This window comes from Devosia sp. Root413D1, from assembly GCF_001425235.1.
GTDB lineage: Bacteria > Pseudomonadota > Alphaproteobacteria > Rhizobiales > Devosiaceae > Devosia_A.
In genome coordinates, this window is record NZ_LMEA01000001.1 from 668348 (window position 1) to 726018 (window position 57671).

Annotated in this window: 35 protein-coding genes and 2 tRNA genes (1 of these 37 cut by a window edge); 16 read left to right on the plus strand and 21 right to left on the minus strand. The window is 66.3% G+C overall.

Annotation, left to right across the window (positions count from 1 at the left end; translation table 11 throughout):
* The 7 genes from ASC89_RS03295 to ASC89_RS03325 form a co-directional block, all read left to right on the plus strand.
* On the plus strand, positions 1 to 14860 hold the 3' portion of the coding sequence (locus tag ASC89_RS03295) for an LEPR-XLL domain-containing protein (RefSeq protein ID WP_055994519.1). The gene continues 14681 nt to the left of window position 1, outside the view; 14860 of the gene's 29541 nt are visible here — the last part of the coding sequence; the start codon falls outside the window, past its left edge; it ends in the stop codon at positions 14858 to 14860.
* 152 nt (positions 14861 to 15012) lie between these two features.
* The gene (locus ASC89_RS03300; protein WP_162247895.1) at positions 15013 to 16305 is read left to right on the plus strand and encodes an outer membrane protein; all 1293 of its coding nucleotides are present in this window, start codon (positions 15013 to 15015) and stop codon (positions 16303 to 16305) included.
* Between the two features lie 98 nt (positions 16306 to 16403).
* Positions 16404 to 16706 (plus strand): DUF3467 domain-containing protein, encoded by a 303-nt coding sequence (locus tag ASC89_RS03305; RefSeq protein ID WP_055873839.1) that lies wholly within the window; start codon positions 16404 to 16406, stop codon positions 16704 to 16706.
* 12 nt (positions 16707 to 16718) lie between these two features.
* Positions 16719 to 18590 (plus strand): efflux RND transporter periplasmic adaptor subunit, encoded by a 1872-nt coding sequence (locus ASC89_RS03310; protein ID WP_055994522.1) that lies wholly within the window; start codon positions 16719 to 16721, stop codon positions 18588 to 18590.
* 7 nt (positions 18591 to 18597) lie between these two features.
* Positions 18598 to 20742, plus strand: coding sequence for a peptidase M50 (locus ASC89_RS03315; RefSeq protein WP_055994525.1), 2145 nt, complete (start codon positions 18598 to 18600; stop codon positions 20740 to 20742).
* Entirely contained in the window at positions 20735 to 22729 is a 1995-nt protein-coding gene (locus ASC89_RS03320; protein ID WP_055873829.1) for a hypothetical protein, read from the plus strand. Before ASC89_RS03315 ends, ASC89_RS03320 begins: the two co-directional genes overlap by 8 nt.
* Before the next feature lie 2 nt (positions 22730 to 22731).
* Positions 22732 to 23547, plus strand: coding sequence for an efflux RND transporter periplasmic adaptor subunit (locus ASC89_RS03325; RefSeq protein ID WP_082527821.1), 816 nt, complete (start codon positions 22732 to 22734; stop codon positions 23545 to 23547).
* A gap of 28 nt (positions 23548 to 23575) precedes the next feature.
* On the opposite strand, the gene ASC89_RS03330 is transcribed toward ASC89_RS03325, so the two are convergent.
* The 10 genes from ASC89_RS03330 to ASC89_RS03375 all read right to left on the minus strand — a co-directional run bounded on the left by ASC89_RS03330 (position 23576) and on the right by ASC89_RS03375 (position 35833).
* Positions 23576 to 25180 (minus strand): GMC family oxidoreductase, encoded by a 1605-nt coding sequence (locus ASC89_RS03330; RefSeq protein WP_055994528.1) that lies wholly within the window; start codon positions 25178 to 25180, stop codon positions 23576 to 23578.
* Positions 25180 to 26670, minus strand: coding sequence for an FGGY-family carbohydrate kinase (locus tag ASC89_RS03335; RefSeq protein WP_055994532.1), 1491 nt, complete (start codon positions 26668 to 26670; stop codon positions 25180 to 25182). The genes ASC89_RS03330 and ASC89_RS03335 overlap by 1 nt, the downstream gene beginning before the upstream one ends.
* A 2-nt stretch (positions 26671 to 26672) precedes the next feature.
* Positions 26673 to 27491, minus strand: a complete 819-nt coding sequence (locus tag ASC89_RS03340) for a class I fructose-bisphosphate aldolase (protein ID WP_055994535.1) — start codon at positions 27489 to 27491, stop codon at positions 26673 to 26675.
* A complete protein-coding gene (locus ASC89_RS03345) occupies positions 27488 to 29203 on the minus strand; it encodes a glycerol-3-phosphate dehydrogenase/oxidase (protein WP_055994538.1) in 1716 nt (571 codons plus the stop codon). Before ASC89_RS03345 ends, ASC89_RS03340 begins: the two co-directional genes overlap by 4 nt.
* Positions 29200 to 30186, minus strand: coding sequence for an aldo/keto reductase (locus ASC89_RS03350; protein ID WP_055994541.1), 987 nt, complete (start codon positions 30184 to 30186; stop codon positions 29200 to 29202). Before ASC89_RS03350 ends, ASC89_RS03345 begins: the two co-directional genes overlap by 4 nt.
* The gene (locus ASC89_RS03355) at positions 30183 to 31160 is read right to left on the minus strand and encodes a sugar-binding transcriptional regulator (RefSeq protein WP_055994547.1); all 978 of its coding nucleotides are present in this window, start codon (positions 31158 to 31160) and stop codon (positions 30183 to 30185) included. The genes ASC89_RS03350 and ASC89_RS03355 overlap by 4 nt, the downstream gene beginning before the upstream one ends.
* Before the next feature lie 25 nt (positions 31161 to 31185).
* On the minus strand, positions 31186 to 32109 hold the full coding sequence (locus ASC89_RS03360; protein ID WP_200940413.1) for an ABC transporter permease: 924 nt from the start codon (positions 32107 to 32109) through the stop codon (positions 31186 to 31188).
* 64 nt (positions 32110 to 32173) lie between these two features.
* Positions 32174 to 33685, minus strand: coding sequence for a sugar ABC transporter ATP-binding protein (locus tag ASC89_RS03365; RefSeq protein WP_055994550.1), 1512 nt, complete (start codon positions 33683 to 33685; stop codon positions 32174 to 32176).
* Positions 33686 to 33742: 57 nt separating this feature from the next.
* Positions 33743 to 34771 carry a substrate-binding domain-containing protein gene (locus tag ASC89_RS03370; RefSeq protein WP_055994553.1) on the minus strand — a complete coding sequence of 343 codons (1029 nt, stop codon included), beginning with the start codon at positions 34769 to 34771 and terminating at the stop codon, positions 33743 to 33745.
* Between the two features lie 180 nt (positions 34772 to 34951).
* Positions 34952 to 35833, minus strand: coding sequence for a LysR family transcriptional regulator (locus ASC89_RS03375; RefSeq protein ID WP_055994556.1), 882 nt, complete (start codon positions 35831 to 35833; stop codon positions 34952 to 34954).
* Positions 35834 to 35925: 92 nt separating this feature from the next.
* Between ASC89_RS03375 and ASC89_RS03380 the strand changes: the two genes are divergently transcribed.
* The gene (locus ASC89_RS03380) at positions 35926 to 37422 is read left to right on the plus strand and encodes a CoA-acylating methylmalonate-semialdehyde dehydrogenase (protein ID WP_055994559.1); all 1497 of its coding nucleotides are present in this window, start codon (positions 35926 to 35928) and stop codon (positions 37420 to 37422) included.
* 21 nt (positions 37423 to 37443) lie between these two features.
* Here ASC89_RS03380 and ASC89_RS03385 read toward each other — a convergent pair whose 3' ends face one another.
* Positions 37444 to 37848 carry a helix-turn-helix domain-containing protein gene (locus tag ASC89_RS03385; protein WP_055994562.1) on the minus strand — a complete coding sequence of 135 codons (405 nt, stop codon included), beginning with the start codon at positions 37846 to 37848 and terminating at the stop codon, positions 37444 to 37446.
* 127 nt (positions 37849 to 37975) lie between these two features.
* Here ASC89_RS03385 and ASC89_RS03390 point away from each other — a divergent pair, with 127 nt between their 5' ends.
* Positions 37976 to 38836 carry an SDR family oxidoreductase gene (locus ASC89_RS03390; protein ID WP_055994565.1) on the plus strand — a complete coding sequence of 287 codons (861 nt, stop codon included), beginning with the start codon at positions 37976 to 37978 and terminating at the stop codon, positions 38834 to 38836.
* 50 nt (positions 38837 to 38886) lie between these two features.
* Here the strand turns inward: ASC89_RS03390 and ASC89_RS03395 are convergent.
* Positions 38887 to 38961, minus strand: a tRNA-Gln gene (locus tag ASC89_RS03395).
* A gap of 167 nt (positions 38962 to 39128) precedes the next feature.
* On the opposite strand from ASC89_RS03395, the gene ASC89_RS03400 reads away from it, so the two are divergent.
* A tRNA-Pro gene (locus ASC89_RS03400) sits at positions 39129 to 39205 on the plus strand.
* Between the two features lie 111 nt (positions 39206 to 39316).
* Here the strand turns inward: ASC89_RS03400 and ASC89_RS03405 are convergent.
* Positions 39317 to 42241, minus strand: coding sequence for a BTAD domain-containing putative transcriptional regulator (locus tag ASC89_RS03405; protein WP_055873787.1), 2925 nt, complete (start codon positions 42239 to 42241; stop codon positions 39317 to 39319).
* Positions 42242 to 42716: 475 nt separating this feature from the next.
* On the opposite strand from ASC89_RS03405, the gene ASC89_RS03410 reads away from it, so the two are divergent.
* The 3 genes from ASC89_RS03410 (at position 42717) to ASC89_RS03420 (ending at position 44506) form a co-directional block, all read left to right on the plus strand.
* Complete coding sequence (locus ASC89_RS03410; protein ID WP_055873784.1) at positions 42717 to 42986, plus strand: hypothetical protein; 270 nt, start codon at positions 42717 to 42719, stop codon at positions 42984 to 42986.
* Between the two features lie 276 nt (positions 42987 to 43262).
* A complete protein-coding gene (locus ASC89_RS03415; RefSeq protein WP_055994568.1) occupies positions 43263 to 44318 on the plus strand; it encodes an MFS transporter in 1056 nt (351 codons plus the stop codon).
* Entirely contained in the window at positions 44315 to 44506 is a 192-nt protein-coding gene (locus ASC89_RS03420) for a hypothetical protein (RefSeq protein ID WP_055994571.1), read from the plus strand. The genes ASC89_RS03415 and ASC89_RS03420 overlap by 4 nt, the downstream gene beginning before the upstream one ends.
* 45 nt (positions 44507 to 44551) lie before the next feature.
* On the opposite strand, the gene ASC89_RS03425 is transcribed toward ASC89_RS03420, so the two are convergent.
* A complete protein-coding gene (locus ASC89_RS03425) occupies positions 44552 to 45460 on the minus strand; it encodes a glycosyltransferase family A protein (RefSeq protein WP_082533150.1) in 909 nt (302 codons plus the stop codon).
* Between the two features lie 150 nt (positions 45461 to 45610).
* On the minus strand, positions 45611 to 46630 hold the full coding sequence (locus ASC89_RS03430; protein ID WP_055873776.1) for a GntR family transcriptional regulator: 1020 nt from the start codon (positions 46628 to 46630) through the stop codon (positions 45611 to 45613).
* Between the two features lie 281 nt (positions 46631 to 46911).
* Between ASC89_RS03430 and ASC89_RS03435 the strand changes: the two genes are divergently transcribed.
* The 3 genes from ASC89_RS03435 to ASC89_RS03445 all read left to right on the plus strand — a co-directional run bounded on the left by ASC89_RS03435 (position 46912) and on the right by ASC89_RS03445 (position 50507).
* Entirely contained in the window at positions 46912 to 47862 is a 951-nt protein-coding gene (locus ASC89_RS03435) for a substrate-binding domain-containing protein (RefSeq protein ID WP_055994576.1), read from the plus strand.
* A gap of 159 nt (positions 47863 to 48021) precedes the next feature.
* Positions 48022 to 49512: a sugar ABC transporter ATP-binding protein gene (locus tag ASC89_RS03440; RefSeq protein WP_055873770.1), complete on the plus strand. Its 1491-nt coding sequence runs from the start codon at positions 48022 to 48024 to the stop codon at positions 49510 to 49512.
* Positions 49512 to 50507, plus strand: a complete 996-nt coding sequence (locus ASC89_RS03445) for an ABC transporter permease (protein WP_055873768.1) — start codon at positions 49512 to 49514, stop codon at positions 50505 to 50507. Before ASC89_RS03440 ends, ASC89_RS03445 begins: the two co-directional genes overlap by 1 nt.
* Positions 50508 to 50772: 265 nt before the next feature.
* Here ASC89_RS03445 and ASC89_RS03450 read toward each other — a convergent pair whose 3' ends face one another.
* From ASC89_RS03450 to ASC89_RS03475, 6 genes are all read right to left on the minus strand, one after another.
* The gene (locus ASC89_RS03450; RefSeq protein ID WP_082527819.1) at positions 50773 to 52023 is read right to left on the minus strand and encodes a glycoside hydrolase family 27 protein; all 1251 of its coding nucleotides are present in this window, start codon (positions 52021 to 52023) and stop codon (positions 50773 to 50775) included.
* A 107-nt stretch (positions 52024 to 52130) separates the two neighbouring features.
* Positions 52131 to 53063 carry a ribokinase gene (rbsK, locus tag ASC89_RS03455; protein WP_055994579.1) on the minus strand — a complete coding sequence of 311 codons (933 nt, stop codon included), beginning with the start codon at positions 53061 to 53063 and terminating at the stop codon, positions 52131 to 52133.
* Positions 53064 to 53178: 115 nt separating this feature from the next.
* Positions 53179 to 53772 (minus strand): AAA family ATPase, encoded by a 594-nt coding sequence (locus ASC89_RS03460; protein WP_055994582.1) that lies wholly within the window; start codon positions 53770 to 53772, stop codon positions 53179 to 53181.
* Positions 53769 to 54518: a glutamine amidotransferase gene (locus tag ASC89_RS03465; RefSeq protein WP_055994585.1), complete on the minus strand. Its 750-nt coding sequence runs from the start codon at positions 54516 to 54518 to the stop codon at positions 53769 to 53771. The genes ASC89_RS03460 and ASC89_RS03465 overlap by 4 nt, the downstream gene beginning before the upstream one ends.
* Positions 54515 to 55531 carry a LacI family DNA-binding transcriptional regulator gene (locus ASC89_RS03470; protein WP_082527818.1) on the minus strand — a complete coding sequence of 339 codons (1017 nt, stop codon included), beginning with the start codon at positions 55529 to 55531 and terminating at the stop codon, positions 54515 to 54517. The genes ASC89_RS03465 and ASC89_RS03470 overlap by 4 nt, the downstream gene beginning before the upstream one ends.
* A gap of 270 nt (positions 55532 to 55801) precedes the next feature.
* Positions 55802 to 57667 carry an adenine deaminase gene (locus tag ASC89_RS03475; protein ID WP_055994588.1) on the minus strand — a complete coding sequence of 622 codons (1866 nt, stop codon included), beginning with the start codon at positions 57665 to 57667 and terminating at the stop codon, positions 55802 to 55804.
* Between the last annotated feature and the right edge of the window lie 4 nt (positions 57668 to 57671).

The window sequence follows — 57671 nt, forward strand, 5'->3', positions numbered from 1 at the left end:
GCTCGACACCAAGGATGACGCGGGCGACGACGACGACAATGGCAACGGTGTCGTCGGCACGGTGCAGATCGGCACCAACCCGGCAACGACCAGCAACTCAAACATCAAGATCAGCTCGACCGGCGACGTTCGCCTCGCCTCGAACAGTGAAGTCGACGCCACCATCAAGGTCAGCGTCGACAACTACGGCTTCCTCACCGCCTCGGCGGCGCAGAGCGTGCTCGAGATCAATCCGGTCCACAACATCACCATCGGCGGGGGCGCCGAGATCAAGGCGCTGCGCCACGTCCGCATGCTGACCGGCATGGACGAGAGCTTCACCCGCGACAGCTACAAGCTCGCGACCTATGCCGACACGCTGGCCGGCAGCGTCATTCCGCTCGACAAGGTGCGCAACGACAGCCTGCTGTTCATCACCAACCGCATCGACGTAATGGACGGTGCGACGGTGCTGTCGGGTGGCAATGTCGACGTCCTGGCCGACACCTTCGCGCTCGCCAATATCATCTCGCAGGGCAAGAGCCGGAACTGGGCCACCGCCGTCAGCGACGGCATCAACAGCGCGCTGGGCGGCGCCGAGACCTTCACCAGCAATGGCGGCTCGGAGGTGGATTCCGTCGTCAACGTGGACGGCACCATCCGCACCGGCCTTAACCGCGTCGTCAACGTGGTGATCGAGTCGGTCGGCGGAACGCAGGCCAACCCCACGGCGGTGATCACCGCAAAGGGTGCGGACGGCTCGGCGATCGACACCGTCACGGTGAAGCTGGTCAAGAAGCAGCTCACCTCCAACTACGTCGACGAGCTGGTCAAGGCGCGTGTTGAATACGACAAGTATCGCGACGACGCCGTGGTGCGCGCCTTCTGGCAGGGCGAGATCAAGCGCCTGACCCGCGAACTCATCTTCCTCGGTCTCGCGGAACCGCCGCGGGACGATAACGGCAATGTCATCGTCGCGATCGACCCGGTCACCAACCAGCAGGTCGTCATCCCGGTGCTTCGCGAAGTGCTGACGATTGTCGTCGACCCGATCTTCGCTTCGGCCGGCCGGATTCACGTCATGGCCGATGTCCTGCAGGGCGATGGTACGCTCGATGCGCCCGGCGACGTGTCGGTCAGCATCGAGAACAAGACCCAGGCCTTCCTCGACATCAAGGGGATCACCATCCCCGAGAACAATGGCGGCGTGTTCCTCAACGGCCTGCAGAACGAGATCTCGGCCTCGACCAGCGAAGCCGTGGCCAACGGCAAGATCGACACGGCCAACGCCAGCAACGTCGCGACCAAGAACAACAAGGACGACACCGGCTTCGACCACACTTGGGTCGCCGGCGACGCCAATTTCGACATCACGCTCACGCCCGGCATCCGCACCGATGCCAGCATTCTGATCAAGAACAGCTGGCAGCGCAGCAGCACCGACCAGCCCTGGCCGGGGATTACCGTGTCGGGCGCCATCGACGCGATCACCAGCGATGTGATCATCGACAACTCGATCGGCTCGGGCGACATCACCATCAATGCCGAGATCGACGCCAATTCCGTCGACCTCAGGACCCAGGGCTATGTGCTGATCGACCTGCCGCCGGGCAGCGTCTACCACTCGGGCGGCAACCCCTACGAGGACTGGAAGGCCATCTCCACCGATGGTGGCGTCGGTGACATTACCTCGCCGGCCGCCGGCACCAACCTCGTGGCGCAGCCGCCCAAGCCGGGCATCACCGCCAACCGGGTGTCGATCACCGCCGAGTTCATCGACCTCAACGGGGTGATCACCAGCGGCAAGGAGGATTATGTCCTCAACCTCAACCAGGCGACGATCAACGAGATCGCCCTGATCGAGAAAGGCAAGCCGACCACCAAGCAGGTGCTGCTGAAGAGCGCCAGCACCGGCGCGTTCAACGCCTACTGGGACGTCGAGACCAAGAAGATCGTCATCGAGGAATTCCGCGTTCCTGGCGGCTCGATCACCATCACCGGCAACCTGCTCAATACCGGCAACGGCATCATCGAGGCGCTGGGCGGCTACGTCCACGTCAAGGTGGTCAACGACACCAATTATGACGTGGTGATCAGGCAGCTCGACGTGCGCGATCGTGGCGCCGGTACCATCCGGCTTAACGACAAGGCCAAGGCGACCAATGCCGACGGCTACAAGCAGACCTGGTATCAGGTGAACGACGACGGCACCGTCACGGTCCGCGAGAGCCAGTTCAAGCTGGAGACCACTCCGGGCTCCAGCGCCACTGCTCCCGGCAAGCGCGCGTATGAAGAGATCGCCGCCAGCGTGGCCACCACCAACCATGTGGCGGGTGTGGATGGACCCTATCGCGAGACTTTCACCTACAAGCCGCAGGAAGGCTGGCGCTTCGGCTGGACGGTCGGCAAGGTCGTCGAGACCAAGGACACCAGCGTCTACACCACCTCGAAGTGGCTGGGCATCGATGCGTTCTCCCCCGATGCTTTCGACGCGTTGCCGTCGGTCATCACCGTCATCGAGGGCCCCTCGCTGATCGACAACTCGATCTTCTTCTACCGTGACACCGTCGACGCCGCGAGCGCCACCGATGCGGACGCCGTCCACACCTATGAGTCCGACGAATTCAACCTGGACGAACAGCGGTTCTACAAGGACCTGCCGACGATCAGCCACTGGTACGGCACCAAGGACTACCGAAAGCAGGAAGATATCCTGTCGACCGACCAGACCAACGGCCGGCACACCATCGAAGCCGACCGTCCGGTCACCATCCGCTTCACCGGTTATGAAGAGGCGCGGGTCGAGATCGACTCGAACGGCACCGGCAATGTGATCATCGAAGGCGGCATCCTCAACGAGACCGGCCTCACCAAGATCACCTCCGAGGGCAGCATCGACACCTCGCACGCACAATCCGTGGTGCAGGGCGTGCGCATCGAGCTCGACGCCAAGAACGATATCGGCGCCGACAACATGGCCAATGTCGGGGAAACCGGCGGCACGCTCACCAACATAAAGCCGATCAACATCGACCTGGTGGACAAGTATCCCCCGGGCTATTTCAAGACCGACACCTTTGCCCAGCTGACCGCCACGTCGCGGACCGGCGGCGTCTACCTCAACGAAATCTCGGGCGACATGTCGGTGGTCTCGGTGACCGCGTCGCAGGGCGACGTCGTGCTGGTGGCGCAGGCGGGTATCGTCGCCGCCGAAACCGCGGCCGGGGTGTTTGCCAACGGCCTCGTCACCGGCAATTCGATCGACCTGATTGCCGACCGCTATGTCTCGCAGGACCAGGGCCTGCCGGATGGCGCCGTCGGCGGCATCGGCAACGGTGCGGCGCGGCCGCTGCAGATCAACTCCGGAGCGCTCGCCGAACACCGCGTCACCATCAAGGCGGTGGGCGACGTCGCGGTGCGCGAGACCGCCGGCGACCTTCGCCTGATCGCCGCCGAGACCCAAGGCAACGTCTACATCAAGGTGGATGCCGGCTCGCTGACCGACGCCGATTTCACCGTGCAGAAAGACCTGCGCAGCCGCGAGCAACTGCTCGCCGGCATGTGGAAGGATCTGCAGCTCACCGTAGGCACCGGCGTCAACGAGAAAATCTCGGACACGCTCACCGGCTATGAGAGCTGGAAGCGGCAGGAGTACCAGGCCTATTGGCAGATGAAGGGTCAGTTCAACGGCACCTCCGTCAAGCTGACCGCGCTCGAGGTCGCCTATTTCCAGGGCCTCTACCCCAATCCGACGGACGCAGCCAGCCAGATCGCCACCCTCGAGGCGTCGCGCACCCAGCAGTATCTGGCGCTCAAGGCCGTCTACGAAGGCTATGGCGATACCCAGCGCACCGATATCGACGCGGCCTATCAGCAGTATTGGGCCTACCGGACGGCGCAGCCCAACACCGCCGGGTCGATCACCATCACCGGTGCCGCGCTGACCGCCCTGCAGAACCAGCTGCGGACCGAAGCGCTGTTCAAGAATGCCAACCTTGCCACTCCGCTGGAGGATGCGGCCCTCGACGCCTATGTCACCGCGTTCATCGCGACCGGCGTCAGCGCGGAACAACTCCGGCAGACCAACGACTACCACGACCTGCACAAGATGTTCGGCAGGCTCGGGGAAACGTCGCAGACCTGGGACAAGACCGGGCCGAACTACAAGTACCTGTTCGCCGTTGGCACGGTGAAGGCCGACCTGACCGCCGGCGTGAAAGTCTGGACCGAGGACGAACTGCTGTTCGCCTTTGGCTCGGGCATCTTCAAGCCGGTCACCGACACCGAAACGGTGATCGAGGCCAACAATGTCGATACTGCCGGCAACCTGACCATCGACGCCAACAAGAATATCGGCAAGGTCGCCGACGCGCTGGTGATCACTCTGGGCGCCACGCCGGCCTCGCTGACCGAGGATGAGCGCGTCGCCATCGCTTCGGCCGAGCGGCAGGACATCGTGTTCGCCAAAAAGGTCGAGCAGGGTCTTGCTGTCAGCTTCGGCAACAACGCACTCGGCAAGGGCACGATCACGCGCCTTTCGGGCTCGTGGACCGGCTACAGCGTCAACGACTACATCTATGTTGGCGGCGAGACCACCAACGCCACCACCAAGGGCGGCTACTACAGGATCGCGGCGATCGACGGCGCGACGATCACCCTGGTGGGCAAAGCCGCTGCTGGGGTCGCGGAAGCCAAGCCACAGCTTGGCGTCGAGGCCAGCCGGACCGTTGCCATCGCCAACGCGGTGCTCGATCCGCTCGCGGCGGCCAGTGGCGTCATCACCCATGTCATCGTCGCGCAGCGTGATGACGTCGATGTGGCGATCGATGGCGTGATCAACGCCAGGGCCGGCGGCTCGATCTACCTGGGCTCCGAGCAGCAGGTGAAGGTCGACAAGATCGAGGCCGGCGCCGCCGGCACGATCCGGCTGAAATCCAGTGCCTCGATCGTCAACGCACTGAGCGGCAGCGGAGTGAACTTCAAGGCCCTCGATATCGTGCTCGAAGCCGGCGATGGCGGCATTGGCGAGAGCAATGCCGTGACCGTCGAGATGTCGGCGGGCGGCAGCCTCATCGCCCGTGCCACCGAGGACGTGCGCATCACCGCGCCGACCTCCAACATGTATGTCGAAGCGATCTACTCGCGTTCGGGCGATGTCTACCTCTCCACCACGCTCGGCTCGATCCTCGATGCGCTCGGTACGGACGGCGAGAAGATCCGAGCCAACCATATCTCGCTCACCGCCGGCGGCAGCATCGGCACCGCCACCGACGCCGTCGAGATCGTGGTGACCGGCGCCTATAGCGGCGTCGCCACCAATGCAGACACCACCGGCACGGTGATCGCCACCGCAGCGGGCGACATCTCGCTCAATGCGGTCGAGCGCAACTTCAACGTGCGCAAGATCACCTCCACCGCCGGCAACGTGTATCTCGGCGCCGAGCTCGGCTCGATCCTCGATGCCGAGTACAACCCGCAGGGCACCCAGCTCGGCGCCGACATCATCGGTAATTCGGTGAGCCTGTCGGCTCGGATCGCCATCGGCCAGGCCGGCAACGAGCTCGAAATCGACAGCTCGAATCAGGCTGCCGGCAAAGTCCGCGCCTTCACCGATCTCGAGAGCATCTACCTCGCCGAGACCACCGGCGACCTCAACCTCGACCAGGTCGGGACGCCCACCGCGGACCTCGGGGATACCAAGCCGCTCGCCTTCCTCGTGGCGATGACCGGCAGCATTCTCAATGCCCGCTCCGACACCGCGACGGACAAGCGCAACATCGTCTCGCGCCGCACCTTCATGTCCGCCAACCAGAGCATCGGCAGCGCCAGCAAGTCGATCGTTACCGAGGTCGGCAATCTCGAGGGCAAGGCGCTCAACGGCAGCACCTACGTCGCCAATCTCGGCGCGCTGACCGTCGGTGACGTCAATGCCAACAATAGCGGCGTCAATGCCGCCAACGGCGCGGTCTTCATCAAGGCGTCCAGTCCGATCATCATCGCGGAATCCTCCATTGCCGCAGGCGTGTTCCAGGCCTGGGCCGAGGACGACAACGAGGCCAATGGCGGCGAAGACGCGCTGCCCGACGACATCACGGTCAAGGCCGGGGTGACGATCCAGTCCACCGCGAACGAAGTCCGATTGCTGGCGGGCGATAACCTGCTGGTCGAGGGTGCCTTCGTGTCGGCGGACCCGTTGCTGAACAAGTCGGCCGCGGTGATCAAGGCGGCGACGCAGATCGTCATCAAGGTCGACTATCAGGACGGCGTCGCCGATCCTGACGCAGCCGGTGGCGTCGCCACGCTCAAGGGCAGTTTCACCGCTCCGACCATCACCATCACCGGCGGTGCCCAGGACGATTCCGTCCTGTTCGACCTCGAGGCGCTCAACGGCAACACCTTCGTTTTCGGCGGCGCCGGCAACGACACGGTTACCGTCGACCAGCTACCGTCGATGACCACCTACCAGGGCGTTGTCGATGCCGACGGCGTCTTCGGCAAGGACGGCACGGGCCGCGAACTGCGCGACGAGCTGACCATCGACGGCCAGAACGGCAGCGACCTCACGGTCGTCAACGTTCGGGGCACGACCTCGGACTACGTCATCAACGTGGTCGATACCGGCAGCAAGCTCGATGCCGGCGATGTGCTGCGCGTCGAGGGCACGGCTGCGGCCGATGTGTTCCTGATGCGCAGGAACATGATCGCCAATATGCATCGCACCGGCGTCGACACCTACGCCGATGCCTTCGAGCGGATCAACTACACCGCCGACATCAATGGCCGCGTCATCGTCAACGGCAATGACGGCGACGACGAGTTCTACTTCGACGACAATTCGGCGGTCATGACTGTCGACGGCGGCGTCGGCAACGACCGCTTCCAGGTCGGCCAGCTGTTCGCCACACCGCGCGACGCGGCGGCGATCGAATCGGTCGAGGATCGTTTCGAGACGGCGCCGATCAGTTTCGGCGCCCACCTCTCGAACGGCATCACGCTGCCGGCAGTGCTCTACGGCGGCGTCGGCGACGATCAGTTCGTGGTCTATTCCAACAAGGCAGATCTCCGCCTCGAAGGCGAGGACGGCAACGACGAGTTCGTCATCCGGGCCTTCGCGCTGTCAGGCAGCGCCAACGTCAAGCTCAACGGCGGCACCGGTAACGACATCATCCAGTACAACGTCAACGCCCCGGTCGATATCGACGGCGGCGCCGGCTTCGACAAGATCGTCGTGCTCGGCACTGAGCTCGCCGACAACTTCGTCATCACCAAAGACGGCGTTTATGGCGCCGGCCTCACGGTCCGCTACGCCAACGCCGAGGCGATGGAAGTCGATGGCCTCGAGGGCGACGACACGTTCTACGTGCTGTCCACCCCGGCCGATGTCGTCACCACGCTCATCGGTGGCCTTGGGTCGGATACGTTCAACGTCGCAGGCGACGTCACCGAGACGGTGGTCGCTGACAATGACGGCGACCTGGGTGCGATCAGCCATACGGTCACCAGTGCCGACCCGCGCTACAACGGGTTGTTCGTGCGTGGCCTCGATTTCTCGGCGACTGGCTCCACCACCAACACGGTGGCGCTCGCCACCGGGGACGGGCTCAACGTCCTTGAAGACGGCGGGACCGCGGCGTTCGACAGTTATACATTGACCTTGCCGAACACGCCTGTGGCGTCGGTTTTCGTCACCATCTCGGCGGCGCAGGCTTCAGCGATGGTCGCGGCGCGACCCGGCGGCCCGGGCAAGACGGTCCTGGTTTCGCTCGACAACGTGAATTTCTCGGAATCCGTGACGGTCGAGTTCATCGCAGGCGACGCGACGCCGACGGCGACCATCTACGTCAAAGCCGAATCTGATGGCGCCGAAGAGGGCGAGAGCACAGTGGTGATCTCGCACTCGGTGATCAGCACCGATCCAAACTACATCGACTTCGACATTCCGAACGTCACCGTCCGGGTGCAGGACGACGATCGCGCCGACCTGCTGATCACAGAGCTCCACGGCAACACTCAGGTGTTCGAGGGCAACGCGGACGGCGACAGCTACAAGGTCAAGCTTAGCAAGCCGCCGGCACTCGGCGAGGTGGTGACGGTTACACTGTCCGCGCCTGCCGGGCTCACGCTCTCGGCCACGACGCTGAAGTTCGGCCTCGTCGCCAACTCGTCCGCAGGCATTGTCGCCTGGGACGACGCGCAGACGGTCAAGGTGACGGTGACCAATGACGGCATCGCCAACCGCTACCTTGCCGACATTGTCCACACTGTGACCAGCGACGGCGGCGTCTATGCCGACGTGGATGTGGCCCGAGTCCGTGTCGACGTCGTCGACAGCAATACCGCCGGCGTCGAGATCATCGAGACCGATGGCTCGACCTCGGTTTCGGAGCTCGGCCAGACCGACAGCTACCAGATGGTGCTCACCACGCCGCCGAACGCAACGGTGCGGGTCATTATCGAGGTCACCGGCAAGGCGAAGCCGCAGCTCGTGGCCGGCGGCCGTGTGAACTATGACTCCGACACCGAGGATTACTACGTCGACTTTGACGCCGGCAACTGGGACCAGCCGGTCACGGTCGATCTGGTCTACGATCCGCTCGGGGCCGACAGCACGGAAGACCACAAGACGTTCACGCCGCAGCCGCATGACCTCGTGGCTATCCAGGGTCCGCTCTTCATCGAAGGTGGGGTCGGCCCGACCCCGCGGTCGATCACCCGCGCTGTGGCGCTGCCGGGCGAAGTCAACGACGCGGTGGTTCGCAATATTACCGTGGACGACGTGCCTGACGTCGACCAGCTGGTGGTGTTCGCCGACACCGTCCAGGCCAACCAGACCGGGCGGCTCACCGCCAATACGATCACTGGTCTCAACATGCCGGCGGCCGACCTCGTTGTCGACAAGGGCGATGGCACGACCGATACCTTCGCGCGCGGCATCACCTACGGCAACGTGCATGTCGTCGAAGTGCTGCTCGGCAATGGCATGGACACGTTCCACGTCGATAGCACGCACGCCGATACGCTCACCGTCATTCATGGCGGCGGCAAGTCCGACACCCTGATCGTCCACGACAGCACTGGCCCGCTGGTATTGTTCGGCGATACCTCGGCCAATGGCGAGCGCTACGGCGCCTTGCCGGGAGATCCGGACGGCACCGCCTATGCCTTCACCCAGTATGGTGACGATTTCATCGACGCCACCAACGCCAACGGCATCGTGGTGGTCGATGGCGGAGCCGGCATCGACACGCTCAAGGGCGGCAACGATACCAGCTTCATCGCCGGCGGCACCGGCGATGACAAAATCACCGGCGGGACGGGCAAGAACTGGATCATTGGCGACAGCGCCTTTGACGTGGATTACCTCAAGCGCACCGTCATCATTGATGCCAGTGCAACCGCCGCGGGCGACGACACCATCACCGGCGGCGACAATGACGACGTCATCCTGGGCGACCACGGCCTGATCGACCAGGCCGGTCTGATCGACGGCACGACGGCTGAGTTGGTCGAAGGCACGCTCAACATGATGAGCCACCATGATGTCGTGCAGGTGCGCAGCACCAACGCCGACTACGGCGGCAACGACACCATCGACGCCAAGGCAGGCAAGAACATTGTCCTGGGCGGGTCGGGCGACGACATCGTCACCGGCCTCGGCGGCACGGACATCCTGTTCGGCGACAACGGCGTGGCCAAGTTTGCCAACCAGGTTGTGACCGAGATCGAGAGCACGGACACCGACAAGGGCGGCGTCGACACCATCACCACCTATATCGGCGCGGCAGTGGTCGGAAACCTCCGCAACGTCGTGGTCGGCGGCTCCGCTGGCGACATCATCAAGGTCGATCCGGGTACCGGCACGGGCGATCCGGGCAAGGCCGGCGACGTTGTCCTCGGCGACAATGGCTGGATCGTCTTCGATGCAGCGGCACAGGTGAAGTCCATCGTCTCGACAGCGGTCGACCACGGTGGGGCTGACAGGATCACCACCAGCGCCGGCCGCAATATCGTCATCGGGGGTGCTGCCGGCGATACCATCACCTCTGGTGATGAAGCGGACGTGATCCTTGGTGACAACGGGGCGGCCTTCTTCGTCGCGGGTGTGGCGCTGCGCGTCGAGACCACCTCGACCAGCAAGGGTGGCAGGGACATCATCAAGGCCGGAGCCGGCAAGAATATCGTCATGGGCGGGATGGACGACGACACCATTGACGCGGGCGACGGCACCAGCGTCATTCTCGGCGACAACGGCCTCGCGCTGTTCTCAAGCTCGGCCCTGTTCCAGGGCGAGCCGCAGGTGGTGCAGACCATCGCGCACGAGCACTTCGGCAACGACACCATCACCATCGTCAACGGCAACCACATCCTCATCGGCGGCTCTGGCGCCGATACGATCACCGCCGGCGACGGCAACAGCGTTGTCGTCGGCGACAACGGGGTCGCCAATTTCGAGGGCGGCAAGCTGGTGGCGCTGGTCAGCGAGAACACCTTCGACGACGAAGACGAACACAACGTCATCCCCGAATACGACGGTGTCGACATCATCAAGGTCGGCAACGGCTTCAACACCGTGATCGGTGGCGGCGCTGGCGACGACATCGACGTCAAGGACGGCAACAGCGTCGTCTTCGGTGACAGTGGCTACGCCAAGTTCCTCAACAACAAGGCGACGATGGCTTTCTCGCTGCAGCCCGAATTGGGCGGCAACGACAAGATCCGCGCCGGCAACGGCGATGCGGTGATTTTCGGCGGTGCGGCGGACGATAATATCGCCATCGTCGACGGCAACAGCACCTTGTTCGGCGACGGTGGCCATGCCGAGTTCGTCGATGGTGTGGTGACGGTCGCGTACTCGATCGCGCCTGGCGTCGGCGGCAAGGATATGATCCGCGCCCGCGACGGCGATGCGGTGATCTTCGGCGGGGCCGACGACGACAACATCGAAAACCGCAATGGCGACAGCACGCTGTTCGGCGACAGCGGCCATGCCGAGTTCACCGGTGGGGTGGTGACAGAGGCATACTCGATTGCGCCCGACGTCGGCGGCAAGGACATAATCGTTGCCGGGTCGGGCAACAACGTCGTCTTCGGAGGTGCCGACGACGATGAGCTCAAGGTCGGCACAAGTCAGTCCGACCTGCTCGGCTCGGTCCTCTTCGGCGATAACGGCTATGCCAAGTTCGTGAACGGGACCGTGACCACCGCCTATGTCATTAACCCCGAAACCGGCGGTGCCGACACCATCGAAACCGGTGATGGCGACCACCTGTCGATCGGCGGCGCCAACGGCGACACCATCACTACCAAGGGCGGCAATGATATCGTCTTCGGTGACAACGCCTATGTCGAGTTCGGCCAGGTTGGCAGTGGATTACTCGCAGGCGAGTTGACGCTGGTGCGTGCCTTCTCCATCGCGCCCACCGCCGGTGGTAAGGACATAATCGACACCGGGGCGTCGAACGATATCGTCATCGGCGGCGCGGACGCCGATACGATCAAGTCGGGCGACGGCGACGACCGGGTGTTCGGTGATCACGCGCTGTTCGACATCACCAACCCGGCCAACCAGCTGGTGATTTCCATCTACTCCGGTGCTGCCGATGGCGGTGGCGCGGACAAGATTTGGGCCGAAGCCGGTAACGACATCGTCCTCGGCCAGCAGGGCGACGACACCATCGAGGGTGGCGACGGCGATGATGACCTTGTTGGCGGCCACAACGTGGTCGGTAAGATCGAAGGCGGCGTTGCAACCGCCGGCAGCGACGGCAACGACACGATCCTCGGCGGGGCGGGCGAAGACGTCATCCTCGGCGACAACGGCGTCATCGGGCGGACGATCACCAATCTGGCGACCGGCGGCACGTGGAAGGACTACACCTTCAAGCTCAACCCGCCCATCGCCAACCGGACGGCGGCACTGATGCGCGAGTTCGTGCTGTTCGACCATGCCGACAAGATCGGTGGCAACGACACGCTGTATGGCGGTGACGGGGAGGACCGCATCAACGGCCAGCGTGGCAACGACACCATCTATGGCGATGCCGGGGTCGACGAGATCGTTGGCGGCCTTGGCGCCGACACCATCCAGGGCGGTGCCGACGATGACCTGATCCTCGGTGACGAGGGGCAGATCCTGCGGGCCCTCAACGCCGACGGTTCGGCCGTGCTCAACTCCAACGGCACCTGGCATCGCGATGTCGTGCTCGAGGAAGTGGCTGTTGTCGCCGGGCTGTTCGAGCTGCGCTCGAACCTCGCCGGCATCGATGCGACGACGGCTGGCAATCTGCTGGGCTACGACGCCCTGCTGGTCGGCGGGCGCACCGCCGACGGGGTCGATGTCACCACCAACGGCGCCTGGCAGACGGTCGCCATCGGGGTATCGCTCGAGCCGGCCTATAATGACACCATCAACGGCAATGACGGCGACGACATCCTGTTCGGCCAGCGCGGCAACGATACGCTCAACGGTGATGCCGGCAACGACGTCATCTTCGGCGATCGCGCCAGCAACAACGCCGCCTTCGCCACCGACCTGCCGGGCATCGTCAACGCCTACCGGGTGATCGCGGCCGACGCCGCGCTCGGCCTGGCGCTGCCGCTGTTCGGCGAAGTGGTCGTCCCGGCGGTGAACCTGCTGCCGAGCGAGCTTACGCCGTACCAGCCGCAGCTCGACGTCTACCCCTATGCCGACGGCTTTGCCGGCGACATGGCGGGCCGCAACAAGCTCAAGGTGGGCTCCGGCAACGCAGCCTTCTCGATCCTTGCCGCGGTGCAGGGCGACGCCACCGGCGCGTCCGACATCTATGGTGATGACATCATCCATGGCGGCGACGGCGCCGATACGATCTTCGGCGACGATGGGCGCATCCGTGCCGACCAGGGCACCGGCTTTGCAACCATCGACGAGAACCTCGCGGGTCTGTCGGTGACGATGCAGAACCTGTTGACCAACCTCTCCTCGCTCGCCTTCGCCGAGAACGCCAATGTCGGCGGCACCCACACCGTGGTCACCATCGGCAAGGACGAGATCTACGGCGACGGCGGCAACGACACGGTGTTCGGCGATAGCGGCACCGTGGTGGTGCCGGCCCGCATGCTGGTGCTCGATGGCGCCAATGACCAGGCGGCGGTGCTCGCCATGAACGCCCAGGTGTTCCGCCTGCAGCGGGCGTTCGCCGACCTGTCCTATGTGGTGCATGCCGCAGGCACCAAGGTGATCGCCGATTACGTGACCAAAAACGGTATCCAGGGCAACTACAACGCCAGGAACGCGGTGCTCCGCCCGGCCACCCACACGCTCGAGATCGGCAACGACCTCATCGATGGTGGCGCCGGCATCGACATGCTGGTCGGCGACCACGGCGTCACCACCATCCCGTCGATCATGCTGACCCGCCCGACCCCGACCAAGACCTATACGGCGGCGGCCAAGGCGGCGATCGATGCGGCGCTCAAGACGCAGGACCAGACCCTGACCACTGCGCTCGATGCGCACCTGCGTGTCGACCACACCATCAATGCCTCGGCCAACTCAGGGGCTGCGTGGCTCTACGGCAACCAGACCGTCTACAAGCTGCGCATCGGTAACGATGAGATGCGCGGTGGCACCGAGGACGACGTGATCATCGGCGATACCGGCCTGCTCGAAGTGCCCTCGGTGTTCCAGGGTTACACGGCGACCCAGGCCAAATCGATCGCCGACAAGATCCAGGACTCGTTCCTCAAGACCATCGACGCCCTCTATATGGGCAATATCGGCAGCGCCACGGCGCTCGCCAACGCCTTCGGCGTGCAGACGACGCTCAGCCGCGGCAAGCAGACCGATTGGTCGTCGAACGGCTCGATCCACAGCTGGCTGACCGACCTGGCCGACCCGCGCCAGGGCAAGAAGCCGGCGATGGATCACATCCGGCTCAACGCCGACCTCATCAACGGCAACGATGGCAACGACATCGTCATCGGTGACAATTCCTACGTCATGCCGGTGGTCAACGGGGCCGGCGCTGCCGGCGTCGGTAGCGCCATCCGCGTGCTGCCGATCGGTGAGCCGGGCGCCAGCCAGTCCTCCACCCTGCGTTACAGCTATGATTGGGGGATCCTGGGCAAGCTGCACCGCACCGGCGTCGCGGACGTCAACCTCAAGTCGATCTACAACATCGACACCGACACGATTTACGGCGATGCCGGCAATGACGTGCTGTTCGGGCTGCAGGGCGACGACACCGTCGATGGTGGTCTTGGCGATGACACGGTGTCGGGCGGCAATGGCTATGACACGGTTGGCGGCGGTGCCGGCAACAATACGCTGGGATACGACCGTTCCCGCGACAAGGTTGTGCAGACCGCCGGAGCCAGGGACGCGATCAAGCAGACGGTCGACGCCAGCGCCAACAGCACGATCCTCGGACGCAGCTGGCTCTCGCCGATGTTCGACGGGCTGGCCAAGGACGTGAACCGGGCGGCGGCCACCGGCCTGCTGTTCGGCAACAATGCCCCCGCGGTCACCACGCCCACGCTGGCCGGCGGCGCCGTGCAGAAGACCATCGAAGCCAAGGTCCGTCCGCCGGTACGCGAGCCGTTCGTCTTCGTGCCCAGCGTCACGGCGCCGGCGTTCGAGCCGATCAACCTCGCGACCCGCGCCGTCGATGCCAAGTACCACTCGGCCCGGCCGCTCCCGGCTGATCTGATCACGCTGCTGAAGACCAGCAACATCGTTATTGAAGCCAATGACGAGGACGATCTGGACGAGCGGAGTGATCTCGATCACTGGCTCTACAACATCCTGACCGGTGATTTCGATCTGTTGCCGCCGGTGCTGGGGCGGTCCGGGGCGCTGGTGTTCGATGACGAAACCGGCGGCTTCATCCCGCTTGACGACTAGGCCCCACCCGGGGAACTCCGGGTGGGGTGTTGCAGCTGTGCCACGCCGACCAAGGTCCGGCCCGTTCAGGTGAATATGACTGTATCGGGGCTTGCTGAGTCCGGCGTCATGCTGCGATGATCGCCGCCATTGCGGGTGTTGGGGGCGATACTATGCGGATATTGACTGGAACTTTACTTGGCGCGCTGCTTGCAACGACCGCATTGCCGGCCTTTGCCGCCGACCTGATCATCGAGGAGACGCCGATCGCGGTGCTCCCGGTGGTGGGTTCGTCTACCGGCTTCTATGTCGGCGCCCATCTCGGGCCGACCATCATCGGCGTGGATTACGATCCGGATGTCGATCCGCCCGAGCTTTACCAGTTCTCGAAACCCAGTCTGACGGCGGGCATCGCATTTGGTTGGGACACCATGCTCGGTTCCAACCTGGTCGGTGGCATTGAGCTACGCTACGACCTGTTCAACGCAGCATTCTCGCCCTACGAGGATGCGCTTGGGGCCGATCTGTACCGCTTCCAGGACACACTCTCGCTGACCGGCAAACTCGGCTACCTCGTCGCGCCTGGGACACAGGTCTATGGCGTACTCGGCTTCGGCTCGGCGGGCTTCTCGGCCTTCGCCGGCCTCGACGATGAAACAGGACGCGCATCTGGGCTCGTTGTCGGCGTGGGCGCCGAGACACGACTGACCGACCTGCTCAGCGCAACGGTGGACGTGCGCTACTTCAGCGCGTTCGATGAGTATCTCGTCTCGAACGATACGTCGTTCCTGCCGCGCTACCTCGCGGTCACCGCCGGCCTAAAGTTCCGCTTCGACGACGGACTCGGCCACATGGTCGAGGATCCCACCCAGATCGATTTCGACTTCACCGGCCCGAACGTTTCGGTCTCCGCCCTGGCGGTCGCCGCCAGCATGGAGCGCGATATCCTGGTCCCGGGCGCCGACACCGGCCCGTTCTGGAGCGAAGGCGTCGGCGTCGGTATCGGCCTTGGCTACGATTTCGACATCGGCAATGGCTGGGTGATCGGCGCGACTGCCAACCTCGACTACACCCCGCTGGTGTTCGACGACGCGGCGGGCAACTCACCCGACGTGGACGCCCCCACCAAGTTCGCAACAGTGGACACGGTGATCAGCGCCGGCGCGCGCCTGGGCTTCAAGACCAATCCGTCGACGCTGGTCTATGGCAAGCTCGCCATCGCCGGTATCAACACCCACGCCAACGAAGAGTTCTTTGCCCTGGACGGCGGCGGCAGCGCGCTGTTGCCGGCAGTCCAGCTCGGCCTCGGCGTCGAAACCGCGATCGCCGACCAGGTGACGCTCGGTGTCGAGGGTAACTACACCGCGGCGACCAGCCCTCTCGTCGTCAATAACTCGCAGCCTGAACAGGTCGACCTGTGGCCCACCCTGCTGACCGGCAAGGTGACGCTGAAGTACCACTTCTGACCGGCGGTACGCCGCCGGTAACCCTTTGACATCGCCGGGACAAGACGGCTTCGTTGCGAGATGTTAGCCTCCGGCACTTTGCGCGTGGAGGATGAGACATGGCAAGGAAGCCGACCCCTGAGGCAGCTCCGGCTGATGCGGCCAAGGCTGGGGTGGTGTGGCGCGAAGACGCCATGCAGACGCAGTTCGCCAACGTGGTGAACGTGCAGGGCACCCGCGAGCAGGTGGATATCTTCTTCGGCACCAACCGCACCTGGAACGCCGAGTCCGGTGGGCAGGTCACGGTGGAGCTGTCCAACCGCATCATCCTCACCCCGCTTGCCGCCAAGCGCCTCTCGACCATTCTCGCCAATGTCCTGCGCGAGCACGAGCGCCGCTACGGCACGCTCGAGGTCGAATAAGCACGACATGTCATGAGCGACAGACGCCAGGCGCTGGAGGATCGGGACGAGGCCGAAATCATCACGCGGCCTGCCGGTTCCTCTGACGGCGCGCTCTGGCGGCAGCTGCTGGGCTCGGACGAGCCGCAGGGCTTCGCCGCCGCCTTCCTGGCCCTGCAGGCGCAGCAACTGGCTGGCGTGCGCTCGAGCGCCGTGTTCGAGATCGCGGCCGGCGGTCTGAAGCCACTGGCGACGTGGCCAGCCAACGCGGCGATTGCCGATCTCGAAAGCCTCGCCGCCCTGGCGGTTACCGAGCAGCGTCCGGTATTGCGCCAGGCTGGTCGCGGCGCGCGATCGCGCCGGGTCATTGCCCAGCCGGTGGAGGCCGGCGGCAAGCCCGTTGCCGTCGCCGTGGTGGCGCTGAGCGTCGATGATGACGATGCCGAGGCGCCGGCGCGGCAGATGCGCCAGCTGCAATGGAGCATCGCCTGGCTGCGCGAGTATTTCCAGCGCGGCGGCGATGCGGACCTGCGCGGGGAGCGCGACCGGTCGCGCGCTACGCTCGAGCTGCTCGCCACCGTGGTCGATCGGGGCGATTTCCGCACCGCGGCGCTGGCCGCGGTCACCGAAATGGCGCTGCGCTTCGGCTGCTCGCGCGTCAGCCTCGGCTTTGTGCGCTGGGGCCGCACCCACGTCGCCGCCATCTCGCACACCTCGACCTTCTCCACCCGGATCCAGCTGGTGCAGCAGATCAGCGGCGCGATGGACGAAGCCATCGACCAGAAGTCGATCCTGCGCTACCCGCCGGCCCCCGAGGATGTGGTGTTCACCACGGCGCATGCCGCGCTCGCCGCCGCGCACAAGGGCGGCAACATCCTCACCGTGCCGCTGCTGGTGGTCGACAGCTTTGCCGGCGCCATCTGCTTCGAGCGTCCGGTCGAGCAGCCGTTCGACGAGGAGACGGTGCGCCTGCTCAGCGTCGTGGCGGCCGCCCTCGGCCCGGTGCTGACCGAGAAGCGCCGCAATGACCGCTGGCTGGTGGTCAAAGCCTGGGACAGCCTGACCCAGCAGCTGCAGAGGCTGCTCGGCCCCGGGCACCTGGGCCGCAAAGTGGTGGCGCTCCTAGCGCTCATCGTGGTGGCGGTGCTGTCGTTCTGGACCGATACGTTCCATGTCGTCGCCGACGCGCAGCTCGAGCCGGCCGAACGGCGCGCCGTGGTCTCCGCCTATGATGGCTACGTGCAGACCGCATCCGCCCGCGCCGGCGACCTGGTCAAGGCCGGGCAGGAACTCGCCAGCCTCGAGGATCGCGAGCTCAGCCTCGAACGGCTGCGCTGGGTCACCGAGCGCCAGCAGCATCAGTTCGAATATGACCGGGCGCTGGCCTCACGGCAGCCGGCCAATATCAACATCGTCAAAACCCAGATCGAGCAGGCCGACGCGCAGATCCGCCTGATCGACGAGCAGATCGCCCGCACCCGGCTGATCGCGCCGTTCGATGGGCTGGTGGTGCGCGGGGACCTCAGCCAGCGGATCGGCGCCTCGGTCGGGCGCGGCGAAACGCTGTTCGAACTCTCGCCGCTCTCGGGATATCGCGTCGTGGTGACCGTCGGCGAACGCGATATCGGTGAGCTCACGGTCGGCCAGCCCGGCGAGGCGGTGTTTGCCTCGCTGCCCGAAGAACCCATCCCGATCGTCATCGATCGGATCACCCCGGTGGCGCTGGAACACGCCGGCGGCGTCGGCTTCCGGGTCGAGGCCACCATATCGGGCGATCTTTCCCGGCTCCGCCCCGGCATGACCGGCGTGGCCCGGGTGGCGATCGATCGCCGGCCGGTGATCGCCATCTGGCTCAGGCCCTTCCTCGACTGGATGGGCCTCGTCTGGTGGCGGCTGGTGCCGTAGGCGCGCCATGGCCCAGTCGCTGTTCAGCTCCTCGTGGTATCGCGTCAGTGGCTTGCAGCCGCGGCTGCGCGGCCAGGCGCGCATCCACCGGCAGCGCTTCCGGCGCCGCATCTGGTACGTGCTCGAGGACCAGCAGAACGGCAAGTTCCATCGGCTGTCGTCCGCGGCCAACCTGGCTGTGGCGCTGATGGATGGCCGGCGCAGCATGGAACAGATCTGGGACATGGTGGGCCAGAAGGCCGGCGACGACCCACCGACCCAGGATGAGATGATCCTGCTGCTCTCGCAGCTGCACGCCGCCGACCTGCTGCAGACCGAACTGCCGCCGGATTTCACCGAGCTGGCGGAGCGTTCCGCCAAGACCGCGCGCAGCAACGTCATGTCGCGGCTGAAGAACCCCTTGGCGTTGCGCATGCCGCTATGGGATCCGGACCGCTTCCTCGAAGCCACGGCCTGGCTGGTGCGGCCGATCTTCACCGTCTACGGCCTCCTCGCCTGGATAGCACTGGTGATTTCAGGCCTCGTCGTCGTCGCGCTCAACTGGGGCGCGCTGCAGGCCGCCGCCGGCGGTCAGCTGATGAGCGCCGGGAACCTGGCGATGATCGCCCTCGCCTACCCGGTGGTGAAGGCGCTGCACGAAGCCGGGCACGCCTATGCCGCCAAGGTGTTCGGTGGCCATGTGCACGAATTCGGCCTGATGCTGCTGATCCTGGTGCCGGCGCCCTATGTCGATGCCACGGCCGCCACGGCCTTCGCCAGCAAGTGGCAGCGTATCGTGGTCAGCGGCGCCGGCATCATGGTCGAGTTCGGCCTCGCCGCGCTCGCGGCGATCTTCTGGGCCAGCGCCGAGCCCGGGCTGGCGCGCGAAATCGCCTTCAGTGTCATGCTGATCGGCGGCGTGTCGACGCTGTTGTTCAACGGCAACCCGCTGCTCCGCTTCGACGGCTATTACGTGTTCATGGATTGGCTGGAGATCCCCAATCTCGCCACCCGGGCCAATCGCTATGTCGGCTACCTGGTGCAGCGTTATGCCTTCGGGCTGACCCAGACCGAGAACCCCTCGCATGAGCCTTCGGAACGGGTCTGGCTGTTCTTTTATGCCATCCTTGCCTTCATCTACCGCATCGTCTTGAGCCTCGGCATTGCGCTGCTCATCGCCACCCAGCTGTTCTTCATCGGCGTGCTGCTGGCGATCCTCACGCTCTCCACCACATTCGTGATCCCGGCGGCCAAGATGCTGGGCTACCTGTTCTCGTCGCCGGCCCTGCACAACAAGCGGCGGCGCGCCCTGACGGTGAGCGGCGCGGCGCTGGCGCTGTGCGTGATCCTGGTCGGGCTGTTGCCGCTGCCCTATGCAACGGTGGCGCAGGGCGTTGTCTGGCTGCCGGGCGAGGATGAGGTGCGGGCCGGCACGGCCGGCATCGTCACCGAGTTCATGGCCGCCGATGGGGCGAGCGTTGCCGCCGGCGCGCCGCTGCTGCAACTCGAGGATGCCGGCATCGCGGCCCGGCGCGCGGTCATCGATGCGCGTCTCGCCGAGCTCAGCCTCCGCTACGAGGCCCTGCAGTTCACCGATCGTGTGCAGGCAGCCGAGACGCTGCAGCAACGCGACCACGTCGCGGCGCAGCGCCGCGATCTCGACACGCGCGAGGCGGCGCTGCTGGTTGCCGCCCGGGCCGGCGGGCGGTTCATCGCCGTTGGTCCCAACCTCGTCGGCCGCTACGTCCGCCAGGGCGAACTGCTGGGCTATGTGGTGAGTTCGGAAGACCCGATCATCCGGGTGGTAATTCCGCAATCCGAGGTCGATCTGGTGCGGGCCCGCACCGACGGCGTCGAGGTGCGCTATTCCTTTGATCCGGGCACCGCCTTGCCGGGCAGCGTCACCCGCGAAGTGCCGACCGGGCAGAACGACCTGCCCAGCCTCGCCCTCGCGGCGCGGGCCGGCGGCGATATCGCCGTCACCCACAGCGCCGACGGCACGCCCGTGGCGCTCGAGCGGCTGTTCGTGATCGACGTGACGACCAAGCGCCCCGAGGGGCTCCTCGCCTATGGGGCGCGCGCCTATGTGCGCTTCGACCATGGCGCCGAGCCGGTCTACCAGAGGCTGCAGCGTGCCGTACGGCAGACGCTGTTGCGGGTGTTCGGTGCCTGACGCGCCCGCCTCGAGCTTCGCGCTGCCGGCGCTGAAGCCCTATCCGGTGGTGCTGCCGCCGGAGCGCAAGGGGCTCGATAAGCACGCCCATGCGCTGCTCGCGCGCCTCAGCCTGCCCTTCGCGCGCCGCCACCTGCTGGCGCTGCAGCATGCCGTGCGGGTGGCCGGCAGGCTGGAGCCGCAGTTCGCCGGTCTCGATGACGCGGCCCTCGACCGGGCGGCCCGCGATGTGTCGATGCGCCTCCGGCGCCATGGCGTCGAGAAGATGCCGCTGCGCGCCGAAGCGCTGGCGCTGATCCGCGAGGTGACGCAACGCACCCTCGGCAATCGCGCCTATGACGTGCAGCTCCTCGGGGCGGCGACGCTGATGGCCGGGCACATCGCCGAAATGGCCACCGGCGAGGGCAAGACCATGACCGCGGCGATGGCCGCGGCCCTCACCGCCCTTGCCGGGCGGCCCGTGCATGTGGTCACCGTCAACGATTATCTCGCTGAGCGCGATGCCGAACTCGGCCAGCCATTGTTCAGCCGGCTCGGCTTTACGCTCGGGATCGTCGTTTCCGGCCAGCAGCTGGCCGAGCGGCAGGCCGCCTATGCCTCCGACATCGTCTACTGCACCAACAAGGAACTGACCTTCGACGCGCTGCGCGACCGGCTGGTGCTCGGCGATGACGACGGCGACACGCGGCTGCGCTTCGAGGCGTTGCGAGGCGAAGACACCCGGCAGAAGAAGCTCCGGATGCGCGGCCTCGTCGCTGCCATTGTCGACGAGGCGGACAGCGTGCTGGTCGACGAAGCGCGCACCCCGTTGATCATCTCGGAAAGTGCCCCACTGCCATTCGACCTTGCCGCGGCCCAGGAAGCGCTCAGGCTGGCCGAGCTGCTGCAGCAGGGGCGCGATTACGAGGTGGTGGCGCTCGAGCATCGCGTCGGCCTGACGCCCTCCGGCCGCGAGACCATTGCCGATTTCGCCCAGGGGCGCGGTGAGCAGTGGCGCGGCGTGATCCGGCGCGAAGAGCTGATCCGCCAGGCCATCTCGGCCATCCGGCTGTTCCATCGCGACCACCACTACATGGTGCGCGAGAAGAAGGTGGTGATCATCGACGAGCATACCGGCCGCGCCATGCCCGACCGCAGCTGGAGCGACGGTCTGCACCAGCTGGTCGAGATCAAGGAAGGGCTGGAGCCGAGCGCAGCGCGGCGGACGCTGGCCCGCATGACCTACCAGCGCTTCTTCCGCCGCTACCAGTATCTGGGCGGGCTCACCGGCACGGCAAGCCAGGTCGCCGGCGAACTGAAGCTGGTCTATGGTCTCGACGTCGTCCCCATCCCCACCCACCGCAAGCTCCAGCGGGTGACGGTGCCCGCCAGCGTCCATGGTTCGGCCGAGCGCCACTGGCAGGCCGTCATCGAGCGGGTTCGCCAACTGCATGAGCGCGGCGCCCCGGTGCTGATCGGCACGCGGTCGGTCGCCTCTTCGATCGAAGCCGGCAAGCGCCTCGGCGAGGCCGGCCTGCCGCATCAGGTGCTCAACGCCCGGCAGGATGCAACCGAAGCCGAGATCATCGCTGGGGCCGGCAATCGCGGCGCCATCACCATCGCCACCAACATGGCGGGGCGGGGGACCGACATCAAGCTCGGCCCCGGCGTCGAGGAATTGGGCGGCCTGCATGTGGTGATGATCGAGCGGCACGAAGCGCGCCGCATCGACCGGCAGTTGGCCGGGCGCAGCGGCCGCCAGGGGCAACGTGGCCGGTTCGAGCCGATCCTGTCGGTCGAGGATCCGATCCTCGTCGATGGCGGCGGCAAGTGGCTGGCCGGCATGGCGCGCGGCGTTTTGGCGGTGCTCGGTTCGCGCGGCGCGGCGTTCTGCATCAACCTGGCCCAGCTGCGTCTCGAGCGCACCCATGCCGGCATGCGGCGGTCGCTCTTGCGCAGCGACGCGCAACAGGCCAAGACCCTCGCCTTCTCAGGACGTGGAGAATAAGCATGCGGCTCGCCGCTCTCTGCCTGTTGCTCGGTTTCACCCTCGCGGCCCCGGTCGTGGCGCAGGACAGCACCACGGGGCTCTTCGATTGCGTGGCGAGCCCGGCGCGGACGGTCAAGCTCGGCAGCCCGGTCACCGGGCTCCTCGCCGAGATGAAGGTGCGGCGCGGCGACCCGGTGGAAGCCGGCCAGCCGGTAGCGCGGCTCGAATCCTCCGTCGAGGAGGCCAATGTCCGCCTTGCCGAAACCGAAGCCGACGCCGGCGAGGCGATCGCGGCGCAACGTCAGCGGCTCGACGTGGCGCTGGCAACGCTGGAGCGTTCCCGCGCCCTGCTCGAGTCCGGCTCGGTCACCCGCTCGCGGATCGATGAGCTCGAGGCGGCAGTGGAGATCACCCGGCTCGATCTCGCCGGGGAAGAGCGCAAGGCCGAACTGGCCGCGCAGGAGCTGGTGCGGCAGCGGGCCATGCTGGATCGGATGACCATTCACGCGCCGATCGCTGGCGTCGTCACCTCGATCGATACCCAGGTCGGCGAGTTCGTCCGCCAGGACTCGATCATCGCCACCATCGTCCAGACCGATCCGCTGCTGGTCGATGCCTATCTGCCCACCGAATTGTGGGCGAGCACCAAGCTCGGCGCCGACGTCGCGGTGGAGATCGACCGTCCGGAACCGGTCAAGCTCAAGGGCCGGATCATCGTCGTCGACTCGGTCTTCGACACGGCATCCAACACTTTCGGTGTCCGCGTCGAACTGCCCAACCCCGGCAGCACCATCCCCGGCGGGCAACGCTGCCGGCTGGATCTTGGGGACGGCTGAGCCCGGCGCAACAACGTTGTCGCCCTGATCAGTTCCGGCCGAGGATGCTGTCGGCGGCCTTCTCGGCGATCATGATCACCGGTGAGTTGGTATTGCCCGAGACGATCGTCGGCATGATCGAGGCATCGACGACCCGCAACCCCGCAAGGCCGCGGACCCGCAACTGGCTGTCGACCACCGCCATGGCGTCGTCGCCCATCCGGCAGGTGCCGACCGGGTGGAAGATCGTCGTCGCGATGTCGCCGGCTTTCCTCGCGAGGTCGGCATCGTCCTCGAACCCGGGGCCGGGGAGGAATTCTTCCGGCTCGAACTGAGCGACGGCCCGGGTCCGCATCAGCGTCCGCGCATGCCGGATCGAGTTGGCAGCGACCAGCCGGTCATTCTCGGTGGCAAGGTAGTTGGGCCGGATCTTCGCCGCAGCCGCTGGCTCTGGGCTTTCCATGTGGACGGTGCCGCGGCTCTCGGGGCGGAGGTTGCAGACCGACACCGTCACCGCCTCGAAGCGGTGCAGCGGCTCGCCCAGCCGGTCGGTCGACAGCGGCTGCACGTGATACTCGAGGTCGGGGGTCGCGAGGCGCGGGTTCGAGCGGGCGAAGATGCCGAGCTGGCTCGGCGCCATCGACAGGGGACCCGAGCGCCTGAGCGCATATTCGAGCCCCATGCCGGCGCGGCTGACGAGGTTGTGGTAGCGCCCGTTCAACGTCCTCGCGTGCTTGATCTTGAATACGGTGCGGATCTGCAGGTGGTCCTGCAGGTTCTCGCCCACCCCATCGAGCTGGTGGCGCACGGCGATGCCGAGCCGCCCCAGCAGCTCGGGCCGGCCGATGCCGGAGAGTTCGAGCAGCTTGGGCGAGTTGATCGCCCCGGCCGAGAGGATCACCTCGCGCCCGGCCGTCGCCTCGACCAGCCGCCCGCGGTGGCGGAAGCGCACGCCGGTGGCCTTGCTGCCGCTGAGCAGGATGGTTTCGGTCTCGGCGCCGGTCAGCACCTGAAGATTGGGCCGTTTCAGCACCGGTCGCAGGAAGGCCTTCGACGTATTCCAGCGCACGCCGGCGCGCTGGTTCACCTCGAAATAGCCCGAGCCGAAATTGTCGCCGGCATTGAAGTCGGTGACCCGCGGGATGCCGAGCTCCTCGGCCGCCGCCTGGAACGCATCGAGGATCGGCCAGCTCAGCCGCTGCTGCTCCACCCGCCATTCGCCGCCGCCACCATGCTGCGCCGAGCTGCCACCATGGTGGTCCTCGGATTTCAGGAAGTAGGGCAGCACATCGTCCCAGCCCCAGCCGGAATTGCCCAGCTGTCGCCAGCCGTCATAGTCGGCGGCCTGGCCGCGCATATAGATCATGCCGTTGATCGATGAGCAGCCGCCCAGCAGCTTGCCGCGCGGATAGTTGAGCGAGCGGCCGTTGAGCCCAGGCTCCGGCTCGGTCCGCATCATCCAGTCGGTGCGCGGGTTGCCCATCGTGTAGAGGTAGCCGATCGGGATATCGACCCAGTGGTAGCGGTCGCTGCCACCCGCCTCGAGCAGCAGCACCCGGTTACGAGGATCGGCGCTCAGCCGGTTGGCCAGCACGCACCCCGCCGAACCCGCGCCGACGATGATATAGTCGAAGGTCCCAAAACTCTCAGTCACTACTGCCGGCCCATTTCCGCCCAGACCGGCTGCATCGCGCGCGCCAGCTGCTCATAGAGGCCATAACGGCGGGCATAATGCGAGCCGCTTTCCCGGTCGGGCGCAAACTGCCTCGCCGGCGCAGTCATCGCCCGGGCGCCCTCCGCATAGTCGTGGAACAGGCCCACCCCGGTCGCCGCCGCGATCGCCGCGCCAAGCGCTCCGGTCTCGCGTCCGCGCGCCACCGTCACCGGCAACTCGAGGATATCGGCGAACATCTGCGGCCACACCGCGCTGCGCGAGCCGCCACCCGACAGCGTCACATCGCGGATGCCGATCCCGGCCCGCTGCAGCACCTCGACATGGCCGCGATGGCCGAAGGCCACGCCTTCGAACAGTGCGCGCATCAGGTGCGCCTTGCTGTGCCAGCCGGCGATGCCATAGAAGCCGGCGCGAGCGTTGCCGTCCCACGGCGCGCCATAGAGGTAGGGGTGATAGATCGGCACATCGGCCGCCGCGTCGACCGACGCCACCAGCTCGCCCGCCCTGTCGAACGGCTTGTCTTCGTTGTGCATGAACTGGTGCACGATCCATTCGAGGTTGGCGGCGGAAGTGGCGCTCGATTCGATGGCGAGCCAGCGGCTGCGATCGAAGCTCGACTGCATGAACACCCTGTCATCGTCGACCGGCGCATCGCAGATCACCTGGTTGATGCTCCAGGTGCCGGCGATGATCGAGGCGGCGCCCGTGGCGGTCACCCCCGACCCCACGGCGCTCGCCACCACGTCGAACAGCCCGGCGACCACCGGCGTGCCGGCAGCAAGGCCGGTGAGGGCCGCAACGTCCTCGGTGACGTGGCCCGCGATGTCGCTGCTCTCCAGCACGTCGGGCAGTAGTGGCATGGCGTCCTCGAGCCCATAAGCCGCCAACAGCTCGACCGAGTAACGGCGCGATGGAATGGCCAAGAGCCCGCAGCCGCTCATATCGGTGGTGTCGGTGACGCGGGCGCCGGTCAGCCGGCCGACGACGAAATCCTTGCACAGCAGCACCGTGCCGATCTCGGCATAGAGGTCAGGACGATGCCGCTTGATCCAGGCGAGCAGTGTCGGGGTCTGCGCCCCCCACGGCTTCTGCCGCGCGATAGCCAGGGCGTGGTCACCGACATCGCTGGCGTGCCACTCGGCGGCCAAACCCGCCGCCCGGGTATCGAGCGACTGAATGCCGAGCAGCGGCTTGCCGGCGCGATCGAGCGCATAGAGCCCGTTGCCGTGCCCGGCACAGCCGACGGCACGGATGTCCCGGGCATTGACGCCTGACTTCTCGATGCAGGTCCGGATCACCGTGATGGCGTTGCGCCAGAGTTCATCGAGGTCGCGTTCGACCTGGCCCGGCGCCGGCATCGACGATTGGCCGTCGAGCGCCGCGACGGCGAGCTCGCGTCCGGTGGTATCGAACAGGATCGCCTTGATGACGGTGTTGCCGGCATCGAGGCCGAGGAGATAGTCGGTCATGGTCAGCCCTGCTGGTAGCGCGCCCAGGCGTCGCCGCCGCTGGCGTTGTCGTGGATGATGGCCATCAGCCCGCGCACCACGGCGGCCGGGTTGGCGTGCTGGTAGATGTTGCGGCCATAGACCATGCCGAGAGCCCCCTGCCGCATCAGCGCCGCCGACTTGTCGAACACGGCGCGAAGGTCCTCCTTGCCGCCGCCACGCACCAGCACCGGGCAGCGCGCCGCCTCGACCACCCAGTGGAAATCCTCGGCATTGTTGGTCGGGTCGGCCTTGATGATGTCGGCGCCCATTTCGCGGGCCAGCCGGGTCAGCGTCACGATCTTTTCGGCGTCCCCATCCACCATATAGCCGCCGCGCTCGGAATTGCCCTGCATCACCAGCGGCTCGATCATCAGCGGCATGCCGTATTTCTCGCACTCGGCCCGCACCCGCGAAATGTTGGCGACGCACTGGCGGAACAGGTCCGGCTCGTCGGGCAGCATGAAGAGGTTCACCACGACGCACGCGGCGTCCAGCTGCAGCGCACCGATCAACGGTTCGGCCTCGTTCTGCAACAGCGCCCACATCGAGCGGTGCCGCTGCTTGTTGTAGGGGTTGCCCATGTCGAGCCGCATCACCAGCGCCGGCTTCTCTTTGCCCGGCATTTCCTGCAGCAGGTCGGCCTGGCCGTAATTCATCTGGATGGCGTCCGGCCCTGCCGCGACCAGCGCGGAGACAACGGCTGGCATATTCTCGAGGCCGTCGAGGAAGCTCGGCTCGTTGCACACCCCATGGTCGATGGCGACATCGAGGCAGCGGCCCTGGCCGAACAGGCGGTTCATGCGGACTTTGTGGTTTGCCATTCGGCGGTCCCCGGATTGCGAGAAATGAGGGTGGCTTCGTCGAGCCCATGCCGATCGGCGAGCTCGCTGAGACATGCGGCGCGGGCTGCTGCGCGCCGGGCGGCGTCCCAGCCCTTCAGCTGGCCCAGCTGCGCCAGCGTCGCGTCGATGGCGGCCATCGACAGCGCGCCGGTAATGGCGATGGTGGTGCGGCGCAGCAGCAGGTCACAGAGCGTCTCCACCTGTTCGGTACGGATCAGGTGGTCGATTTCGCGGCGCGAATAGCTGGTGCCCGGGATGGGCTGGTCGCTCCCGCTGCCGATCTCGATGGCCACCGGCTTTGCTCCGGTGCCATAGCGTTCCAGCAGTTGCGCGACGCGCCCCGGCGCAACGCCGGTGTCAGCGGCCACCGTCGCCGACCACACGCCGGGATCGGCCGGAAAGTCGCGGCCGCCACCGATCGGCAGGTCCTCGGTATCGGCAGTGCGGACCAGCTCCAGGCGCTCGAGCACCATATCGGCGGCCAGCGCGCCGAAGGAGCGGAAGGTGGTCCACTTGCCGCCGATCATGCAGAGCGTCGGGATCGCGCCCTCGACCATCTGGCAGAAGTGATCGCGCGGGATGCGCCCGGTAACGCTGTCGGCGCTGGCCGGCAGCGGACGCACGCCGGCAAAGCGGAAGACGATCTCGTCATGCGCGACGCGGATGGTCGGGAACACCTGCGCCAGCGAGGCGAGGATGTAGTCGCGCTCGTCATCGTCGCAGCGCACGCTGTCCGGATCGTCGACGCGGATGTCGGTCGAGCCAACCAGCACATTGCCGAGATAGGGAAAGACGATGCAGATCCGGCCGTCCTCGTTCTCGTAATAGACCATGTGCCCGTCGAGCGCCTGGGTGAGCTCGGCATTGGCGACCACCAGGTGCGAGCCCTTGGTGCCGCCCAGCATCGGGGCATTGCTGGCGCCGATGGCGGCATTGGTGAGGTCGATCCAGCCGCCGGTGGCGTTGACGATCAGCTGCGGCGCGATCGGTACGCTCGTGCCGTCGATGCGGTCGCGCAAGACGAGCCCGCCAGCCTCGCGGGCAATCTCCGCGTGGTTGAGCGCAATGGCATTGTCACCCGCCGCATCGCGCAGCATCTCGATGCCGAGCCGCTCCGGCCGGCTCACCCAGGCGTCGAAATAGGTCGCCGATGCGGTGACCGCCGGGTTGAGCGCCGGCCAGCGCTTCAGCGTTGCGCCGCGCGAGCGGAACTCATGCGCGGGCAGGGCGCGCCGGCCGCCGGTGAACAGGTCATAGAGCGTCAGCCCGGCTTTGATCACCACCGCGCCGCGCCTTGCCGGTTGCCGGGTCAGCCCGAGGAAGCGGAAGGCGCCGTTGAGCAGCCCCGAGAACGTATCGAAGATCGGCACCGTGGTCGGCAGCGGCGCCACGAAATGTGGCGCGTTCTTCAGCAGCCGGTCGCGCTCCAGGAGGCTCTCGCGCACCAGCTTGAACTCGCCATTCTCGAGATAGCGCAGCCCGCCATGCACCATGCGCGACAGCGCCGCACTCGCTCCCGAACAGAAGTCGGACTTTTCGGCCAGCACCACGTCGACGCCGTTGAGGGCGAGCTCGCGATAGACCGAGATGCCGTTGATGCCGCCGCCGATCACCAGCACCGACATGGCGGGCCGGGCCTTGAGCCGCGCGATGCTGTCCGCCCGGTTCATGCGATGGCCACGAGATGTGCTGCCGCCGCCCGGTCGATCACCGCCAGCTCGTCGCCGCCGAGCACCAGTTCACCGGCGCGCGCATTGTCGATCGCCTGCGCCGGGTTGCGCGCCCCGCAGAGCGCAAACGTGATGCCGGGCTGCTGCAGCGTCCAGGCGATCACCAACTGCGCCACGCTGGCGTTCCTCGCTGCCGCGAGCGGCGCGATCTCTGCCGCGAAGGCCTGCGCATGGCGCCGGTTCTCGACGGAAAAGCGCGGGTCGTCGCGGCGCTGGTCGTCGCCGGTGAACTGGCGCTCTGCCGACACCGTGCCGGTGAGCAGCCCCAGTGCCAGCGAGGAATAGCTGAGCGTCGCGACCTGGTGCCGTGTCGCGATCGGCAACAGCGTCTGCTCGATGCCGCGATCGAGCATCGAGTAGCGCTCCTCTATGGCGTCGAGCTGGCCGGCGTCCACGTAACTCGAGAGCTCCGCGGCATCGAGGTTGCTCGCCCCGATCGCCCGGATCTTGCCCGCCTGCTTCAGCTCGAGCAGCGCCGCCATCGTCTCGGCAACCGGCGTGGTCGGGTCCTGCCAATGGGTGATGTAGAGGTCGATATGGTCGGTGCCGAGGCGCCTGAGGCTCTGCTCGACCTCCCAGGCGATGCCGTCGGCGCCCAGATAGCGGTGCACCGGCTTGCCGGCTTCGTCGAAGAAGTGGTTGCCCTTGCCGTGCTGCCAGTTGAGCCCGCATTTGGTGGCGATCACCACCTGATCGCGCTTGCCGCGGATCGCCGCGCCGACCAGCTCCTCGCTGCGGCCGAGGCCGTAAGCCGGGGCGGTATCGATCAGCGAAATGCCGGCGTTGATCGAAGCTTCGATCGCCTTGATGGCGGCGGCTTCGTCGGTGCCGCCCCACATCCAGCCCCCGATGGCCCAGGTGCCAAGGCCGACGGCCGATGCAGGAATGCCGGAGCGGCCGATCAGGCGAGTAAGCTGAGTCACGAATGGGCCTCGGAAAGTGCAATGACGCTGCGGGCGGTGGCCTCGTCGGTCACCAGCGTGTCGAGATGGTTGCCGCGCATGGCGGCGAGGATCGGCGCGGCCTTGTTGGGGCCGCTGGCGACGCCGATGGCGTGCGGGATGCCGGCCAGCTCTTCGAGCGTCAGCGCCACGAGGTTGCGGTTGGGCGCGTAGTCGGCGAGTCGTCCCTCGCCGTCGATCAGGTGGGCCAGCAATTCGCCCGCCGCCCCCGAGCGCTCGATATCCCGCCGGTCGTCCGACGAGCCGGGCAGCAGGTCGTAATAGCTGGAATCGTCGCTGAGGATCGAGCCGATGCCGACGATCGCGAGGTCTGCCTCGCGGGCTCGCCGCAACACCTCGCCCACCGAGCGCATGCTCATCACCATGCTGCGTTCCGCCTCACTGTCGGCAAACAGCGGCGCGTGCATCTGGTAGGCGCGGCCGCCCAGCTTGTCGGCCAGCGTCGTCGCGATGTGGTTGACGTCGGTATAGTGCTTGCCCTGCACCAGGCCGGTCGCCGGCACCACCTCGACATCATAGCGGCGGGGTGGCTTGATCCCGGCAATCAGGGCGCTCAGCCCCTTACCGCCGGTGACGCAGAGCCGGTCGCCATCCTTGATCAGATCGAGCACCAGGTTCGCCGCCACCGTGCCGACGCTCTGCAGCGTCGTCTGCGGATTGTCCGACACTGTCGGCGCGACGAGGGCCCGGCTGATGCCGCCGATGGCGCAGAGCTGTTCCTCGATGCCGACCAGGTGCTCGATCGGCGATTTGATCTTGATCTCGACCAGCCCGAGCGCCCGGCCGCGCTTGATCAGCCGGTTGACGGTGGCGTGGCTGATGCCGAGGACCGTCGCGATCTCCGCCTGGGTCTGGCCTTCGACGAAGTGCATGACGAGCGCCTGATGCATCTGCCGGGCTGCGGCGATGTCGTCGCGGGTGGAACTGGGGGCCATGGGAGTACTTTCTCTCGCCGGGAGGTCAGGATTTCCGGCGGTTGAGGAAATGATCGATCGAGACGGCAGCCAAGAGGATGCAGCCCTTGATCATGTCCTGCCAATAGACCGACACATCGAGCAGGATCAGCGACGAGGTCACCACCGAGAGCAGCGCGATGCCGAGGATGGCGCCGAAGATGGTGCCGGCGCCGCCGGTGAGCGAGGCGCCGCCGATTACCGCTGCGGCGATGATGTTGAGCTCCATGCCGACCCCGAAGGTCGGTGTCGCCGCGCCGAACCGGCTCATGTAGATGACCCCGGCGAGCCCGGCGAGCGTCGAGCACAGCACCGTCACCCAGAACTTCACCTGCCGGGTGCGGATGCCCGAATACTCGGCCGCCTTCTCGTTCGAGCCGGTGTAGAACACCTTGCGGAACGCCGTGGCGCGGCGCAGCAGGAAATCGAACAGCACGACGATCGCGACGAAGATGATGATCACGTAGGGCACGCCCTGGAACTCGCCCTGGCCGATCGCCTTGAACTCGGGCGGCAGGGTGAACAGCGACAGCGGCGTGCCCTTGGTGATGACGAGGCAGAGGCCGCGGACGATCACCATCGCAGCGAGCGAGGTGATGAAGTGGTTGAGCCCGACGACGGTGACGAAAAAGCCCATGCCGGCGCCGACCAGGGCGCTGGCGGCGATGGCGATGAGGCTCGCGGTCCACGGGTCGAGCCCCATCAGGAACATCGAGCCGCCGACCACCATGGCGAAGCAGACCACCGAGCCGACCGCCAGATCGATGCCGCCGACGATCAGCAGCACCGTCATGCCGACCACGACGATGCCTTCGATCGAAAAGCTCATCAGCATGGCGCGCACATTGCCCCACGTCGCGAAGTGCGGTGAGGCAAAGCTCATCGCCACGCAGAGCGCGAGGATGATGACGATCAGGCCGGCCTCGCGCATCGCGCCGAACCGCCCGAGCGACAGCCCACCCCGCACCGGCGGCGCGACCAGCTCTTCCTCTTTGCTAAGCGACATCGGCGAAATTCCCTCCTACACCCGAGGCGAGGCGGATCACCGCCTCCTCGGTCATTGCTCCAGTAACCTCGCCGGCGATCCGGCCGCCGCGGATGACGATCACCCGGTCGCTGACGCCGATCAGTTCGGGCAGCTCCGATGAGATGACGATGATGCCGACGCCATCCGCCGCCAGCTCGCGCAGCAGCTTGTGGATCTCGGACTTGGCGCCCACGTCGATGCCGCGGGTCGGCTCGTCCATGATGATCACCCGTGGCTTCACCGACAGCTGTTTGGCGATCGCCACCTTCTGCTGGTTGCCGCCCGAGAGCGACGAGACCGGATCGCCGATGGCGCCCATCTTCACCCCCAGCCGGGTGCAGAGGGTGATCGCCTGCGTCAGCTCGAGCCGGCGATCGACCAGCCCGTTCCGCGTCAGTTTTCTCAGGTCGAGCGCCGAGACATTGGCGGCAATCGAGAGGTCGAGGAACACGCCCGAGTGCTTGCGGTCTTCCGACAAGTAGACGATGCCCGCTCGGATCGCGTCGGTGTAGTCGGCAATGGCGACCGGCTTGCCGTCGACGCGGATGCTGCCTTGGGTGGTGGGCGCGAGCCCGCAGACGCCGAGCGCGATCTCCGTCCGGCCGGCGCCGATCAGGCCGCCGAGCCCGAGGATTTCTCCGCGCCTGAGCGTGAACGAGACGTCGCTGAACTGCGCGCCATCGCTGAGCCGCTCAACTTCGAGCAGCGGCGCGCCAGGCGCTACCGTTAGCTTTTCGGGGTAGAGCTGGGTGATTTCGCGGCCGACCATGCGGCGCACCACGTGGTCCGGCGTCACCTCGGCAACGCGGTCGGTCGACACGTACCGCCCGTCGCGGAATACCGTGACCCGGTCGCACAGCGCGAAGATTTCGGCCATGCGGTGCGAGATGTAGATGATCGAGATGCCGCGCTGCTTGAGCCCGCGGATAATGCCGAACAGCGCCTGCGTCTCGGCTTCGGTCAGCGCCGCGGTCGGCTCGTCGAAGATCAGCACCCGGCAGTCGAGCGTCAGCGCCTTGGCGATCTCGACCAGTTGCTGGTTGGAAATGGAGAGCGCGCCAACCCGCCGCGTCACCGGGATCGGCGCCAGCCGGTTCATCACCTTCTGGGCAGTGCGGTTGAGCTCGGCGAAATTCATCAGCGGGGCGCGGCGGGCGTTGGTCGCCGCCATCAGGATATTTTCGGCCACCGTCGCGTCCTTACAGAGCGCGATTTCCTGGTGCACCAGCCCGATGCCGAGCCGCTGCGCCTCAGCCGGCGAGCCGATATGGACCGGCAGGCCCTCGAGCCGGATTTCGCCGCTCGATGGGGCAAGGATGCCGGCGATGATGTTCATCAGCGTCGATTTGCCGGCGCCATTCTCGCCGCAGAGCGCATGGATCTCGCCGCGCTCCAGCGTGAAGTCGACCTCGGCCAGCGCCTGCACGGCGCCGAAATGCTTGGAAACCTTGCGGATTTCGAGGACGTTGCCGCCACTCATATCGTCCTCCCCTAAAGAAAAGTCCGGGGCGCCCGCAGGCGCCCCGGTTGTCGCCTGTTACTCTTCGATGCCCTTGGTGCCGCGGCGCTTCAGGTACTTGTCCCAGTAGAAGTCGTCGGCGTTTTCGGCAGTAACGATCGAGAAGCCGTTGTCGACGAACGGCACGGCCATGCCGTTCTTGCCCGAGCGGGCGGTATCGTTCATCGGGTCGATCAGGTCTGGGTGGTTGGCCAGCCACAGCAGCATGAAGCCCATATAGCCCTGCATGCCCTGGTTGGGGTTCACCGAGCCGAAGATCTCGCCGGCCTTGATCATGTCGAGGATGTTGGCGTTGACGTCGGCCAGCATGACGCGAACCTTGCCGCCATTCTCCTTGCTGGCCTGCGCCGCGCCGATCGCCGAATTGGCTTCCGGCATGAACACCGCGCCGAGCTCCGGGTTGGCCTGGATCAGGCTCAGCACCGCCTGGTAGGCCTTGGTCGGATCCTGGTTCGACGCCGCGCGGCCGACCAGTTTCATGTCCGGCCACTTGGCTTCCATGCGGGCGATGAACGCCGCGACGCGCTTGTCGTGGTTGTCCTGGCCGGGGTTCTCCAGCACCGCGTACTCGCCCTTGCCGCCCATGGCCTCGGCTACGGCGTCTGCCGCATACGTGCCCTCGGCGAGGTTGTCGGAGGTGATGAAGCTGACGCGCTTCGAGTTCGGCGAATCTGCTGCGAAGGTCACGACTGCCGTGCCTTGGTCCACGGCGCGGTTGATCGGCTCGATGAACGGGTCGGAGTTCATCGGGTGCACCAGGATGCCGGCCGGGTTCTGTGCCAGCGCCTGGTCGAAGCTGGCGATCTGCTTGTTGACGTCGTATTCGGGCGTGCCGGTATAGGCGGTCTCGCAGCCGAACTGCTGGCCGGCCTGCTTGAACATCTCGTAGACCGGGAACCAGTACTCGACCCCCGAGACCATGACGTTCATCACGTATTTCTCACCCGGCTCGCACTTGAACGGGTTGGCGGTTTCGGCAATGGCGTAACCGGCCATCAGGACCGGGGCAGCCGCTGCGATCGCGAGCGTGCTCAGAATTTTGCGCAAGTTTCCTCCCTCTGGCCGAAGCCAGCTCCAACGGTTTGGTGCCGCCGGCCCGCTGGCCGGTGGTCGATATCTGGAAGCCGGGGCTCCTCCGAACCCGTGGCGTCGCGACCATTGCGCAGGCCCGAATTGACCGTCAAGATAATTCAGTGATTGAAATTTATTGCAAGAATGATCGGCGGATCAGCTGAAAATCGCCCGATCCGCGGCAACGATCCCGGCGAGGTAATCGGCCACCACCGCCACCCGCCTGAGCGCCCTGAGGTCTTCATGCACCACCAGCCAATAGGCGCGCTGCAGCACGATCTCGGGCAGCACGCGCTGGAGCGTCGCATCGCGACGCGCCATGAAGCTGTGGAGGATGCCGATGCCCGCGCCTGCCCGCACCGCCTCGAACTGGCCGAGGGCGGAAGACACTGAAAGGTCCGAAGTCCAGCCCTTCAGCACCTCGGTGGTATAGTCGAGCGCCGGCGAAAAGATCAGGTCGTCGACATAGCCGACCAGCCGGTGCTGGCGCAGCTCCTCGGTCGTTGCCGGGGCCGGGCGGTTGGCGAGGTACGCCGCCGAGGCGTAGAGCCCGAGGGTATAGTCCACCAGCTTTCGCGCCTTGAGCCGGCCCTCACGCGGCAGCTCCAGCGTCACCGCGATATCGGCCTCCCGCCGCGACAGCGAGAAGGTGCGCGGCACCGGCACCAGCTCGAGCCGCAGTCCCGGGTGCTGCTCGGCCAGCGCGCCGAGTCGCGGCGCCAGGTAGCCGACGCCGAACCCGTCCGGCGCCCCGATGCGGACAGTGCCGCTCAACGCCAGGTCACGCGCCGCCACGGCTTCCTGGGCTGCCAGCATCTCGCTTTCCATGCGCTCGGCGAAGGGCAGGAATCTTTCGCCTTCGGCCGAGAGGCTGGTGCCGTTGGTCCGCCGCACCAGCAGCGTGGTGGACAGCGCTGCCTCCAGCGCATCGATCCGGCGCGCCGCCGTGGCGTGATTGATCCCGAGCGCCCGGGCAGCCCCGAGCAGCTGTCCGTTGCGCACCACCGCGAGAAATACCCGGACGTCGTCCCAGTTCATCGAAGGTGAGTCCTTGCACAACGGATGTGGAATCTTGGAGGTTGCTGCGCACCAAGCGTAGAGCGATGACCGCCTGGCAACAAGGAGGATCCATGCGCACCATCGGTCATTTCATCGCCGGCAACCACGTCCCGGGCAGCGCGGCGGCGTTCACCGAGGTCTTCAATCCGGCCACCGGTGAGATCACGGCGCGTGTCGCGCTGGCCGGGGGCGCCGAAATCGACGCTGCGGTCGCCAGCGCCGTGGCGGCGCAGCCGATATGGGCGGCGACCAATCCGCAGCGGCGGGCGCGGGTATTCTTCAACTACGTGGCGCTGCTCAACCGTGAGATGCATGCCCTTGCCGAACTGCTGTCGTTCGAGCACGGCAAGACCATCGAGGACGCGAGGGGCGATATCCTCCGCGGCCTCGAGGTCGCCGAGTTCGTCGCCGGCGTGCCTCATCTGCTGAAGGGCGAGTTCACCGAAGGCGCGGGCCCCGGCATCGACATGTACTCGATGCGCCAGCCGCTTGGGGTGGGCGCCGGCATCACCCCGTTCAATTTCCCGGCCATGATCCCGCTCTGGATGTTCGCCCCGGCCATCGCCGCCGGCAACGCCTTCATCCTCAAGCCCTCCGAGCGTGCCCCATCGGTACCGTTGCGGCTCGCCGAGCTGCTGCTCGAAGCCGGTCTGCCTCCAGGCGTGCTCAATGTCGTCAACGGCGGCAAGGCGGCGGTCGATGCGGTGCTCGCGCATCCCGATATCGCGGCCGTCAGCTTTGTCGGCTCGACCCCGATCGCTCGTTACGTCTATGCGCAGGCGGCCGCCGGCGGCAAGCGGGTGCAGGCCTTCGGCGGCGCCAAGAACCACATGATCGTCATGCCCGACGCCGACATGGACAAGGCCGCCGACGCCCTGATGGGGGCCGGCTATGGTTCAGCCGGCGAGCGCTGTATGGCCGTATCCGTCGCCGTCCCGGTCGGCCGCGACACCGGCGACCGCCTGGTCGCCGCGCTGAAGCCACGGATCGAAGCGCTGCGCGTTGGTCCAGCCAGCGACCCGGCCTCCGAGATGGGACCGCTCGTCACCCGCGAAGCGCAGCAGCGCGTCCTCCGCTACATCGAAAGCGGCATCGCGCAGGGCGCCGAGTTGGCGGTCGATGGCCGCGGTTTCCGTCTGCAGGGCTACGAGCACGGCTTTTTCGTCGGCCCGACGCTGTTCGACCACGTCACCGAGGAGATGGATATCTACCGCGAAGAAATCTTCGGCCCGGTGCTCTCGGTGGTCCGCGCCGACAATTACGAGCAAGCCCTCGGCCTGCCCATGCGCCACGCCTATGGCAACGGCGTCGCCATTTTCACCCGCGACGGCGACACCGCCCGCGACTTCGCCTCGCGCATCAATATCGGCATGGTCGGCATCAACGTGCCGGTCCCCGTGCCGCTCGCCTACCACTCGTTCGGCGGCTGGAAGGCTTCGTCATTCGGTGATCTCAACCAGCACGGCACCGACTCGATCCGCTTCTGGACCCGCACCAAGACGGTCACCGCCCGCTGGCCCTCCGGCATCCGCAACGGCGCGCAGTATCAGATGCCGACCATGGCCTGAGCGGACGCTCCGACCCCGTCCTCAGTCGGCTTGCTCTGCCTGCACGTCGTATTGCTGCCGGGATGCGGCTATGCCGCTCTGCTGCGACCTTGCCCAGGCTGCCAAGGTCAACAGTGGCACGTGCAGCGAGTGGCCGCGCTCGGTCAGTTCGTAGTCGACGCGCGGTGGAATGGTCGCAAACGAAGTGCGTTTCACCAGGCCGTCGCGTTCCAGCCCGCGAAGCGTCATCGCCAGCATCCGATGGGAGACACCAGGTATCGCCCGCTGCAGAGCATTGAACCGCATGGTGCCGCCGGACAGCACGCCCACCACCATGATCGTCCACTTGTCTCCGACCCGGTCCAGGATTTGTCCCAGGGCCTTGCAGTTGGCCGCGCCCTCGGCCGCGTAGTCGATCTCGATCGGCTGCAGGTTGGGCTGGGGCATTTGGCTCTCCTCGGCCGCCGGGTACGGTCACCCGTGATCGTGACGATCAGTTCTGACCGTTCTTGCGCGATATTCCGGTTACCATCATATCGCTACGCACTAAAGGTTCGTAACGGAAGGTTCCAGCATGAATATCGGTGTAGGCGGCGCGAGCGGCAAGCTCGGCCAGGCAGTTCTGCGCGAGCTACAGGCCCGCGCTCCGGGACACAGGCTCATCGCCATATCGCGGACGCCCGAGCAGGCGCCAATAGGTGTAGAAGGCCGGCTGGGCGACTACGACCGGCCGGAGACTCTGGCCAAGGCCTATGCAGGCCTCGACCGTCTGCTGCTCATCCCGACCAGCGACATGCGTCCGGGCATGCGGGGCGATCAGAATATCGCCGGCATCCGCGGGGCGGTCGCAGCCGGAGTGAAGCACATCGTGCTGATGTCCGCCGCGGGGACGCGCGAGGAGGAGGAGCCCGCCATTGGAGCATCCTACTGGCGGGGTGAGCAGGAGCTGATCAAGACGGCGCCGAAGTGGACCGTGCTGCGGATGAACTATTACGCGGAAAGCCTCCTCGACGAAGTGCAGACGTCGGCAGCGCAGGGCGCCCTCGCCGGCATCGCCGAGAATCGCGTTGCATTCGTCTCGCGCGACGACATCGCGGCAGCGGCAGCCGGCATTCTGACAGGCGACGGCCATGCCGGCGCCATCTACAACGCCACGGGTTCACGTAGCTATACCGGGGCTGAGCGGGCTGCCCTCATCTCGGAGGTGATGGGCAAGCCCCTCGGCTACATCACGGTCCCGGCCGAGACTCTCCGGGCCGGAATGATCGAGGCCGGCCTTCCCGATTTCGTCGCCAGCGCCGTGGTCGGCATCCAGAGCATCTTCGCCGATGGCGCCCTCGACATCGTCACGGGGGACATCGAGAAGCTGGCCGGGAGACCGCCGCGGGAGCTCCGCGACCTGGTGTCAGAGCGTTTCAAACCATCGGTGAACTGAGGACCGCAAAACAAGGGTCAAGCCGCTCATCTTGCTCACTTCCGTTGGACTGGCTGGGGCGCTAGGATTCGAACCTAGGAATGGCGGTACCAAAAACCGCTGCCTTACCACTTGGCGACGCCCCAACGCGCGCGTTCCTACACGCTTCACAATACCGACGCAACCAATCGGAAATCGCCGCAGTTAGGCGCTTGAGTTGCCTCGGGACCGAGTCTATAACGCGCCTCGTTAGCCACTGGCCGCCCGCCGCACCGTCCCGGAGTTCGGCACCACGGGTCCAGAGGCAATCTGACGGAGTATAGCGCAGCCTGGTAGCGCACCTGCTTCGGGAGCAGGGGGTCGAGTGTTCGAATCACTCTACTCCGACCAATCAACCCCGGCCTCGCAAGAGGTCGGGGTTTTTCTTCGGCGGCATGGGCGTTGGACAGACACTGAGCACTGCCTCACAGCCGCCGATGCCGGACTCGTTTCCGGCGCGCCCTAAACCTCCGCCACGCGCGACCCCTGGCCGACGACCATTGCCGCCTCGATCGCCTGCTGCTCGCTCCAGCCAGCGCCGTCCTGCATGGCAGCGCTCAGGCGTGGTGGCGACAGCCGCTGGGACAGTTCGGCCACCAGGCGTTGGTGGGTGACCTGCTCGGTCCATTCCCGGCTGGCGTTGCCTTTGGCGTAGAACGCCTCGGTAAACCCGAGCAGCCGGGCGGCGAGCTCGGCTTCTCCTTCGAGGGCGGCCACCAGGGCCAGGTGTTCCGCGGCACGCACGATTGCTGCTGGCCAGCCGAGGGCTCTCGCCTCTCGCAAGCTCTCGATTGCGGATTGGCGCGCCGGTTCCAGCTTGCCATCCGAAAGCAGGTATGAGGCGAGGTTGCTGAGGCCCAAGGTGGCCTGTCGGCGGTTATGGTCCGGGCCGCCGAGCATACGTTGGATCCCAGTGATGGCACTCGCGACCTCGCCGGCGATGAAGTCCATTTCTGCCAGCGCGATTTGCGCGCTCGCCACACCCCGGGAATCGCCGACGCTCCTGCACACGGCCATGGATCGTCCGATCAAGGTTCGCGCCGCCGCGACGTCGCCACCCAGATACGCCGCCACACCCTTGGAGCGGAGGCAACTCGCCAGCGGTTTGGTCGGACCGAGCGGCTCAAGCACCTTCAGGGCGTCTTCGAGATACGGCAGCGCTTTTCCGATTGTCTCCATGGTCAGCAGCGCGGCCCCGGCGCGGGCCAGGGCTTCGCCGAGATCGAGATCGCGGCCGGCGGAGCGGAACAGCTGCACCGCCTGATCGGCAAAGGCAAAGCCAGAGTGATCGCCATGCGCGCTGTTGGAGGTCTTCGACAGATAGAGCCGCCCTGCGATGTCGGGCGGCGTACCCTGGTCGATCTGGAGCATCGCCACTTCGCTCCAGCGCTCGCGTTCACGGAACAGCGAGAGCTCATCCCAGAGCCGGAGGCTCAGCGTGGCAAGCTGAACGCCGAGCTTTGCCTCGCCTTCAGCTCCAAAGGCCCATTCCAGTGAGGCACGCACATTGTCGAGTTCCGGCTCATACCGACCCAGCCAGGTGGCGGTTGGCGTCCTGGGCCAGGTCTCCCGGCCCTCGGTGAACCGATCAATCAGGTAGGCCGCGAGCTCGCGCTGCCGACCCGGCTCGCCAATATCGCCCTGCTTGTCCAGGGCATATCTGCGCGTCGTCTCGAGCAGGCGGTAACGCGGCTCGGCTTCCGTCAGGTCCACTGCGACCAGCGACTTTTCCACCAGCGAGGATAACAGGTCGAACACTTCATCCTCTGCAATCGGCGCGCCGCTGGCGACCCGCATCGCCGATGCCAGCGAGCAGCCGCCGGCGAACACCGCAAGCCGGCGCAGCAGCGCCTGTTCTTCGGTGGGCAGCAGATCGTAGCTCCAGTCGAGCATGGCGCGCAGGGTCTGGTGATGTCGGGGGCCGGCCCTGGTCGACCGGCGCAGCGTCATGAACGACGCGCTGAGATTGCTGGCCAGCCAATCGGGCCCCATCATTTTGAGCCGCCCAACCGCCAGCTCGATGGCCAGGGGGATGCCGTCGACCTGCTTGCAGATGCTGGCGATAGCGGGCGCATTGCCCTCATCGAGCACGAACCCATCGACTATCGCGGCGGCACGATCGACGAATAACTGCACGGCGCTGTGCGCGACCGCGACCGTCGGGCTTATTGCCTCCGGGCGGGCTGGATAGGCGAGGCTCGGCACCCGATACTGGCTCTCGCCGGGTACCGACAGACTCTCGCGGCTGGTCACCAGGATCGAAACCGATGGGCAGGCGCCCAGCAGCATCTCGACGAGCCGCGCCGAGGCTGCGATCAGGTGCTCGCAATTGTCGAGGATGAGCAGCACGTCCCGCTGATGCAAGTGGGCGATGGCGCTCTCGATGGCCGGCCGATCGCCAGCCACGGGCACCCCCAAGGCACCGCACAACGCTTCCCCAACCAGTTGTGGGTCGGCAATCGCGGCCAGTTCGACCAGCCAGACCCCATCCGCATATCCCCCGGCGAGCCGGAAGCCGGTTTCAACGGCCATGCGGGTCTTGCCCGCGCCACCGGGGCCGGTAAGCGTTACCAGCCGGTAGCGGCGGAGGCGGGCGAGAACCTCCTCCACCTCCTCGTCGCGACCGACCAGCGAGGTCATCTGCCGCGGCAGGTTGTGCGCTTGCGGCGTCCGGCCGAGGGACTGGTCGCGCACCGCAGGCGCGGCATCCAGATGATATGGCGCCGGGTCGGCCGCCAGCCGCAGCAATGCCTTGGTCTCGGCCGCCGGCTCGACCGACAGTTCGCGCAACAGGATATCGCGACAACGCTGGTATTGCCGCACGGCGAGGGCCCGCTCACCTGCGGCCAGGTGCGCCCGCATCAAGGCCCGATGCCCTGGTTCGGCAAGCGGGTCGATCTCGACCAGGCGGGCCGCGATCGGTTCGGCATCCTTATGGCGTGCCGCCCGCTCGTAGGCCGTAAGCAGCCATTCGAAGCGTTTGGTCGCGATCCCCCGGAGTTCGGCGCGCCGGGCCTCGAGCCATTGCTGGCCAAGCGGATCGCGAATGCTCAAGCCCTCGAGGAATTCTCCCTTGTATTGCGCCACCGCCCGCTCCAGCACCTCAACGGTGCTGTCGACCTCGACCTCAAGCAATGCGACGTCCGACTGCACCATGCCCGAGGCAAAGCTCAGCTTTTCACGATCGACCTCAAGCACCTCGCTGGCCTCTGCATTGAGGGACCGCCGAAGCACGGCCAGGGTCTGGCGCAGGCTCTGGTAGGCCTGGGCCTCGCTCCGTTCGCTCCACAGCAGGGCCGCAATCTCTTCGCGACTGCCGCTTTGCCGTGGGCGGAGCGCCAGCCAAGCCAGCACAAGACGCGCCGTCTTGAGCCTGAGCTCGATCACGCGTCCATCTTGAGACCGAGCTTCGAACGGGCCCAGGAGATTGAGATACAGATGGGGCGAGGTCACAGGCCGTTTCGCTCACTGCTCGATCGAAGAAGTGAACCGTAGCAGACAGAAATTCACGGGCAAATCACGTTGCTCGCATGCCGGGATCACGTGGCCATTACGTCTGCGCCATATCTTTAATGCCCGATGCCGTTCTGGCGTGCAGCCTGAAGAGTGGCATCTGCAATTGCTTGCGCCGCTGGCGGGCCACAGCTCGCGACGTGATCATCCCGGCTTGTCGAGGTCTTTCCAGGCCTCGGCAACGGTGTGGCGCATGCGCCTAGCAGCGGATCTGCCTCATCGTCCCTGGCCGAATTGTCGCGACGGAAGGAGGTAGGCACCATGAGTTTCATTCTCGCCGCCTATGCATGCGAGCGCTATGGCACAGCAATCCTGCGCACCCGTCAGGGGCGTTCGTGGGGAGGCGTCAATGGGTGACGTTCAGTTCGCCTTCCAGGTGGCGCGCTATATCGGTGGAAGTGGCGGGGTTGCTTTCGCCAAACCGGTGCGGGCCATCGCCGCCCACCCCATCGCGGCGGCCGAAAGGGTCATGCGGACCAGGCCCTATCTGTTAGGTGAGCCGAAAAACATCCTCGCGGAAGTTTCATACCTCAACCCCGACGGCGATGAAGAGCGCGTGCTGCTCTATCACGATGGATCGGTCGCAACGCCGAGTGCCGTTCCGGCGCCATCGCGATAACACGCGTTTCCGCCGAAGTGACGCAGCCGGCGCTCGGGTGGCTTCAAGCGGCCGGCTGCAGGCCCGGCGCAACAGGGGTCCTGGCCGAGTTTCAGGCTAAGTCGCAGGCCGTGAGGCGAGCGTTACGGCGCTGCGACCTGCCGGGGCCAAGTTGAGGCTGCCGCGTTTCACCCATCAAAAGCCCCTCGCGACAAGGCAGCATGCACCCTCGGATGCCCCTTGCGGCGACCATTACGAATCCGACACGCTGACCGGCAGTGTGTGAGATGGGCACCTATGGTTGAGCGGTCCTCATTTGGTCAGTTGCTGCGCTATCCCGGCTTCGTGCGCCTGTGGCTTGCGGACGGGCTGTCGACGTTCGGGACGTTCATTTTCGGTCTGTCGCTGCAACTGTTGCTGATCCACGCCCTCGACGCCGATCAGCTGGAGATCGGCTGGGTCCGGTCGGCGCAGTGGCTGCCCTCGCTGCTGTTCGGCCTGGCGGCGGGGGTGATCGTCGATCGGGTGCGGCGCAGGAAGCTGCTGATCGCCACCGATATTGCAAGTTGCCTTTTGCTGCTGGCGATCGCCGGGCTCGGCATCCTGGGGGCGCTCTCGCCACTGGGGCTGGCGGTGCTGGTGTTCCTGCTCGGCACCGCGGCGGTGCTGCAGGGCGGGGCGCATCAATCGTTCACCGCCGACCTGTTGCCGCCGAACCTCCTGGCCTCGGGGAGCGTGGTCATGACCCAGACCTACACCGCCGCGCAGACGCTGGGGCCCTTGCTCGCCGGCCTGCTGGCGGGGGTGGTCGGGGCCCCGGTCACCATGCTGATCAACGCTTTCACCTACGCCGCCTCGGCAGTGCTGCTCGCCGGCGTTCCGGATCCGCAGCCATCCGAGCAGCGGACGCCAGCCTCGGTCGGCGCCGATCTCAGGGAGGGGATTGCCTGGGTCTACCGGCACCCCTTCCTCGCGCCCTACGCGCTTTGCCTCCATGCCTGGTTCATCGCCAATGCGATCGCCGGCACGGTCTACATCTTCCATGCGACCAAGCTCGGGCTCGATGCCGGCGCCGTCGGATTGACCCTGGGGGTAGCGGGGTTGGCCGGCGTGCTGGGGGCCGGATTGGCGGAGTGGGCGGCGCGAGTATTCGGGACCGGCAAGGCGATCCTCTTCTGCGATTACCTGACCGGGGCGGGGTGGCTGCTGGTGGCGGCAGCGCCACAATCGGGGCTCGCGCTCTATGCGCTCATCGCGGCGCAGCTCGTCTACGGCGTCGGCTTCGGCTTGCGCGGCCCGCTGGAGATGAGTTTCCGCAACGCCGTGACGCCCTCGCGGTTGCGGGACGAATGAACACCACCATCCGTTCGATCAACTGGGGCCTCATCGCGCTGGCCGCCCCGTTCGGCGGCTGGTTGGCCCTGCAGTTCGGCGACCGCACGGCGTTGGCCATTGCCGGAGCGACGATGCTGGGGACCGGGACGGTGCTGCTGCTCTCACGTTTCCGCGGCGCTGCGATGCCGACCGATGCGTCGGCCTAGCGCTGCGGTGAGGCGGTTTCATTGGCCCACGAGCACGGCCGGCCGCTATGCCGCACGGCGTTTGAAGCGGTAGCGCAGGCGCCGCAGGAACTGGTTGACGCCCACATAGGTCTCCAGACGCCGCAACTGGCCGACATCGCCGGCGTTCTCGGCGAGCAGCTTGCGGTCCGGCTCGCCGAAAGCCGGGTGCTCGTCAAACGCGAGGAGCGCCGAAAACGCCGCGAGCGCCCTGCCATAGCTGAACTTGAGACTCGCATCGTTGAAAATGCCCTGGAAGAGTGGCGCGCCGGAGGTGTTCTGGCCGTGGATGCAGTAGCAGTAGGACAGCGGGTCATCCAACAGCGCCAATGAGCGCGCCTGGAGCATTGCCTCGACCAGCGCCGTATCTTCACCCCGGGCAGCATCCGGATAGCGGGGCAGCACGTTCTTGAAGGCGATCATCGAGCCTTCCCAGACGCGTGTATTCGACAGTCTCAGCAGCCTCTCGTGGGGCGACCACAGGCATAGTTGCCGCAGGAAGACGGCATCGGCCCTGGCCTGCAGCAGCGCCCCGACGCCACGCTCAAGGCGATGGACACCATAGATATCGTCATCGTCCCACACGCAGACGATCTCGCCCCGCGCCTGATCTACGCTGACGTTTCTGAGCAGCCCGAGCGATAGTTGCCGGTCGGCGGGGACGAGACGCACGTCGGCTCCGCTCTGCTCGACGAGATGCTGCAGCGCGGCAGTCGTCGTGCCGCAGACGACGATCAGCTCTTTGTTACGATAAGTCTGCCTGCTGAAATAGCCGATCGAGGCGCGGACCCGGGCAACATCGCCCCGCGTTACCATAAGGCATGAAACCAGCGGCCCCGTCGTGCTGCCCGTGGTGGCAATCAGGCGGTCGGGCGTGACTCGACTCGAGGTCCCCCTGAGGCTCCGGTCGTAGATGTATACCTGTTGGTTGATCATCGAAGGCGAGGCGTCCGGGCGGTACTATTGTGCCAGATGTGGACCAGCAGTCGCTGATTCTGTCCACGATGCTGGGGGCAAATGTCCGGGGGGCGTCGGGCCGCTTACCGCGTCATCCGTTACTTGACGATACATCCAATGCGGCTTGCCTCAGCTTGCGCCGCGGTCCACCGGCGTCAGGTAGGGCAGCCGCGCTGCCTCCGGCATCGGGCCGAGCCGGGCGATCATCTCGATATTGGGGTGCATCGAGCGGTGCAGATGCGTCTCCAGCATGCGGCAGGCGCTGTCGAGATCGCCGTCGAGCAGCAGGTCGTAGATGCTCCGGTGCTCCTCCAGCATGGTGGAGATTTCGGTGCCGGTGCGGTGGCTGCGGAAGGTGGCGTGCGTGGCGATCAGCAGCAGCTGGCTGCGCTGCACCGCCTGCAGCAGCTGCCGGTTATTGCAGCGGGCTACGGTGTCGATGTGCAGGTCCTGCTCGATCCCCTCGAGCTCCATGATGCCGCGATCGCCGCCCTGCGCCCGCATCACCCGGTCGCGGCGGGCGGTCAGCTCCGCCTCGGTGAATTTCGGAAACGCCTGGCGCAGCGCTACCGGCTCGAGAATCCAGCGCATCTCGTAATGCTCGCGGATCGATTCGGCGGTCAGCGGCCCGGCATACCAGCGCTGGTTGGCCTCCTGGACGATAATGCCGGTGCGGGCCAGCCGGGTCAGCACTTCGTGCGCGATGGTCCGGCTGACCCCGTAATGCTCGGCCAGCGCCGATTCGTTCAGCATGAACCGACCATAGGCGAGGCTGGCGGCTACGGCGTGCTCGACCTCGGGATAAATCTTCAGCCCGATATTACGCGGCGAGCCGTCGGCCTCCAGCGCCGCCGGCAGCACCAGGCCCGCTTCGCTGAGCTCGAGCCGCAGCGGTTTTGGCGCCGTCTCGCCGCCGCGGGCAATGAAGCCGCGTCCGGCAAAACTGCCGATCAGCCCTTCGTCGCTCAGCCGCTTCAGGGCGGCGGCCGCGGGGATGCGGCTCGCCTTGAAGGCCCGCGCCACATTGGCCTCGCCGAGCACCAGCCCAGCCGGAAACGCCCCCGCTTCGAGGTGCTCACGGAGCACCGTATAGATGGTCTGGTACAGCGGCGCTTCGGGCTTGGGCGACATCGGGCGTCGTTCTACCATTTGGGTGCCCCTCTGTCAGTCGGCGCCGAAGATCGCATATTTCCGGCAACTGCTTGCAATATCCATAAGTCGCCGATCCCCGCCCACCATCGCGCTTTGGGCAGCGCGCTGTATTGCTTGGCGCGCACCATTCTATCGTGACGCACTCTGCATGCAATATGCATTGACTCTCGTCGCAGCGATTTGCAAGAGTGTTGCCGTCGCTGGAGGAAGCGACGAGGGAGGCGGCCGCCTTGCCGGCCGTGACATGGCGTTCCCCCGGACGCCGGAGGAGAGTTTCGATGAAGTTCGCACGTTTGGTGCTGGCCTCGGCCGGCCTCGCTACCCTTTTGTCCGGCGCCGCAGCGGCGCAGGAGACGGTGATCGGCGGCATGATCTTCCAGCAGGATCAGTTCTTCCGCGGCATCCAGCTCGGCATGGAGCAGAGCGCCAAGGATGGCGGCGCGACGCTGTTGCAGGGCAATTCCGAGAACAAGCTCGAAAAGGAAGCCGAGCTGGTCGACACCTTCATCGCCCGCGGGGCCAAGGCGATCGTCCTCGCCCCGCTCAATGGCGATGCGTCGATCCCGGCGCTCGAGCGCGCCCGTGACGCTGGCGTCAAAGTGGTGCTCTACGGCACCTCGATCAATTCCGATTTCCAGGTTGCCGATATCGGCACCAGCCAGCTCGATATCGGCCGCTTCACCGGCGAGGCGGCGGCCCGCTTCATCACCGAGACTTTCGGTGGCAAGGCCAAGGTGGCGCTGCTCGGCTTCCGCTCGCAGCTGCAGCAGATGAGCGACGACCGCACCAATGGCTTCCTTGAAAAGGCCAAGGCCGGCGCCGAACTCGATATCGTCGCGACGCAGGATGCCTGGCTCGCCGAGAACGCCGTGACCGTCGCCACCGACATCCTCACCGCCAATCCCGGGCTGCAGGTGATCTATGCCGCCAACGAAGGCGGCACCGTCGGCGCGGTGCAGGCGGTGCGCGCCGCGGGGCTGCAGGGCAAGGTGTTCGTATTCGGCACCGATGGCTCGGAGCAGCTGGCCGGGTTCCTGCTCGATGAGGATAATGTGCTGATCGCCACCACGGCGCAGCAGCCCTTCGAGATGGGGAAGAAAGCCACCGACGTGGCGCTCGCCGCCGCCAAGGGCGAGGCCACCGAGAAGGCCTACGACATCCCGCCGCTGGCGCTTTCCCGCTACGACCTCGAGGCGGTAAAGGCCTATGCGGCGAGTGTGAAGCAGTAATCGGCCCCTGCCGCCGGTCCTCTGGAGCGAGATTAGGAAAAGTTGCAGACTTTTCCGGTTCGATCTCGCGACAAAACAAGGGCTTGGATCAGGATGGCGCTTCAACGAAGCGCAATCCTGATCCGGGATCGGCGGCGTCCTCGGCTCGGGAGTCTCCGGATGCGCGGCGCCATCGAATTCCGCGATGTCAGCAAGGCCTATGACGGCACGCTGGCGCTGTCGCATTTCTCGCATGCCTTTGCGCCCGGCCGCGTGCACGCCCTGATGGGGCGCAACGGTTCCGGCAAATCCACCGCCATCAAGATCCTCGCCGGCGCCGTGCAGCCGACCTCCGGCACGCTGTCGGTGAATGGCCACGAGGTGAGCTTCGCGACACCCTCTGAGGCCTTTGCCGTCGGCATCGTCACCGTGCACCAGGAGCTGTCACTGGTGCCCTCTCTGTCGGTGGGCGAGAACATCTTTCTCGGCCGGCTGCCGAGGCGTGGCCGCTTTGTCGACTGGAGCGAACTACACCGGCAGGCCGCCGCGCTGCTCACCGAAATGGAGCTCGAGATCGAGCCGCGCCGGCTGGTCGAGACGCTGAGCCTGGGCCAGCAGCAGATGGTCGAAATCGTCAAGGCGATGAGCTTTGCCCCATCAGTGTTGATCCTCGACGAGCCGACCTCGGCGCTGGCGGCGCGCGAGGTCCAGCACCTGTTCGATCTGGTGCGCCGGCTCAAGGCGCGCGGCGTGACGGTGATCTACATCACCCACCGGATGAACGAGCTGTTCGAGCTGGCCGATACCTGCACCGTGGTCCGCGACGGCCACTATGTCGGCACCATCGAAATATCAGATGCGACGCCAGCCAAGATCGTCGAGATGATGTTCGGCGACGTGGCGAAAGCCTCGCGCCCCGCCCGCCGGGCGGTCAACCGCAGCAACCCGGTGCTGTCGGTTCGCCAGCTGACGCGAGCTCCGGCTTTCACCGACATCTCGTTCGAGCTCTATCCCGGCGAAGTGCTGGGGATGGCCGGCCTGCTCGGCGCCGGTCGCACCGAGGTGCTGCGCGCCATCTTCGGCGCCGATCCGCTCGAGGGCGGCGAGATCAGCTTTGCCGGCCAGCGTGTCGAGCGGCCGACCCCTAAGCGCATGAAGGCGCTGGGGCTCGGCTACACCCCCGAGAACCGCAAGGAGGTCGGGCTGGTGCAGATGGCCGCCATCCACGACAACCTGATCCTCGCCAGCCTCGATCGCATCGCCCGCGCCGGTTTCACCAATCGCGCCCGCGAAACCCCGTCGGTCACCCGCCAGATCCGCGACCTCGGCATCAAGGTGGCCGATCCGCGGCTGCCGGTGTCGACCCTTTCGGGCGGTAACCAGCAGAAGGTGGTGATCGGCAACTGGCTCAACACAGCGCCGAAAGTGATGTTCTTCGATGAGCCAAGCCGCGGCGTCGATCTCCAGGCCAAGCAGCAGATCTTCGAGATCATGTGGGCTGAGGCCGAAGCCGGACTTTCCTCGATCTTCGTGTCCAGCGAACTCGAGGAACTGCTCGATGTCGCAGACCGCATCCTCGTGCTGCATCACGGTCGCCTCGTCGCCGAAGTGACGCCGGAGACCACCAACCTCACCGAACTCTACCAGCTCTGCATGGAGGGACATCCCTGATGAGCGCCGACGCCGAACGTACCACGCCGCGAGGCGGCCTCAGCCTCACCATGCTGCGCTACTTCGTCATGGAGCTGATCCTCGTCGCCCTGATCCTCGTGCTGGTCGTCGCCGCGCCGGGCTTTGCCAGCCTGCCCAACCTGCTCAATGTGCTGCGCGCCGTTTCCATGCTGGGGATCATTGCCTTCGGTATGACGGCGGTGATCATCGCCGGCGAGATCGACCTCTCGGTCGGCGCCGGTGCGGCGCTGGCCGGCTGCATCCTCGGCTGGACCTGCGGCGCGCTCACCGACAGCATCGGCCCCTGGCCGGCCGTCGCTATCGGCGCGCTGGCCGCCATCGCCGTCGGCATCGGCTGCGGGGTGTTCACCGGCAAGATGCGGCAATGGTTCAACGTGCCGAGCTTCATCACCACGCTGGCGATGCTGGCGGGCCTGCGCGGCATCGCCAACCTGATCTCGGGCGGCTTTCCTATCACCAGCTTTCCCAAGGGCTTCAACTTCCTCGGCGCCGGCAATGTCGGCGGCGTGCCGACGCCCGTATTCTTCTTCCTCGCGGTGTTCGCCGCCATGCATGTGCTGATGAAATACACGAGCTTCGGCCGCGCCGTTTACGCCGTCGGCGGCAATGCCGAGGCCTCGCGGCTATCGGGCATCGACGTCTACGGCACCAAGACGCTGGCCCTCGCCATCACCGGCGGGCTCACCGCGCTCAGCGGCATGCTGATCGCCAGCCAGATCGGCTCGGGCAACGGCACTGCCGCCACCGGCATGGAGCTCAACGTCATCGCCGCAGTGATCATCGGTGGCACCAGCCTCTTCGGCGGCAAGGGCCGCATCTGGGGCACCCTGCTCGGCGTGCTGTTCCTCGGCTGCATCAACAACGGCATGGTGCTGATGAACGTCTCCGAGTATTGGCGCCTCGTCGTTTCGGGCGCCACCATCCTCGCCGCCGTGCTGCTCAATCAGGTGCTGGAGCGCGGCATCAAGCGGTGAGTGTCTGCCACCAGCGGCACCCAAGGTTTCGATGTCATCCCGGCGCAGGCCCATACGCGCCAGGTTACTGTTGTAGTTATGGTCGTGCCCACCCACCGGCTGTCATCCCAGCGAAAGCTGGGACCCATCTATCCGCTTGCGCTGTGGCGAGTTGGGTTCCTGCTTTCGCAGGGATGACACCGAGTTCGGGGCGCTGTTTGGTGGCAAGTTCGCCGAAGGGCCTGCATCAAAGCAGCGGCAATCCCCAGGAAGCACCTGTGACAGCCTAGGATGCCCTCAGCCGATACAACCCGGCGCCATGGCTCGGCAACGTCGCGACGAAGCTGCCGGCGTGCCGGCCGAGCGGCCGCCCCGTCCACAGGTCCGTTACCTCGGCGCTGTCGATGCCAAGTGGCGCAAGTTTGAAGCCGACCTCGCGCTCCGTCTTGCCGGTGTTGAACAGCGCCAGATAGGCATCGCCGTTCGTAGCCCGCGCCGTCCACACCCGGGTACCGTCCATGACGAAATGCGGCTGGTTGTCGGTGCTCGACTGGTTGACCGCCAGCACCTCGCGGTTGGTCAGCAACGCCAGGGTTGGGGCATCGAGGTGGCGCAGGTCGCCGCCCATGATCAGCGGCGAGCGGGCAATGGCCCAGAGCGTCATCACCGTCCGCTGCTCTGCGGGGGTGAAGCGCGTGTCGCGGTCGCCGAGCGCCAGCCGGCCGAGCGGCAGCATATCGGCATCCGGCCAGGCGCCGGGGCGGCGCCACGGGTTCCAGTTCTCGAGCCGCACGAACTGCGCCTCGAGCATCGCCCACTCGTCCCAGAAATCATCACTGATCCGCCACAGCTGCGCGTACTCGCGCACATGTTCGGCCCGGATCACCGGCGTCTCGCCCGGCGATAGCGATAGCACCATCGGCCGGCCGGTCTTCACGATGGCATCGTGCGCCGCCTCGATCTCGGCAGCGTGCGCATCGTAGGGACGGCTCATGTCGTCCATCTTGATGAAGTCGACGCCCCACTCGGCGTAGAGCGCAAATATGCTGTCATAATAGGCCTGCGCCCCGGGCTTCTGCATATCGACGCCGTACATGTCGGGGTTCCAGCTGCAGATGCTGGAGGTGTCGGCGATATCGGCGGCTCGCACCGTTGTGCCGAGGACGGGCAGGTTCTGCTCGACCGCCAGCCGCGGGATGCCGCGCATGATGTGGATGCCGAATTGCAGTCCCAGCCCATGCACCTGCCGCGCCAGCTCGGCGAAGCCAACCCCGTTGGCAGCCGAGGGGAAGCGGTTCAGCGCCGGCGTGACCCGCCCAAACCCGTCCATCGTCGGCACCGGCTTGGTGTTGTAGTTGTAGCTCCTGGCTTCCGGCTCGTACCACTGGATGTCGACGGTGAAGACGTCATAGCCGAAGGGCAGCAGCTTTTCGGCCATGATCGCTGCGGTCTCGAGGGCCTGCGCCTCGGTGATCGTGGTGGCAAAGCTGTTCCAGCTGTTCCAGCCCATCGGCGGGGTCGGGGCGAGAATGGTCATGGTTGGCGTCGATCCAGTTACTGAGACCGCGACGCCAACCCCCAGCCGGCTGCGACGTCAAGCGTCGCCACCGCCGACCGGGCGAACCCGAAAGCATTTGCCCGATTTCAGGAGCCCGCGCCTGCCAGCATCGCCTCGATCTCGGCTCGAACAGGCATCGACGGTGCGGTGCCGGGTTTCTGCACCGAGAGGCCGGCGGTGGCGCAGCCGAAGCGGATGGCATCGACCGGCGATTGGCCCTCGGCCAGCGCCACGGCGAAGCCGCCATTGAAGGCGTCGCCGGCACCGGTGGTCTCGACCACCTTCTCCACCTTGAAGGCCGGCACCATGTGCGTGCCGGCTTCGCCATGGAGCAGTGCGCCCTTCTCGCCCAGGGTGATCAGCGCATTCTTCGCGCCGCGGCGGACGAACTCCCTGGCAGCGGCCAGCGCATCGGCTTCGGTCTCGACCCGCAATCCGGTCAGCGTTGCCGCCTCGGTTTCGTTCGGCGTGACATAGTCGCAGAGCGCGTAGATCGCGTCGTCGACCGGCAGCGCCGGGGCTGGGTTGAGGATGGTGATCACCCCGTGCTGGCGGGCCAGCGCCAGCCCGGCGATCGCCGTTTCGACCGGCTGCTCGAACTGGGTGATCAGCACCTTGCTGCCGCGGATCACGCTCTCGGCCGCCGCCACGTCGGCCGGCGACAGCTTTGCCGCCGCGCCGCTCTCGACGATGATGGCGTTATTGCCGGTCTCGGTGGAAACGAAGATGAACGCCGCGCCAGTGGGCAGGTGGTCATCGATCGCGACGGCCGAGGTGTCGATGCCGTCGGCCGCCCAGGCCTTCTGCGCCATGTCGCCAAAGGTGTCGCGGCCGATCCGGGTGATCATCCGCGCGTCGCCACCGGCCCGCGCCGCGGCGATCGCCTGGTTCGAGCCCTTGCCGCCCGGCCCGTCCTTGAACCCCTGGCCGAGAATGGTCTCGCCCATCAGCGGCAGCCGCGGCGCCCGGAACGCCAGATCCGCCACGAAAATCCCGAGCACTGCAACAGGTGCGCGCATGATTCCTCCCTATCCAGTGCTGTGCCGCACCGTTGCCCAGAACTCGCTGGGATGACACCGAGGATGGGGAGAGCGCAATGCATCTCCTCCCACCTGATACTCATAACGGACCGCCCTAGCTGAGCTTGCCCGCCTTCAATGCCGCGAGGATCCAGTCGCGATAGGTCTGGTCCTTGTTCTCGATCTCGGGGGAAACCTTGCTGGCTTCGGTCATGAAGTAAAGGTAGTCCCGCCCCATCGCCTCGCCGCGGCCGGTATGCATGTCGACGGCGAAATCCGGAATCTCCGGCAGGCGTTCGCCGAAGGCCATGGCGTGCTTGGCCCAGTTGACCATGTCGTCGGTGGTGCGGTCCTTCTTGCCCGATGACAAGACGCGGATGGCGTGCGCCGCGAACAGAAACCGGTCATGCGTCGGCCGGTCGAAGCGCTGGTGGGTGCGATAGAGCGTATCGACCAGCACCGGCGCATCGAGGTTGCCGAAGCCGACATCCTCGACGGATATCACCGCCAGCCGATCCCACAGCTTCTGCTCGAGTTCGGGGCTGGTGAGGTACATCTCCCAGCCGAGCAGCACGGCATTCTCGGTGAGGCCGCGGCGGATGGATTTCTGCAGCGCCGAAATCACCTCGTCGGCGGGAAAGCCGTTTTCGGTGGTGGTGCGCTGCCACGGGTCGGGCGCCTGCTTGACCTTGATGCCGTCCTCGCTCATTTGCCGCTCACCCAGTTGGCTATGTTGTTCCACAAGGGCGCATAGCCGGCCCAGTCGACGAAGGGCGGCGGGGCCCAGTGCGGCCCGCAATCGGAGGTGAACACCGCCGAGCGGCCTTTGCCGAACTCGGCCACCGCGATCAGCGGATCGCCGCCGACCCGCACCAGCACTTCGGCATCGGGCTTGGCCGCCACTTCGTTATAGCCGAGCAGCGCCGGCCACTCGCCCGCAATCCCCTTGGTGATCGGATGGCCGGGGTCGCCGACATGGGCGACGACGCCCTGCGGGTTCTCCCGGCGGTCGTCATGACGGGAAAGCGTCACCGGCAGCACCTCTTCGATCGCCGTGCCGGCATATTGCCCCTTGGCGTCGATGCCCTGGAAGGTGAGATAGCCGCCGATCATCACGAGGCCGCCGCCATTGAGCACATAGTCCTTGATGGCGGTCAGCCGATTGGGCAGCGGTACCGAGCGCACGAACGTATCGGGGTGGAGCAGCAGCGTGTTGGCGCCGATGTCCGACAGCATCACCACGTCATAGGCGGCGAGCGCCTCGGCGGTCTGCGGGAAATCGCGGGCGGCGAGGTGGTTGGGGAGGAACGTCACCTCCCAACCGCCGCTCTCCAGGGCGGCTTTGAGCCACCTCACCCCTTCGTTGTATTCAGTGGTGGTGAAGCTGTCGAAACCCTTGGTGTGGATCGAATGGGTGACCCAGGATTCCCCGGCAATCAGTACGCGCTTGCTCACGCTGTAAAGTCCTTCTGAGTGGGTGCGCCGACCGACTGGCGCACGATGAGTTCGACTGGCAGCCGCGTCAGCAGCGGCGGCGCCTCGCCGTTGAGCAACGCCAGCAACGTCAAAAAGCCCTGGCGGCCGAGTTGCTCGACCGGCTGGCGGATGGCGGTCAGCGGCGGCGTCAGCAGCGCGCCGAACGGCATGTCGTCGAAGCCGATCAGCGAGATGTCGTCGGGGACGCTCACCCCGGCCTCCTTGAGCCCCATCACGGCGCCGATGGCGAGATAATCGGATGAAGCGAAAATGGCGGTCGGCGGCAGCGGCAGCTCGAGGAATTTTCGCGTCGCGGCGCGCGCCAGTTCCGGTGCGAAGCTGCCCATCGCGACATATTCCGGCCGCACCGCGATGCCGGCCTCGTTCATCGCCAGCAGAAACCCCTCGCGCCGCTCGGTCACCGTCAACAGGCCATGCGGGCCGCCGAGATAGGCGATGCGCCGGTGGCCGGCTTCGATCAGGTGGCGGGTCGCCGTATGCGCCCCCTCGGTGTTCTCGACGAACAGCCGCGGCACGCTGACGCCCGGGATGTCCTCGTCGACGATGACGACGTTCTTCCGCTTGCCGATCAGGTTGGCGAGCGTCCCATCATCGGGGGTGTTGGTCATCATCACCAGGCCATCGATATGGCGGTCGTGCAGCCGCTCCAGCGAGGCGATCTCGCGGTCGCGGTCCGAGCGGGTCGAGCTCATGAACACGGTGTAGCCGTGCCGGTCCGCCTCGTCCTCGAAGGCCGAGGCGAGCTCGGCGAAGAACGGCTCACGGATTTCCGGCGTCACCAGGCCGACCGCCTCGGTCTTGCCGGTGGAGAGGCGTTTGGCGAGGAGGTTCGGCCGGTAGTCGAGCTTGGCGATCGCCGCATCGATCCGCCCCGCCGTCGAGGGCGGCAACTCGATACGATTGTTCAAGTACCGGGACACCGTTGTCGGCGACACCCCGGCATCCTGCGCCACATCATGGATTGTTGCCATTGCACCCCCACTCGCACAGGTAAGCTAGATCGATGCAAACGCTTTAGTAAAGCGGTTTCGTAACCGGATTCCCTGCGTTTGTTGTCCTCTGCCATCTCCGCTTTCGCCGAAGGACGATGTGATCGCCTCCCTCCCCCCGCGGCGCTACGCGTCCGCTAGGAGGGGAGGGATTGAGGGAGGGGGTGGTGCGGTGATCACCGATGGACCCCCACCCCCACCCCCACCCCTCCCCTCAAGGGGGAGGGGAGCTCGCGGCCGGTGGACGCCGGACTACCAAACCACCGGATGCACCTCGCCGGTCGAGACGTTGACGAAGCCGTCCGGCGCCAGCGGCGAGGGCGCCACCAGCACCCAGGTCCAGGGCGCGCAGGTGAGCGTCGCGAACATCAGCCGTTCCGGAAAGCCCGGGTTCCAGCGCGGCCGGAAGGTCGGCTCGTACATCCAGTCGACCGCTTCTGCGGCGCGGTAGAGAGCCTGCATGTCGGCGTCGAGCTCTGCTGCCGGGCGCTTACTCATCAGCCCGCCGATCTCGAACCGCACCGTTGCCGTGACCTTGCCCTTGTGCACCAGCGCCCAGCCGCCCTGTGTCTCCCGCAGCGTGTTGACCGCCAGCGCCATGGCGGCGTCCGATGAACCACAGGTCCAGATATTGTGTTTGTCGTGCGCCACCGAGCAGGCGACGGCGGTGTCCGGATCGCGGGGGCCGCAGCCGCGCCAGAACATCTTCGCCACTTTCCCCTCACCGGAGAAGCGATCGACGATGGCGAACTTGGTGAGGTTCTCGCTTTCGAGCCGCTGCACCTCGCCGTCCACGACCGGCAGCTCCATGGTGTAGAACTCCGGATGCCAGTGGAACGGTCGGATCACCGCCGACTGCATGGTCTTCCGCCCCGGCGCCGCCTTGATGGCAAAGTCCCCGGCGGTGATCTCGCGCTGGATATTGATGGTTCGCGTTGCCCATTCCGGCCAGGCGATATCCGGCACCTTGCCGATGAACTTCGTGCCTTCCGAAATCTGCGCCCCATCGGCCCAGACCTTGGCGATCTTCAGCGACGAGACATCGTCGAGCAGCACCATGTCGGCGAACCGCCCAGGCGAGATCGAGCCGACCCAGGGCGTGAGTCGCATGTGCCGCGCCGGGTTGATCGTCGCGCACTGGATGGCGATCTCGGCCGGCAGGCCCGCGGCGATGGCGGTGCGGATATTGTGGTCGGTGGCGCCGGTCTCGAGCGTCAGCGTGGCGCTGCGGTCGTCGGTGGCGAAGGCGACCTGGCTCCAGTCGACCAGTCCCTTCTGCAGCAGCCCGGTGACGATCTCGGTCATCGAGTGGATGCGGATCTCGATGAACAGGCCGTGCCTGAGCTTGTCCCAGGCCTCGTCGGCCGTCATCATCTCATGGTCGGAGGCGAGGCCGGCCGCGGCGAAGGCGTTGATTTCGCCGAGCGTGCGGAGGCCCGCGCCGTGGCCTTCGACCACGCCACGCGCCGCGAAAGTCGCCTCGATCATCCCCCATAGCCGTTGGTGCGAGGGGTTTTCCGGGTTCCACACCGCCGGCCAGTCCATCACCTCGTCGAGCCCGGTGACCATCGGGCTGGCGGCCATAAACTTTGCCTGCTCGTCATGGCCGAAATACCCACCGCCCCACTCGTACGCTGTGGGCGGCACGGCCGAGCCGGGCTGCGGGAAAACCTTCAGCGGCGAGCCCGCTTGCCGCGCCGTCAGCCAGAATTCGAGGTTGTGCGGGCCATCGACATTGGAGAATTCGTGGCTCGCCTCGCAGGTCCAGGTATTGCCGCGCGGCATCACCAAGGCCGCTTCCCATTCCGGCGTCAGGTGCGAGCTCTCGATATGCTTGTGCACCTCGCCGAAGCCGGGCACTGCGGCGAGCTTCGGCTCGTGGAAACGCTCCTTGACCTGCCCCTGGTACTCGCCCGTCGGCCCGACCCAGGCGATGCGCTTGCCGCGCATGACGATCTCCTGGTCGTGCATCCAGGTGCGCGAATGGACGTCGAGGAGCTTGCCGACCCGCACCGAGCGGTCGGCCGGGCGCTTGCCCAACGCCACCAGCAGCAGGTCCTGCCGGATTTTGACTTCGTCGGCGGCGGTGATGAGGAGGTCGTCGGGGAGGGAGGTCATAGAG

Excerpts from the sequence above, each read along its gene's own strand:
- ASC89_RS03305 (WP_055873839.1), top strand. The coding sequence starts at position 16,404 with ATGGCAAGGAAGCCGACCCCTGAGGCAGCTCCGGCTGATGCGGCCAAG.
- ASC89_RS03460 (WP_055994582.1), bottom strand. The coding sequence starts at position 53,772 with ATGAGCGAGGACGGCATCAAGGTCAAGCAGGCGCCCGACCCGTGGCAG.
- ASC89_RS03445 (WP_055873768.1), top strand. The coding sequence starts at position 49,512 with ATGAGCGCCGACGCCGAACGTACCACGCCGCGAGGCGGCCTCAGCCTC.
- ASC89_RS03385 (WP_055994562.1), bottom strand. The coding sequence starts at position 37,848 with ATGCCCCAGCCCAACCTGCAGCCGATCGAGATCGACTACGCGGCCGAG.
- ASC89_RS03475 (WP_055994588.1), bottom strand. The coding sequence starts at position 57,667 with ATGACCTCCCTCCCCGACGACCTCCTCATCACCGCCGCCGACGAAGTC.
- ASC89_RS03415 (WP_055994568.1), top strand. The coding sequence starts at position 43,263 with ATGGTTGAGCGGTCCTCATTTGGTCAGTTGCTGCGCTATCCCGGCTTC.
- ASC89_RS03440 (WP_055873770.1), top strand. The coding sequence starts at position 48,022 with ATGCGCGGCGCCATCGAATTCCGCGATGTCAGCAAGGCCTATGACGGC.
- ASC89_RS03420 (WP_055994571.1), top strand. The coding sequence starts at position 44,315 with ATGAACACCACCATCCGTTCGATCAACTGGGGCCTCATCGCGCTGGCC.
- ASC89_RS03390 (WP_055994565.1), top strand. The coding sequence starts at position 37,976 with ATGAATATCGGTGTAGGCGGCGCGAGCGGCAAGCTCGGCCAGGCAGTT.
- ASC89_RS03300 (WP_162247895.1), top strand. The coding sequence starts at position 15,013 with ATGCGGATATTGACTGGAACTTTACTTGGCGCGCTGCTTGCAACGACC.
- ASC89_RS03425 (WP_082533150.1), bottom strand. The coding sequence starts at position 45,460 with ATGATCAACCAACAGGTATACATCTACGACCGGAGCCTCAGGGGGACC.
- ASC89_RS03380 (WP_055994559.1), top strand. The coding sequence starts at position 35,926 with ATGCGCACCATCGGTCATTTCATCGCCGGCAACCACGTCCCGGGCAGC.
- ASC89_RS03375 (WP_055994556.1), bottom strand. The coding sequence starts at position 35,833 with ATGAACTGGGACGACGTCCGGGTATTTCTCGCGGTGGTGCGCAACGGA.
- ASC89_RS03435 (WP_055994576.1), top strand. The coding sequence starts at position 46,912 with ATGAAGTTCGCACGTTTGGTGCTGGCCTCGGCCGGCCTCGCTACCCTT.
- ASC89_RS03335 (WP_055994532.1), bottom strand. The coding sequence starts at position 26,670 with ATGACCGACTATCTCCTCGGCCTCGATGCCGGCAACACCGTCATCAAG.
- ASC89_RS03315 (WP_055994525.1), top strand. The coding sequence starts at position 18,598 with ATGGCCCAGTCGCTGTTCAGCTCCTCGTGGTATCGCGTCAGTGGCTTG.
- ASC89_RS03310 (WP_055994522.1), top strand. The coding sequence starts at position 16,719 with ATGAGCGACAGACGCCAGGCGCTGGAGGATCGGGACGAGGCCGAAATC.
- ASC89_RS03345 (WP_055994538.1), bottom strand. The coding sequence starts at position 29,203 with ATGAACCGGGCGGACAGCATCGCGCGGCTCAAGGCCCGGCCCGCCATG.
- rbsK (WP_055994579.1), bottom strand. The coding sequence starts at position 53,063 with ATGCGCGCACCTGTTGCAGTGCTCGGGATTTTCGTGGCGGATCTGGCG.
- ASC89_RS03340 (WP_055994535.1), bottom strand. The coding sequence starts at position 27,491 with ATGAACCGCCTGTTCGGCCAGGGCCGCTGCCTCGATGTCGCCATCGAC.
- ASC89_RS03470 (WP_082527818.1), bottom strand. The coding sequence starts at position 55,531 with ATGGCAACAATCCATGATGTGGCGCAGGATGCCGGGGTGTCGCCGACA.
- ASC89_RS03355 (WP_055994547.1), bottom strand. The coding sequence starts at position 31,160 with ATGGCCCCCAGTTCCACCCGCGACGACATCGCCGCAGCCCGGCAGATG.
- ASC89_RS03450 (WP_082527819.1), bottom strand. The coding sequence starts at position 52,023 with ATGACCATTCTCGCCCCGACCCCGCCGATGGGCTGGAACAGCTGGAAC.
- ASC89_RS03365 (WP_055994550.1), bottom strand. The coding sequence starts at position 33,685 with ATGAGTGGCGGCAACGTCCTCGAAATCCGCAAGGTTTCCAAGCATTTC.
- ASC89_RS03360 (WP_200940413.1), bottom strand. The coding sequence starts at position 32,109 with ATGCGCGAGGCCGGCCTGATCGTCATCATCCTCGCGCTCTGCGTGGCG.
- ASC89_RS03410 (WP_055873784.1), top strand. The coding sequence starts at position 42,717 with ATGGGTGACGTTCAGTTCGCCTTCCAGGTGGCGCGCTATATCGGTGGA.
- ASC89_RS03325 (WP_082527821.1), top strand. The coding sequence starts at position 22,732 with ATGCGGCTCGCCGCTCTCTGCCTGTTGCTCGGTTTCACCCTCGCGGCC.
- ASC89_RS03430 (WP_055873776.1), bottom strand. The coding sequence starts at position 46,630 with ATGGTAGAACGACGCCCGATGTCGCCCAAGCCCGAAGCGCCGCTGTAC.